Annotated in this window: 48 protein-coding genes and 1 pseudogene; 12 read left to right on the top strand and 37 right to left on the bottom strand. The window is 69.4% G+C overall.

The annotated features are described in order from the left end of the window. Positions 1–584, top strand: a 584-nt coding sequence (locus AC5Y4T_RS23845; protein WP_499955766.1) for a class I SAM-dependent methyltransferase, incomplete at its 5' end; no start/stop codon positions are given. 3 nt (positions 585–587) lie between these two features. Here AC5Y4T_RS23845 and AC5Y4T_RS23850 read toward each other — a convergent pair. The 3 genes from AC5Y4T_RS23850 to AC5Y4T_RS23860 form a co-directional block, all read right to left on the bottom strand. Then, complete coding sequence (locus AC5Y4T_RS23850) at positions 588–1073, bottom strand: MarR family winged helix-turn-helix transcriptional regulator (protein WP_499919709.1); 486 nt, start codon at positions 1071–1073, stop codon at positions 588–590. A gap of 127 nt (positions 1074–1200) precedes the next feature. After that, positions 1201–3213, bottom strand: a complete 2013-nt coding sequence (locus tag AC5Y4T_RS23855; RefSeq protein ID WP_499955768.1) for a primosomal protein N' — start codon at positions 3211–3213, stop codon at positions 1201–1203. Positions 3214–3292: 79 nt separating this feature from the next. After that, complete coding sequence (locus AC5Y4T_RS23860) at positions 3293–4063, bottom strand: lysoplasmalogenase (RefSeq protein ID WP_499955770.1); 771 nt, start codon at positions 4061–4063, stop codon at positions 3293–3295. Here AC5Y4T_RS23860 and lipI point away from each other — a divergent pair. From lipI to AC5Y4T_RS23875, 3 genes are read left to right on the top strand one after another with little or no spacing between them, the layout of a single operon-like run. Further along, positions 4062–5036, top strand: coding sequence for an esterase LipI (gene lipI / locus AC5Y4T_RS23865; RefSeq protein WP_499955772.1), 975 nt, complete (start codon positions 4062–4064; stop codon positions 5034–5036). The genes AC5Y4T_RS23860 and lipI overlap by 2 nt on opposite strands. A gap of 22 nt (positions 5037–5058) precedes the next feature. Further along, on the top strand, positions 5059–6030 hold the full coding sequence (locus tag AC5Y4T_RS23870; protein ID WP_499955774.1) for an alpha/beta hydrolase: 972 nt from the start codon (positions 5059–5061) through the stop codon (positions 6028–6030). Between the two features lie 10 nt (positions 6031–6040). Continuing rightward, a complete protein-coding gene (locus tag AC5Y4T_RS23875) occupies positions 6041–7537 on the top strand; it encodes a flavin-containing monooxygenase (RefSeq protein ID WP_499955776.1) in 1497 nt (498 codons plus the stop codon). Between the two features lie 6 nt (positions 7538–7543). Here AC5Y4T_RS23875 and metK read toward each other — a convergent pair whose 3' ends face one another. From metK to mihF, 5 genes are all read right to left on the bottom strand, one after another. Beyond that, positions 7544–8755: a methionine adenosyltransferase gene (gene metK / locus AC5Y4T_RS23880; protein ID WP_499919697.1), complete on the bottom strand. Its 1212-nt coding sequence runs from the start codon at positions 8753–8755 to the stop codon at positions 7544–7546. Between the two features lie 95 nt (positions 8756–8850). Further along, complete coding sequence (gene coaBC, locus AC5Y4T_RS23885; protein WP_499919696.1) at positions 8851–10104, bottom strand: bifunctional phosphopantothenoylcysteine decarboxylase/phosphopantothenate--cysteine ligase CoaBC; 1254 nt, start codon at positions 10102–10104, stop codon at positions 8851–8853. A 24-nt stretch (positions 10105–10128) separates the two neighbouring features. After that, the gene (gene rpoZ, locus AC5Y4T_RS23890) at positions 10129–10455 is read right to left on the bottom strand and encodes a DNA-directed RNA polymerase subunit omega (protein ID WP_007774376.1); all 327 of its coding nucleotides are present in this window, start codon (positions 10453–10455) and stop codon (positions 10129–10131) included. 65 nt (positions 10456–10520) lie between these two features. Beyond that, a complete protein-coding gene (gmk, locus tag AC5Y4T_RS23895; RefSeq protein ID WP_499919692.1) occupies positions 10521–11192 on the bottom strand; it encodes a guanylate kinase in 672 nt (223 codons plus the stop codon). A 33-nt stretch (positions 11193–11225) separates the two neighbouring features. Further along, positions 11226–11540 (bottom strand): integration host factor, actinobacterial type, encoded by a 315-nt coding sequence (gene mihF / locus AC5Y4T_RS23900; RefSeq protein WP_007171927.1) that lies wholly within the window; start codon positions 11538–11540, stop codon positions 11226–11228. An 803-nt stretch (positions 11541–12343) separates the two neighbouring features. Between mihF and AC5Y4T_RS23905 the strand changes: the two genes are divergently transcribed. Further along, positions 12344–12766: a TOBE domain-containing protein gene (locus tag AC5Y4T_RS23905; RefSeq protein ID WP_499919691.1), complete on the top strand. Its 423-nt coding sequence runs from the start codon at positions 12344–12346 to the stop codon at positions 12764–12766. 13 nt (positions 12767–12779) lie between these two features. On the opposite strand, the gene pyrF is transcribed toward AC5Y4T_RS23905, so the two are convergent. From pyrF to AC5Y4T_RS23945, 8 genes are all read right to left on the bottom strand, one after another. Further along, the gene (gene pyrF / locus AC5Y4T_RS23910) at positions 12780–13604 is read right to left on the bottom strand and encodes an orotidine-5'-phosphate decarboxylase (RefSeq protein ID WP_499919687.1); all 825 of its coding nucleotides are present in this window, start codon (positions 13602–13604) and stop codon (positions 12780–12782) included. Further along, positions 13601–16978, bottom strand: a complete 3378-nt coding sequence (gene carB, locus AC5Y4T_RS23915) for a carbamoyl-phosphate synthase large subunit (protein ID WP_499919685.1) — start codon at positions 16976–16978, stop codon at positions 13601–13603. Before carB ends, pyrF begins: the two co-directional genes overlap by 4 nt. Then, the gene (gene carA, locus AC5Y4T_RS23920; RefSeq protein WP_499919681.1) at positions 16978–18099 is read right to left on the bottom strand and encodes a glutamine-hydrolyzing carbamoyl-phosphate synthase small subunit; all 1122 of its coding nucleotides are present in this window, start codon (positions 18097–18099) and stop codon (positions 16978–16980) included. The genes carB and carA overlap by 1 nt, the downstream gene beginning before the upstream one ends. Then, a complete protein-coding gene (locus AC5Y4T_RS23925) occupies positions 18096–18599 on the bottom strand; it encodes a PH-like domain-containing protein (protein ID WP_499919679.1) in 504 nt (167 codons plus the stop codon). Before AC5Y4T_RS23925 ends, carA begins: the two co-directional genes overlap by 4 nt. After that, complete coding sequence (locus AC5Y4T_RS23930) at positions 18596–19888, bottom strand: dihydroorotase (protein ID WP_499955778.1); 1293 nt, start codon at positions 19886–19888, stop codon at positions 18596–18598. Before AC5Y4T_RS23930 ends, AC5Y4T_RS23925 begins: the two co-directional genes overlap by 4 nt. Further along, positions 19885–20844: an aspartate carbamoyltransferase catalytic subunit gene (locus AC5Y4T_RS23935; RefSeq protein ID WP_499919677.1), complete on the bottom strand. Its 960-nt coding sequence runs from the start codon at positions 20842–20844 to the stop codon at positions 19885–19887. The genes AC5Y4T_RS23930 and AC5Y4T_RS23935 overlap by 4 nt, the downstream gene beginning before the upstream one ends. Continuing rightward, positions 20841–21413 (bottom strand): bifunctional pyr operon transcriptional regulator/uracil phosphoribosyltransferase PyrR, encoded by a 573-nt coding sequence (gene pyrR / locus AC5Y4T_RS23940; protein WP_499919676.1) that lies wholly within the window; start codon positions 21411–21413, stop codon positions 20841–20843. Before pyrR ends, AC5Y4T_RS23935 begins: the two co-directional genes overlap by 4 nt. 215 nt (positions 21414–21628) lie before the next feature. After that, entirely contained in the window at positions 21629–22057 is a 429-nt protein-coding gene (locus AC5Y4T_RS23945) for a cellulose-binding domain-containing protein (RefSeq protein ID WP_499955780.1), read from the bottom strand. Between the two features lie 144 nt (positions 22058–22201). Between AC5Y4T_RS23945 and AC5Y4T_RS23950 the strand changes: the two genes are divergently transcribed. Together AC5Y4T_RS23950 and AC5Y4T_RS23955 are read left to right on the top strand one after the other, a co-directional pair. Further along, complete coding sequence (locus AC5Y4T_RS23950) at positions 22202–23416, top strand: serine hydrolase domain-containing protein (RefSeq protein WP_499955782.1); 1215 nt, start codon at positions 22202–22204, stop codon at positions 23414–23416. 12 nt (positions 23417–23428) lie between these two features. Continuing rightward, positions 23429–23968: a GNAT family N-acetyltransferase gene (locus AC5Y4T_RS23955; RefSeq protein WP_499955784.1), complete on the top strand. Its 540-nt coding sequence runs from the start codon at positions 23429–23431 to the stop codon at positions 23966–23968. On the opposite strand, the gene AC5Y4T_RS23960 is transcribed toward AC5Y4T_RS23955, so the two are convergent. Genes AC5Y4T_RS23960 through AC5Y4T_RS23985 form a run of 6 tightly spaced genes read right to left on the bottom strand, consistent with a single transcriptional unit; the run spans position 23969 to position 30691 of the window. Further along, positions 23969–26671 (bottom strand): fumarate reductase/succinate dehydrogenase flavoprotein subunit, encoded by a 2703-nt coding sequence (locus AC5Y4T_RS23960; RefSeq protein WP_499955786.1) that lies wholly within the window; start codon positions 26669–26671, stop codon positions 23969–23971. Continuing rightward, positions 26668–27420, bottom strand: a complete 753-nt coding sequence (locus AC5Y4T_RS23965; RefSeq protein WP_499955788.1) for an ABC transporter ATP-binding protein — start codon at positions 27418–27420, stop codon at positions 26668–26670. The genes AC5Y4T_RS23960 and AC5Y4T_RS23965 overlap by 4 nt, the downstream gene beginning before the upstream one ends. Beyond that, on the bottom strand, positions 27417–28292 hold the full coding sequence (locus AC5Y4T_RS23970; protein ID WP_499955790.1) for an ABC transporter permease: 876 nt from the start codon (positions 28290–28292) through the stop codon (positions 27417–27419). The genes AC5Y4T_RS23965 and AC5Y4T_RS23970 overlap by 4 nt, the downstream gene beginning before the upstream one ends. Next, positions 28289–29677 carry an ABC transporter substrate-binding protein gene (locus tag AC5Y4T_RS23975; protein ID WP_499955792.1) on the bottom strand — a complete coding sequence of 463 codons (1389 nt, stop codon included), beginning with the start codon at positions 29675–29677 and terminating at the stop codon, positions 28289–28291. The genes AC5Y4T_RS23970 and AC5Y4T_RS23975 overlap by 4 nt, the downstream gene beginning before the upstream one ends. A gap of 25 nt (positions 29678–29702) precedes the next feature. After that, a complete protein-coding gene (locus AC5Y4T_RS23980; RefSeq protein ID WP_064885673.1) occupies positions 29703–29933 on the bottom strand; it encodes a 4Fe-4S dicluster domain-containing protein in 231 nt (76 codons plus the stop codon). Beyond that, on the bottom strand, positions 29930–30691 hold the full coding sequence (locus tag AC5Y4T_RS23985) for a GntR family transcriptional regulator (RefSeq protein WP_499919661.1): 762 nt from the start codon (positions 30689–30691) through the stop codon (positions 29930–29932). The genes AC5Y4T_RS23980 and AC5Y4T_RS23985 overlap by 4 nt, the downstream gene beginning before the upstream one ends. 187 nt (positions 30692–30878) lie before the next feature. Here AC5Y4T_RS23985 and AC5Y4T_RS23990 point away from each other — a divergent pair, with 187 nt between their 5' ends. Continuing rightward, a complete protein-coding gene (locus tag AC5Y4T_RS23990) occupies positions 30879–31721 on the top strand; it encodes a COG4705 family protein (protein WP_499955794.1) in 843 nt (280 codons plus the stop codon). 33 nt (positions 31722–31754) lie between these two features. Then, positions 31755–32423 (top strand): response regulator transcription factor, encoded by a 669-nt coding sequence (locus AC5Y4T_RS23995; RefSeq protein WP_499919653.1) that lies wholly within the window; start codon positions 31755–31757, stop codon positions 32421–32423. Here AC5Y4T_RS23995 and AC5Y4T_RS24000 read toward each other — a convergent pair. Then, entirely contained in the window at positions 32405–33817 is a 1413-nt protein-coding gene (locus AC5Y4T_RS24000) for an ATP-binding protein (protein ID WP_499955806.1), read from the bottom strand. The two genes, AC5Y4T_RS23995 and AC5Y4T_RS24000, sit on opposite strands and share 19 nt — an antisense overlap. A gap of 124 nt (positions 33818–33941) precedes the next feature. Here AC5Y4T_RS24000 and AC5Y4T_RS24005 point away from each other — a divergent pair, with 124 nt between their 5' ends. Next, positions 33942–34205 (top strand): hypothetical protein, encoded by a 264-nt coding sequence (locus AC5Y4T_RS24005; RefSeq protein ID WP_499955796.1) that lies wholly within the window; start codon positions 33942–33944, stop codon positions 34203–34205. A 4-nt stretch (positions 34206–34209) separates the two neighbouring features. Here AC5Y4T_RS24005 and AC5Y4T_RS24010 read toward each other — a convergent pair whose 3' ends face one another. From AC5Y4T_RS24010 to AC5Y4T_RS24030, 5 genes are all read right to left on the bottom strand, one after another. Further along, the gene (locus AC5Y4T_RS24010) at positions 34210–37062 is read right to left on the bottom strand and encodes an aminotransferase class I/II-fold pyridoxal phosphate-dependent enzyme (RefSeq protein WP_499955798.1); all 2853 of its coding nucleotides are present in this window, start codon (positions 37060–37062) and stop codon (positions 34210–34212) included. Positions 37063–37154: 92 nt separating this feature from the next. After that, complete coding sequence (locus AC5Y4T_RS24015; RefSeq protein WP_499919645.1) at positions 37155–37553, bottom strand: antitermination protein NusB; 399 nt, start codon at positions 37551–37553, stop codon at positions 37155–37157. Beyond that, entirely contained in the window at positions 37550–38053 is a 504-nt protein-coding gene (gene nusB / locus AC5Y4T_RS24020) for a transcription antitermination factor NusB (RefSeq protein ID WP_499919644.1), read from the bottom strand. The genes AC5Y4T_RS24015 and nusB overlap by 4 nt, the downstream gene beginning before the upstream one ends. Continuing rightward, positions 38050–38613, bottom strand: a complete 564-nt coding sequence (gene efp / locus AC5Y4T_RS24025; RefSeq protein ID WP_007171952.1) for an elongation factor P — start codon at positions 38611–38613, stop codon at positions 38050–38052. The genes nusB and efp overlap by 4 nt, the downstream gene beginning before the upstream one ends. Positions 38614–38746: 133 nt before the next feature. After that, positions 38747–39856: a M24 family metallopeptidase gene (locus AC5Y4T_RS24030; protein ID WP_499955800.1), complete on the bottom strand. Its 1110-nt coding sequence runs from the start codon at positions 39854–39856 to the stop codon at positions 38747–38749. Positions 39857–39889: 33 nt separating this feature from the next. Here AC5Y4T_RS24030 and AC5Y4T_RS24035 point away from each other — a divergent pair, with 33 nt between their 5' ends. Then, positions 39890–40606 carry a B-4DMT family transporter gene (locus AC5Y4T_RS24035; protein ID WP_499955802.1) on the top strand — a complete coding sequence of 239 codons (717 nt, stop codon included), beginning with the start codon at positions 39890–39892 and terminating at the stop codon, positions 40604–40606. Here AC5Y4T_RS24035 and aroQ read toward each other — a convergent pair. Genes aroQ through AC5Y4T_RS24060 form a run of 5 tightly spaced genes read right to left on the bottom strand, consistent with a single transcriptional unit; the run spans position 40603 to position 45178 of the window. After that, complete coding sequence (aroQ, locus tag AC5Y4T_RS24040) at positions 40603–41049, bottom strand: type II 3-dehydroquinate dehydratase (protein WP_499919638.1); 447 nt, start codon at positions 41047–41049, stop codon at positions 40603–40605. The two genes, AC5Y4T_RS24035 and aroQ, sit on opposite strands and share 4 nt — an antisense overlap. After that, entirely contained in the window at positions 41046–42140 is a 1095-nt protein-coding gene (gene aroB, locus AC5Y4T_RS24045) for a 3-dehydroquinate synthase (protein WP_499948928.1), read from the bottom strand. Before aroB ends, aroQ begins: the two co-directional genes overlap by 4 nt. A 48-nt stretch (positions 42141–42188) precedes the next feature. After that, complete coding sequence (locus AC5Y4T_RS24050) at positions 42189–42713, bottom strand: shikimate kinase (protein WP_499948930.1); 525 nt, start codon at positions 42711–42713, stop codon at positions 42189–42191. Further along, positions 42713–43918, bottom strand: a complete 1206-nt coding sequence (aroC, locus tag AC5Y4T_RS24055) for a chorismate synthase (RefSeq protein WP_499948932.1) — start codon at positions 43916–43918, stop codon at positions 42713–42715. Before aroC ends, AC5Y4T_RS24050 begins: the two co-directional genes overlap by 1 nt. Before the next feature lie 51 nt (positions 43919–43969). Then, positions 43970–45178, bottom strand: a complete 1209-nt coding sequence (locus AC5Y4T_RS24060; protein ID WP_499955804.1) for an acyl-CoA dehydrogenase family protein — start codon at positions 45176–45178, stop codon at positions 43970–43972. Between the two features lie 211 nt (positions 45179–45389). On the opposite strand from AC5Y4T_RS24060, the gene AC5Y4T_RS24065 reads away from it, so the two are divergent. Beyond that, complete coding sequence (locus AC5Y4T_RS24065) at positions 45390–46463, top strand: LLM class flavin-dependent oxidoreductase (RefSeq protein WP_499948936.1); 1074 nt, start codon at positions 45390–45392, stop codon at positions 46461–46463. 5 nt (positions 46464–46468) lie between these two features. On the opposite strand, the gene AC5Y4T_RS24070 is transcribed toward AC5Y4T_RS24065, so the two are convergent. The 4 genes and pseudogenes from AC5Y4T_RS24070 to AC5Y4T_RS24085 all read right to left on the bottom strand — a co-directional run. Beyond that, positions 46469–46897 (bottom strand): prepilin peptidase, encoded by a 429-nt coding sequence (locus AC5Y4T_RS24070; protein ID WP_499948937.1) that lies wholly within the window; start codon positions 46895–46897, stop codon positions 46469–46471. A 10-nt stretch (positions 46898–46907) separates the two neighbouring features. Further along, positions 46908–47738, bottom strand: coding sequence for a shikimate dehydrogenase (locus AC5Y4T_RS24075; RefSeq protein WP_499948939.1), 831 nt, complete (start codon positions 47736–47738; stop codon positions 46908–46910). Beyond that, the gene (gene mltG, locus AC5Y4T_RS24080) at positions 47713–48960 is read right to left on the bottom strand and encodes an endolytic transglycosylase MltG (RefSeq protein WP_499948940.1); all 1248 of its coding nucleotides are present in this window, start codon (positions 48958–48960) and stop codon (positions 47713–47715) included. The genes AC5Y4T_RS24075 and mltG overlap by 26 nt, the downstream gene beginning before the upstream one ends. Next, positions 48953–49034: pseudogene (locus AC5Y4T_RS24085) on the bottom strand (Holliday junction resolvase RuvX); the annotation flags it as partial. The gene mltG and the pseudogene AC5Y4T_RS24085, both read right to left, overlap by 8 nt.

A 49034-nucleotide genomic window follows, 5' to 3' on the forward strand; every position in this document is an offset into this window, starting at 1 on the left:
TGCTGCGCCGGTCGCAGGCCAGGGCGAAGTCGCGGGGCTTGACGATCGACTACCGGGAGGCCAACGCACACGCGCTGCCGTTCGGTGACGGCGAGTTCGACGTCGTCGTGTCCGCGATCGGCGTGCAGTTCGCCCCCGACCAGCCCCGCGCTGCCGCGGAACTGGTCCGGGTTTGCCGGCCGGGCGGCACGATCGGCGTGATCAGCTGGACGCCCGAAGGGTTCTTCGGCCGGATGCTGGCCACCATTCGGCCCTACCGGCCGAGCCTGTCGCACCCCGTGCCGCCTGCGGCGCTCTGGGGCCGCCCGGGCTACGTCACCGCGCTGCTCGGCGACGAGATCGGCGAGATCACCACGGCGCGAGGCATGTTGGCCGTCAACCGGTTCGACAGCGCCGAGGCCGTGCATGCCTACTTCAAGCAGCACTACGGCCCGACGATCGAGGCGTACGCGAACATCGGTCACAACCGGGTGCTGACGGCCGAGCTGGACGCCCAACTCGTCGAACTCGCGCAGGATCACCTCAGCGACGGCGTCATGGGCTGGGAGTACCTGCTGGTGACCGGCCGAAAGCGGACCGAGTAGCCGCTACAGGTCGACCTCGGCGTCCAGGTGGACGTCAGGCTCGCCGCCGGCGGCGGTGAAGGCCGTCAGGGCCCGCACCAGCCCGTGCCGCTCGGGTGGCGGCATCTTCGCGACGATGGCCGCGATCTCGGCGCGCCGGTGCGCGGTGACCTGGTGGACGACGTCGCGGCCGCGCGTGGTGAGCGCGGCGAGCAGCTCGCGCCGGGAGGTCGGGTGCGGCAGGCGGTCGATCAGCCCGGCGGCGACCAACCGGTCCACCATCCGGCCGGTGGCCGACGGCTGCACACCCAGCAGACCGGCCAGGGTGGCCAGGTTGACGGGGCCGCGATTGGACAGGATCACCAGCGTCCGGAATTGCGCGATGGTGATGGTCTCGTCGACCTGCCCGACGGAGCGGGCCGAGATGGCCATCAGCAAACGGGAGGCCGTCAGTAGCGCATCGGTGATGACGTCCAACGATTCGTCAACCGCGGTGTGATCCGCTGCCATAACGCCCTCCCCGGATGGTTTCCGGCCTTTCGGCGGCTAAGGATTAGAAAGTGTAGCAACACTCTAATGTCGTAAAAAGAGATTATTGCATGCGTATATTGTCGCCTAGGGTAATGATTGGTGAAGGTTAGCCGATGTGCAGCGGGTCGATCTGGACCCGGGCCGGCTCGTGCGTTTGCCGTGTGCTGAGCACGCTGATGCCGCGCCGCAGCGCCGCCGCGAGCGCCAGGCCCTGCTGACGGGGCACGCGCACCAGCATTCGCGTCACCGGGGCGCCGGCCGGCGTTCCGGCCGGGCGGCGCACGCCGGCCGGAAGGTCCACCGGTCCAAGCAAATCCGCGTCGAGGGAATCCTGATCGGACAACCGGACCTCGTCGAGCAGCGCCGCCACGGCGCCGGCGGTCCCGTCGACGGCCGCCATGTGCACGCTGGGCGGCAGACCGACCTCGGCCCGCGCGGTCACCTCGGCCTCCGCATGACCCACGGGATCCCAACGGATCAGCGATTGCACTGTGGGCAGAGACGATTCGGCGACGATCGCCACCACGCCGCCGTCGCCACGGGCCCGCACCAACGCGGCGGCGCTCATCCAGCGCCACAACGCATCCTCGGCCGCGCGCAGGTCTTGGCGGCCCAGCAGCGCCCAGGTGTCCAACAGCAGCGCCGCCCCGTAACCGCCGCGCGCCTGCGGTTCGGCACCAGGGGTGGCCACCACCAGGGCCGGACCGGCCGCGACCTCGGGCACCACGCCGTCGCCCGACGACGTGATCACCGCCGTGTCCGGGAACGCGCGGCCGAGTTCCTCGGCGGTGCGGCGCGCGCCGACGACGACCGCGCGCACGGCGTCCGACCCGCAGCGCGCGCACCGTCGGGTCGGGTCGACGCGGCCGCACCAGCGGCACAGTAAGGCGGCCCCGCCCTCCTGCAACGACAGCGGGCCCGTGCAGTGCCGGCACCGGGCGATCGTGCGGCACCGCGCGCAGGCCAGCGCGGGGATGTACCCGCGCCGGGGCACCTGCACCAGCACCGGAGCCCCGGCCTGCAGCGCCGAGCGGGCGGCGCGCAGCGCGATGGACGGGACGCGGGCCGTGCGCGCCGCCGGGTCGCGCTCGTCGGCGTAGCCGGTGTCGTCCAGGGCGATCACTCGCGGCGTGCGGGCGCGCACCACGGGACGCGCGGCCACGATGTCGTGCGCCCAGCCGCTGCGCACCAGCGCGTGGGCTTCGGCCGTGCGCGCGTAGCCGCCGATCAGCGCCGCACACCGGGCCTGATGCGCGCGCAGCATGGCCACCTCGCGGGCATGCGGATACGGCGCGCGCGGCTCGGCCAGGCTGTCGTCGGCGTCGGCCCACACCATGACCAGCCCCAGGTCGCTCAGCGGTGCGAACACGGCGCTGCGGGTACCGATCACCAACCGCGCGGAGCCGCGCAGCGCCGCCAGCCACCGCCGGTACCGGGCGGCCGGCCCCAGGCCGGCCGACAGGGCCACCACGCTGCCCTCGTCGATCCGCGTCGTCGCGGCTTGCCACAGCGCGTCCAGGTCGCGCTGGTCGGGAACGATCGCCAGCGCCGAGCGGCCGGTCCGCACCGTTTGCGCGGCGGCCTCGGTGAACCGGTCCGCCCACGACTCGCCGGGAAGCGCCTGCCACACGGCTCGGGCGGCCCGCGATTCGGCCAGGGCGGCCAGGAACTGAGCGCCCCGGCCGTAACCTTCCCAGCCCGACGGATCGACGGGCGCCGGGGCCGCGGCCTCGGGACCGACCGAGGGTTCCCGCTCCACCCTGGCGTGCCGGGCCGGCACCGCCAGACGCAACACGTCCGGGCGGGTGCCGGCGTAGTGCGCGGCCACCGCGTCGACCAGCCGGCGAATTTCCGGGGTGAGCACCGGCTCGGCCGACACGACGCGATCCAGCCAGCCCAGTTTCCCGGGGTGATCGGTGTCGTTGCGGCGCTCCAGCACGAACCCGTCGACCAGCCGGCCGTGGAAACGCACCCGCACCCGCACCCCGGGCTGGGCGTCGTCGGACTGTTCGGCCGACACCAGATAGTCGAAGTCGCGGTCGAGGTGGGGCACCGACAGCATCGGCAGCACCCGGGCGATGGGCTCCACCTCGACGGGCGTGCGCGCGCTCGGACTCACCGCGTCTCCGGACCGCGAATCATGTTGTCATCCAATGGTTTACCGTCGGAGTCCGCAGCGTACCGGACACCGGCGACAATCAGCTCTCGACGGGCGCCGGGGCGTCCCCGGCGGCCTGCGCGGGAACCTCGCGGCCGAAGAAGAAGCCGGCCGTGATCAGGATCTGGGCCGCCGCGTAGGACCACCAGATCGGCACCGCGAGGGCCTCGTTGCCGAGGATGAAGCGGCCGATGGCGATCATCGAGTCCGAGGCCGCAAAACACAGCGCCCCCACCGCCGTCCAGATCGTCGGCAGCTTCGCCAGCAGGGCCGCGCACACCATCGCGGTCAGCACCACGATGTAGAGCGTCACCGGCAGCGTCAGCTTTTGTGCGCCCAGCTGGGGCCAGAACCAGCCCAGCATCGCGATCGACGCCGCGCACATCAGGACCGCCGCGACGATGCGCATCGTCGACGGGCGGTCATCCGCCGAAGCCCCGGAGAACTCCGGAACCAGCGGCAGCAGGGCGGCGATGAAACACAAGTGCGCCAACAGGAATGCCCCAAGCCCCACCTCGAACGACAGCGGCCACCACGGGATCGCCAGCACCCAGTCGCCGACGGCCGATCCCAGCAGCGCCAGCATCAGCCACCGCCGCTCGCGGACCTTGGCGTGGCCCGCCGCGGCCAACGTGAGCAGCAGCGCCATCGAGGCCTTGAACGCCGGCTGAAACGCCCAGTGACCGGTCAGCTCGATCCCCGGCGGCGAGCGCAGCGCCAGCACGGTCAGGTAGATGCCGTAGCCGAGGGCCACCCAGCCGGCCACCACCCAGGCGCCGGCCACCAGACGGGGTGCGTACGGTACGTCCATGCCCAGCTTGGATAACACAGCCGAGGAGAAACCCGCTATCGACCCCATCCTGCAGAAGGTACTGGATGCGGTTCCCTTCCGGCTATCCACTGAGGACGGAATCCGCGCGGCACGTCAGCGGTTCCGCGACCTGCCGCGCCGGCCGCTGCATCCCGAGCTGCGGGTCCAGAACCGCACGATTCGCGGCCCCGCCGGCTCCATCGGGCTCCGGATCTATTGGCCGCCAAGCTATCCCGACGATGATCGACAGGGCGCCGCCGCCCCGGTCGTGCTGTTTTTTCACGGCGGCGGCTTCGTCATCGGCGACCTCGAAACCCACGACGGCACGGCGCGCCAGCACGCGGTGGGCGCCGACGCGATCGTGGTAGCCGTCGATTACCGGCTCGCCCCCGAGCACCCCTACCCCGCCGCCGTCGAAGACGCTTGGGCCGCAACGCTTTGGGTCGCCGAGAATGCGGCCGAACTGCACGCCGATCCGAGCCGGATCGCGGTGGCCGGGGATTCGGCCGGCGGCACCATCGCCGCCGCGGTGGCGCAGCGGGCGCGCGACAACGGCGCTCCTTCGATCGTGTTCCAGCTGTTGTGGTATCCGTCGACCATGTGGGACGCGTCGCTGCCGTCGTTCACCGAAAACGCCACCGCGCCGATCCTGGGCACCGACGCCGTCGCGGCGTTCTCCCGTTGGTACGCGGGCGAAGTCGCCATGTCCGATCCGCCATCGGACATGGCGCCGGGGCGCGCGCGTGACCTGAGCGATCTGGCGCCGGCCTACATCGCCGTCGCCGGGTACGACCCCCTGCGCGACGACGGCATCCGGTACGCCGGGTTGCTGACCGCCGCCGGCGTCGCCGCCGAGGTGCACAACGCCGAGACGCTGGTGCACGGCTACCTGGGCTATGCCGGCGTGGTGCCCGCCGCCACCGCGGCGCTCGAGGGCGGACTGACCGCGCTGCGCGCCGGGCTGCACGGGTGACCCCGCGGCGTACGGTGAACGCATGAGCGAGCCGACCCCCGCCCGCCCCGGTATCGATCCCACCTTCAAGGCGCTGCTCGACGCCTATCCGATGACCTTCCGCGAGGCCGACGGCGTCGAGGTTGCCCGCAAGCGGCTGCGGCTGCTCAAGGTGCCCGCGGAAATGCTGCCGGACCTGCGGATCGAGGACCGCACGGTCTCGCACGGCGACCGCAGCGACATCCCGGTGCGCATCTACTGGCCCGACAGCGAGGTGACGCCGTTGCCCGTGGTCGTCTTCTATCACGGCGGCGGGTTCTGCCTCGGCGACCTGGACACCCACGACCCGGTCGCGCGCGCCCACGCCGTGGGCGCCGAGGCCGTCGTGGTGTCCGTCGGCTACCGGCTGGCCCCCGAGCATCCGTTCCCGGCGGGCGTGGACGACTGCTGGGCGGCCCTGCAGTGGGTCGCCGAGAACGCGGCCGAGCTCGGCGGCGACCCGGCCAACATCGCCGTGGCCGGCGACTCGGCGGGCGGCAACCTCGCCGCGGTGACGGCGCTGTTGGCCCGCGACAACGCCGACAACGGCGGGCCCGAGCTGCGCTTCCAACTGCTGTGGTACCCGACGGTCATAGCGGATCTGTCGCTGCCGTCGTATACCGACAACGCGGATGCGCCGATCCTGAACCGTGAAGTCATCGACGCGTTCCTGGCCTGGTATGTGCCCGGCCTCGATATCACCGACCCCAAGGCGCTGCCCACCACCATGGCTCCGGCGAACGCCGCGGACCTGTCCGGGCTGGCGCCCGCCTACATCGCCACCGCCGAACACGATCCGCTGCGCGATGAGGGGACCCGTTACGCCGAGCTCCTCGAGGCCGCGGGCGTGCCGGTCGAGTTGAGCAACGAGCCCACCCTGGTGCACGGGTTCGTCAGTTTCGCGTTGGCGATACCCGCCGCCGCCGAGGCCGCCGAGCGTGGCCTGGCGGCGCTCCACAAGGCGCTGCACACCTAGGCAGGCAACGATGGTCCCCACCGACGACGAAGTCCCCGACTACCACACGCTGATCATCGGCGCCGGATTCTCCGGCATCGGCGCGGCCATCAGCCTCGACCGGGCCGGGCTGTCCGACTATCTGGTGATCGAAGCCGGCGACGGGGTCGGCGGTACCTGGCACTGGAACACGTATCCCGGTATCGCCGTGGACATTCCGTCGTTTTCCTACCAGTTCTCCTTCGAGCAGAGCCGGCACTGGTCGCGCACCTACGCGCCGGGCCGAGAGCTCAAGGCCTACGCCGAACACTGCGCCGACAAATACCGCATCCGATCGCGGATCCGATTCAACACCAAGGTGCAGGCCGCCGACTTCGACGACGAGCGCCGGCTGTGGCGGGTACAGACCGACCCTTCGGGCGAAATCACGGCGCGGTTCGTGATCAGCGCGTGCGGCGTGCTGACGGTGCCGAATCTGCCCGACATCGACGGCGTGGACTCGTTCGCCGGCACCACCATGCACACCGCGCGGTGGGACCACAATCAGGATTTGACCGGCAAACGCGTCGCCGTGATAGGCACCGGCGCCTCGGCGGTCCAGGTGATCCCCGAGATCGCGCCAATCGTCTCGTCGCTCACCGTGTTTCAGCGCACGCCGATCTGGTGTTTCCCGAAGTTCGACGTCCCGCTGCCCACGCCCGCGCGCTGGGCGATGCGAATCCCCGGCGGCAAGTTCGTGCAGCGCCTGCTCAGCCAGGCCTACGTGGAGCTCACCTTCCCCATCTCGGCGCACTACTTCACCGTCATCCCGCTGGCCAAGAGGATGGCGGCACTGGGCAAATCCTATCTGCGGCAACAGGTTCGGGATCCCGCCGTGCGCGAGCAGCTCACGCCGAAGTATGCCGTCGGCTGCAAACGACCCGGCTTCCACAACGGCTACCTGGCCACCTTCAACCGCGACAACGTGCGGCTGGTCACCGAACCGATCGACAAGATCACGCCCGACGCGGTCGCCACCACCGACGGCGAGAACCACGAGATCGACGTCCTGATCCTGGCGACCGGCTTCAAGGTGATGGACCCCGACAACGTGCCCACGTTCGCGGTGACCGGAAGCGGCGGAAAATCGTTGAGCCGCTTCTGGGACGAGCACCGGCTGCAGGCCTACGAGGGCGTCACCGTGCCCGGCTTCCCCAACCTGTTCACCGTGTTCGGCCCCTACGGTTACGTCGGCTCTTCGTATTTCGCGCTCATCGAGGCGCAGACGCATCACATCGTGCGCTGCCTCAAGCGGGCCAAGCGTGTCGGCGCGACCCGCGTCGAGGTCAGCCAGGAAGCCAACGACCGCTACTTCGCCGAGATGATGCGCCGACGGCACCGGCAGATCTTCTGGCAGGACAGCTGCAAGCTGGCCAACAGCTACTACTTCGACAAGAACGGTGACGTGCCCCTGCGCCCTGGCACCACCCCGGAGGTGTACTGGCGCAGCCGGCGATTCGATCTGGACGACTACCGATTCACCGGCTGACCGGCCCTAGATCGCGCGCTTGAGGTCGTCGACCTTGTTCAGCTGCTCCCAGGGCAGTTCGACGTCGGTGCGGCCGAAGTGCCCGTATGCGGCGGTCTGCGCGTAGATGGGGCGCAGCAGGTCCAGGTCGCGGATGATCGCGCCCGGCCGCAGGTCGAACACCTCGGGAACGATCTTCTCGATCTTGACCGGGTCGACGGTCGCGGTGCCGAACGTCTCGATGAACAGCCCGACCGGGGCGGCCTTGCCGATGGCGTAGGCCACCTGCACCTCGACTCGCTCCGCCAGGCCGGCGGCGACGATGTTCTTGGCCACCCAGCGCATCGCGTAGGCCGCCGACCGGTCCACCTTGGACGGATCCTTACCGGAGAAGGCGCCGCCGCCGTGGCGGGCCCAGCCGCCGTAGGTGTCGACGATGATCTTGCGGCCGGTCAGGCCCGCGTCGCCCATCGGGCCACCGAGGACGAACTTGCCGGTCGGGTTGACCAGCACCCGCGTCGCCGACGAGTCCAGGGTGTCGTGGGCCAGCTCGTCCAGCACGGTCTTGAGCACGTGCTGACGGATGTCGGGGTCCAGCGTCTTCTCCAGGTCGATGCCGTCGGCGTGCTGGGTGGACACGACCACGGTGTCCAGCCGGACCGGGACGTCGTCCTCGTACTCGATGGTGACCTGTGTTTTGCCGTCGGGCCGCAGGTAAGGCAGCGTGCCGTTCTTGCGGACCTCGGTGAGCTTGCGCGACAACCGGTGGGCCAGCGCGATCGGCAGCGGCATCCGCTCGGGCGTGTCGTTGATGGCGTAGCCGAACATCAGGCCCTGGTCGCCGGCGCCCTGGGCGTCCAGCGGGTCAGCGGCGCCCTCGACCCGGGCCTCGTGGGCGGTGTCGACGCCCTGGGCGATGTCGGGCGACTGCGCGCCGATACCGATGTTCACGCCGCAGGTGGCCCCGTCGAAGCCCTTGTCCGACGAGTCGTAGCCGATGTCGAGAATGCGCGCGCGAACCGTGTTGGTGATGTCCGCGAACGCCTCCTTGGCCGTCGTCGTCACCTCGCCCACCACGTGCACCTGTCCGGTGGTGACCAGCGTTTCGACCGCGACACGTGAGCTCGGGTCCGCCGCCAGCAGGGCGTCGAGGACGGAGTCGCTGATCGCGTCGCAGATCTTGTCGGGGTGTCCCTCAGTCACCGACTCACTGGTAAACAGGCGACCCTTTTCGCTCACAATGCCGATCCTTCCAAATAGTTAGTTAGCCGAATTATATCGACTGGCGTCGGCCCGCCAGCACCTGGTCCGGTGCCGAGAAGAACTCGACCGCTCTACCCGCTGTCCCCGTGCAGGAACGCGGCGATCGCATCAACGATACGACTGGCCATCAACGTCTTGGAGCCGTGTTGCAGCGCCGACTCGGTACCGTCGGCCGCCAGCAGCCAGCCGTCGTTGCTGTCCACCTCGAAGGCCCTACCGTCGCCGACCGCGTTGACGACCAACAGATCACAACCCTTGTTGCGCAGCTTCGTCCGGGCGTGAAACAGCACGTCCCCGTTGGCGTCGCCGGTCTCGGCGGCGAACCCCACGATGGCGCGCATGTTGGGCAGCTCGCCGTTGGCGCGGGCCCGCACGGCGCCGGCCAGCACGTCGTCGTTGCGGACCAACTCGATCGTGGGCGGCTGATCCTGATCCTGCGGGCCCTTTTTGATCTTGGCGGCCGCAACCCGGGCCGGCCGGAAGTCGGCGACCGCGGCGGCCATCACGAGCACGTCCACCTCGGCCGCGTGCTTGGCCACGGCGTCGCCCAGTTGCTCGGCTGAGCTGACGTGGACCACCTCGACACCCGCGGGATCGATCAGCCCGGCGGTATGCCCGGCGATCAGAGTGACCTCAGCGCCCCGCTGGGCCGCCACCCGCGCCACGGCATAGCCCTGCTTGCCGGAGCTGCGGTTGCCGATGAAGCGCACCGGATCGACCGGTTCGCGGGTGCCGCCGGCCGTCACCAGCATCTTGCAGCCGGCGAGGTCGTAGGGCAGCGCGTCCTGGCGCTCCAGCAACAGGTGAGCCAGGGTGGTGATCTCCTCGGCCTCGGGCAGCCGGCCCGACCCGCTGTCCGTCCCTGTGAGCCGCCCGGCGGCGGGTTCGAGCACCACCGCTCCCCTGCGGCGCAACGTGGCCACGTTGTCCACGGTGGCGGGGTGCAGCCACATCTCGGTGTGCATCGCCGGCGCGAACAGCACCGGACATCGCGCCGTGAGCAGGGTGGCGGTCAGCAGATCGTCGGCCCGGCCGTGCACCGCCCGGGCCAGCAGGTCCGCGGTGGCCGGCGCCACCACGACCAGGTCGGCCTGCTTGCCGAGCTGGACGTGCGGAACCTCGGGCACGTCGTTGAAGACGCCGGTGTGCACCGGCTGGCCGGACAGCGCCTCGAACGTGGCGGCCCCGACAAAGCGCAGCGCGGACTCGGTCGGGATGACGCGAACGGAATGACCGGCCTCGGCGAGCTGGCGGACGACGGTGCACGCCTTATAGGCGGCGATGCCGCCCGACACGCCGACGATGATCCGCTTGCGGCTGTCCACAGCGCGTCGCCCAGCCCGGCCCGGTTACTCGCCCTCGGTGTGCTCGAGCAGGTCGCCGTGGATCTCGCGCATCGCGATCGACAGCGGCTTTTCCTGCAGCCCCGGCTCGACCAGCGGACCGACGTATTCGAGGATGCCCTCACCGAGCTGGTTGTAGTAGTCGTTGATCTGACGCGCCCGCTTGGCGGCGTAGATCACCAGGGCGTACTTGCTCGAAACGCGGTCCAGCAGCTCGTCGATGGGCGGGTTGGTGATGCCCAGCGGGGTGTCGTATGCGCCCGGTCCCCCTGCGGACGGATCGAACCGGTCGGGGACGGCGGCCAGTGCCGCGTCGGACTGGGGAATGCTCACTTAGGTCAATCTCCTGGCGCATTGGAGCGGCTCGTCGCCGCTGAAAGATACTGGAAAATTCGTGGTCAGTCGTGCTGGGATATGGTCCGGCTGCTGGTCTCGCTGGACGGGTCATGGCGGCCCGGCGCAGTTTCCACCAGCAAGGATACCAATTCCGAGCAGGCCGACTCCAATTCGCTGTTCACGACCACCCGATCGAAGTCGTTTCGGGCCGCCATTTCGGTGCGGGCGGTCTCCAGCCGCCGCTGCATGACCTCGGGTGTCTCGGTGCCGCGGCCGACGAGCCTGGCCTGCAGATCCTCCCAGCTGGGCGGCGCCAGGAAGACCGCCAGCGCCTCGGGCATCGCCTTCTTCACGGCCCTGGCCCCGGCCAGGTCGACTTCGATCAGCACGGGAAATCCGCGGGCGGTGGCGGCCCGCACCGGCTCGGCCAGGGTGCCAGATCGATGCAGGCCCCCGTGGATTTCGGCCCACTCCAGCAGCGCACCCTCGTCGATGAGCTGCTGGAATCGGTCGGGGCTGACGAAGTGGTAATCGACGCCGTCGACCTCGCCGGGCCGCGGCGCCCGTGTGGTGGCCGAGACGCTGAAATGCAGGTCCGGGACCCGCTCCCGCAGGCATCGGACCACAGTCGACTTGCCGACCGCTGAGGGACCGGACAGCACGACCACACGTCCGTTACCCGATGGTTCAGGACGTGTGCCGTGCTGGACGTCCGGTCCCCCGCCGGCGCTCACAGGCGCTCCTGGGCCGGTGCGCCCACGGCTCGGTTAGGAGCCGAACTTTTCCAGCAGGGCCTTGCGCTGACGATCGCCGAGGCCGCGCAGACGGCGGGTCGGGGCGATCTCCAACTCGGTCATGATCTCCTGCGCCTTGACCTTGCCAACCTTCGGCAACGCCTCGAGAAGCGCGGAAACCTTCATCTTGCCCAGGACTTCGTCGGTCTCGGCGTCCTTGAGCACCTGGGTGAGGTTGGTGCCGCCACGCTTCAGGCGGTCCTTCAGCTCTGCTCGCGCTCGACGTGCGGCAGCCGCCTTCTCCAACGCGGCCGCGCGCTGCTCGTCGGTCAACTGGGGAAGGGCCACGATTCCTCCGTATCTGATCAATCAATTTCAATCGATCTCATTTTGTCTCGCCGGCACTTCTGCCAGCGGAGACGACCGTACTCAGGCCTCCTGACGAAATCTAACCCGGCCCCCTGCTTGAGGGGGCAAAGTCCCAGCAAGGACCGGCGTGTGACCGGCCAAAACGGCGCTCCCACGCGCGTCGCCGACGGTCGCGTGTGGCGCCGCCCGCGGGGCGATACCGGCCGCGCTTCAGCCCCTCGTTATGCCGTCTACCAGGGGTTTTGTCGTCCGCCGGCGGGGCAGGGCTTTCCGGCCGGGCGGCCCGGAAAAGGCGCCGGCCGGGAGCCCCGACGCCCGGTGCGGGGGATCACGGATTTGTTGCGGCGTGTCGCGCGTGTCGCGTCGCCGGTCAAACGGGTCGCGCACGGATCGCTCAGCAACCAACGCGGCTATCACCGAGATTCGTCGTCGAGGGCGCGGGACGGGCTGGCCGCCGCATCCGGCGAACGGATATCGGGTGCCCGGCGCGTCCGCACCGCTGGTCGGCCGACCGGTTCGACGCCGGCACGACGCCCGCTCCAGAACACCGCGGACTTTCACCAATCATTTACGGCGGCAACACCTTTGGCGGTGGTGATCCGCGGCCGCGGCCGGTCGCGCGCGGCGACGACGGTTGCCCACCTCCGTGAATCCGGACGGATTTCCAATGAATCGCCGCATGCGCGGAATTGGGCAGGCGCTTATTCCGTCCTTGCGGATAACTAGGCCCTCGCCCCCGTATTTCAGCTAATCGGCAGTGCGCAATCCGATACGATCGACCGGTGTCCAACCTGCGAATTCGCCAGGCGGCTGAGCTGCTGGGCGTCAGCGACGACACCGTGCGGCGCTGGATCAACCAGGGCACATTGACGGTCAGTCACGATGCCGCCGGCCGCAAGGTGATCGCCAGCGAGGACCTGGCCCACTTCTCCCGCACCAACGCACCCGCCCCGCCGGCGGACCCGCTCAGCATCGGCAGCTCGGCCCGCAACCGCTTCGTCGGGCTGGTCACGTCGGTGGTCAGCGACAAGGTGATGACCCAGGTGGAGATGCAGTGCGGTCCATTCACCGTCGTCTCACTGATGAGCACCGAAGCCGCCGAGGAATTGCAGCTGCGGCCCGGCAGCGTCGCGGTGGCCGTCGTCAAGGCCACCACCGTCATCGTCGAAACCGCGCGGCCCAACACCGCACTGGCGTCGGACTAGACGTCAACCCCACTCATACGGCCAGGTAGGCCACCGCGTCCAGCATGCGATCGGCCGCGTCCCGCAGCTGCGTCACGCCGGGGCCGGCCCGCAGCACCTCGCGGGCCACCGCGGGCAGCAGCTGCCCGGGTTCCGCGCCGCCCAGCCCGGCGAGCGCCTCGGGTCGCCCGCCCTGCACACCGAGCCCGGGCACCAGGACCGGACCGCCGAGCGCGCTCAGATCGGGCGCCTGCAACACGGTCGCGCCGACGACCACGCCGACATATCCCGGCCCGGACGGGGTCGCGGACCGGTTCACCACCGCGGCCTGGTCGACGACCAGCTGGGCCACCGTGCGGCCGTCGAAGGCGGCCCGCTGCACCGTGGCGCCCTCGGGGTTGGAAGTGGCCGCCAGCACGAACACCCCGCGGTCGTGGGCCGCGGCGGTCTCCAGCAGCGGCCGCAGCGAGCCGAACCCCAGGTACGGGGTTGCCGTCACGGCGTCGGCGGCCAGCGGTGAATCACCCGCCCAGGCAGCGGCGTAGGACGCCATCGTCGTGCCGATGTCGCCTCGCTTCGCGTCGGCCAGCACCAGCACCCCGACCGATCGCAGGGCCGCGATGGTGCGTTCCAGCACCGCGAATCCCGCGGCGCCATAGGCCTCGAAGAACGCGACCTGAGGCTTGACGACGGCGTATCCGGAAAACGCCTCGATGCAGATGTCGCAGAACGCGGCCAGCCCCTCGGCGGTCGTGGGCAGGTCCCAGGCGCGCAGCAGCTCGGGATGCGGATCGATGCCCACACACAGCGGCCCGCGTTCCGCTTTCGCCTCCGCGAGGCGGACGCCGAATCCGGTCACCGGGCCCCGTTACCGGGCACGCCGCCCTGACCGATCTGGCTGTGCAGTTCTTGCAGGCTGCGCACGCCGATGTCGCCGCGGATGCCCGCCTCGATGCCCTGGACGGCGGCCGAGGCGCCCTGCACCGTCGTCACACAGGGGATGTTGACCGACACGGCGGCCGAACGGATTTCATAACCGTCGATGCGCGGCCCGGAGTTGCCGTAGGGCGTGTTGATCACCATGTCGACCTCGCCGGCCTTGATCGCGTCGACCGCCGACATCTCGGGGCGGCCCGGCTGCGGGTCCTCGAAGTGCTTGCGCACCTCGTCGCAGGGGATTCCGTTGCGGCGCAACATCTCCGCGGTTCCTTCGGTGGCCAGCACGCGAAATCCCAAGTCGGCCAGCCGCTTGACCGGAAAGACTAGCGATCGCTTGTCCCGGTTGGCCACCGACACGAAGATGGTGCCCTGCGCGGGCAGCGACCCGTAGGCGGCGGTCTGGCTCTTGGCGAACGCGCTGCCGAAGTCGCGGTCGATGCCCATCACCTCGCCGGTGGATTTCATCTCCGGGCCCAGCAGCGAGTCGATGCCCGAGCCGTCGGCCCGGCGGAACCGGTGGAAGGGCAGCACCGCCTCCTTGACCGCGATCGGCGCGTTCTGGGCCGCGTGGGCCCCGTCGCCGGACGCCGCCAGCAACCCCTCCTCGCGCAGCTGAGAGATCTTGGCGCCCAACATGACCCGGGCACAGGCCTTGGCGAGCGGGATCGCGGTGGCCTTCGACACGAACGGCACCGTGCGGCTGGCGCGCGGGTTGGCCTCCAGGACATAGAGCACGTCGTCCTTGAGCGCATACTGCACGTTGAGCAGTCCCACCACGCCGATGCCGTGCGCGATGGCCTCGGTCGCGCGGCGCACCTTCTCGATGTCGCTGCGGCCCAGCGTCACCGGCGGCAGGGCGCACGCCGAGTCGCCGGAGTGGATGCCGGCCTCCTCGATGTGCTCCATGATGCCGCCGATGTACACCTCGGTGCCGTCGCACAGCGCGTCCACGTCGATCTCCACCGCGTCCTCGAGGAAGCGGTCGACGAGCACCGGGTGCTCGGGTGAGAGCTCGGTGGCACGGGTGATGTAACCCCGCAACGTCTCCTCGTCGTACACGATCTCCATGCCCCGACCGCCCAGCACGTACGACGGCCGCACCAGCACCGGGTACCCGATGTCTTCGGCGATCCGCTGGGCCTGCGCGAAAGTGGTTGCGGTGCCGTACTTCGGCGCCGGCAGGCCGGCCGCGGTGAGCACGTCGCCGAACGCGCCGCGGTCCTCGGCAAGATCGATGGCCTCCGGTGGTGTGCCGACGATCGGCACCCCGGCGTCGGCGAGGCGCTGCGCCAGCCCGAGCGGAGTCTGGCCGCCCAGTTGCACGATCACCCCGACCACACCCGGGCCGCCGCCCGCCGATTGCTGCTCGGCGCGGAACACCTCGAGGACGTCCTCGAAGGTCAGCGGTTCGAAGTACAGCCGGTCCGCGGTGTCGTAATCGGTGGACACCGTCTCCGGGTTGCAGTTGATCATCACGGTCTCGAAGCCGGCCTGCGACAACGTCGTTGCCGCGTGCACACAGCTGTAGTCGAATTCGATGCCCTGGCCGATACGGTTGGGCCCCGAACCCAGGATCAACACCTTGGGCTTCTCGGTTTGCGGCGCCACCTCCGTCTCGGCGGCGGGGTCCAGTTCGTAGCTGCTGTAGTGATACGGCGTCTTGGCCTCGAACTCCGCCGCGCAGGTGTCGACGGTCTTGTACACCGGGTGCACACCCAGCCGCTCGCGCAGCGACCGCACGCCGTTCTCGCCGGCCAATTCCGGCCGTAGCGCGGCGATCTGGCGGTCCGACAGCCCGCTGTGCTTACCGCGGCGCAACAGGTCGGCGTCGAGCACCGGGGCGGCGATCAACTCGGCGCGCAAGTCGATGAGCTCGCCGATCTGCGCGACGAACCACGGGTCCACTCCGCTGGCCTCGGCGACGCGTTCCACCGAAGCGCCCAGGCGCAGCGCCAGTTCGATGTCGTAGAGCCGGCCTTCGGTCGGAGTGCGCAGCCGGGTCAGCACCTCGTCCGGTCCCTTGCCGTCCAGCGCCGGATCGTCCGGTTTGGTCCAGAAGCCGGCGCGGGTGGTCTCCAGCGACCGCATGACCTTGCCGAGAGCCTCAACGAAGTTGCGGCCCAACGACATTGCCTCGCCGACCGATTTCATGGTGGTGGTCAGGGTGGGATCGGCGCCCGGGAACTTCTCGAAGGCGAAGCGCGGAGCCTTGACCACGACGTAGTCCAGGGTGGGTTCGAAGCAGGCCGGCGTTTCCTTGGTGATGTCGTTGACGATCTCGTCCAGGGTGTAGCCGATGGCCAGCTTGGCCGCGATCTTGGCGATCGGGAAGCCGGTGGCCTTGGACGCCAGGGCGCTCGACCGCGACACCCGGGGATTCATCTCGATGACGATCAGCCGGCCATCGACGGGGTTGACCGCGAACTGGATGTTGCAGCCCCCGGTGTCCACGCCGACCTCGCGCAGGATCGCGATGCCCAGGTCGCGCATCCGCTGGTATTCGCGGTCGGTCAGCGTCATCGCCGGCGCGACGGTGACGGAGTCACCGGTGTGCACGCCCATCGGGTCGAAGTTCTCGATCGAGCACACCACGACCACGTTGTCGTTGCCGTCGCGCATCAGCTCGAGCTCGAATTCCTTCCAGCCGTAGATCGATTCCTCGATCAGCACGTTGGCGCTCGGGCTTTCGGCAAGCCCGGCGCCGGCCATCCGGTCGACCTCCTCGACGGATCGCGCCATCCCCGAACCCAGGCCACCCATGGTGAAGCTGGGCCGCACCACGACCGGCAGGCCGAGCTCGGCAACCGTCTCGCGGACTTCTTCCATCGTGAAACACACTCGGCTGCGGGCGGATTCGCCGCCCACCTTGGCGACGATGTCCTTGAACATCTGCCGGTCCTCGCCGCGCTGAATGGCGTCGAAGTCGGCGCCGATGAGCTCCACGCCGTGGCGCTCCAGCGCGCCGTTCTCGTACAGCGCGACCGCGGTGTTGAGTGCGGTCTGCCCGCCCAGGGTGGCCAGCAGCGCGTCGATCTTGTTGCCGCGCTCCGCCTGCTGGGCGATCACCTTCTCGACGAAGGCGGCGGTGATCGGCTCGACGTAGGTGTGGTCGGCGTACTCCGGGTCGGTCATGATGGTGGCCGGGTTGGAGTTGACCAGGCTGACCTGCAGCCCCTCCGCGCGCAGCACCCGGCACGCCTGGGTGCCGGAGTAGTCGAATTCGCAGGCTTGCCCGATGACGATCGGCCCTGAGCCGATCACCAGCACGTGGTTGAGGTCGGAGCGACGTGGCACTAGCGGCCCTCCCCTGCCATGAGCTCGATGAATTGGTCGAACAGGTATTCCGCATCGTGCGGGCCGGCCGCGGCCTCCGGATGGTACTGGACCGAAAAGGCCTGCCCGTCGGCGAGTTTGACGCCCTCGACCACTCCGTCGTTGGCGCAGGTGTGGCTCACGATCGCTCGGCCGAACGGCGTGTCGAAGGACTGGCCGGCCTCCCCTTCGAGCGCGAAGCCGTGGTTTTGTGCCGTGACCGCCACGCGGCCGGTGGCGTGGTCGATCACCGGGATGTTGATGCCGCGGTGACCGAACACCAGCTTGTAGGTGGACAGTCCCAGCGCCCGGCCCAGGATCTGATTGCCGAAACAGATGCCGAACAGCGGGATCCCGGCGCCCAGCGCCTCGCGGGTGACCGCGACGACATGATCGGCGGTGGCGGGGTCGCCGGGGCCATTGGACAAGAAGATGCCGTCGGGTTTGATGTCGGCGATCTGCTCGTAGGTCGCCGACGATGCCAGCACGTGGGTGCGGACGCCGCGACGGGCGAAGTTGCGCGGGGTGTTGGTTTTGATCCCCAGGTCCAGCGCGGCCACCGTAAACCGCGGTGCGCCATCGGGTTCCACGATGTAGCTGTCCGGCGTGCTGACCTCGCCGGCCAGGTCGGCGCCCAGCATCGACTGCTGGCCGCGCACCCGCCGCAGCAGTTCGTCCGGATCGGCCAGCGCATCACCGGAGAACACGCCCGCCTTCATCGAGCCGCGGGTGCGCAGATGCCGCACCACCGCGCGCGTGTCGATGCCGGCGATTCCCACGATGTGCTGGCGGACCAGCTCGTCCTCCAGCGTTCCGGTGGCCCGCCAGTTGGACGGCCGCGGCGACGGATCGCGCACCGCGTAGCCGGCGACCCAGATCTTGTCGCCCCGGCTCTCGGCGTCCTCGCCGTTCCAGCCGGTGTTGCCGATCTGCGGCGCGGTGGCCACCACGATCTGCCGGTGGTAACTGGGATCGGTCAGCGTCTCCTGGTAGCCGGACATGCCGGTGGAAAAGACGGCCTCGCCCAACGTTTGGCCGACCTTGCCGAACGGCGTGCCGGTGAAGACGCGGCCGTCCTCGAGTACCAACTGCGCTTTAGTCACGAGCGCCGCTCCCCCTCATGTTGCGATTTGAGCCAGCCGTCGTATTCGTTGCGGTGATTCGCCCGGAAGCCGGTGTCGATCTCGACACCCGAGGGCAGCCGCCAGCGGATCGCCAGGATCCCGACCCGGCCCGTCATCCTGCGCTCCATCCGGATGTGCGTGATCGAATCTCCAGGGATCCAAATAGGCTGGGCCCGTACGCGTTCCACCATGATGCCGCCCTCGTAGCGAGTCAGTACCGCCTTGCTACGGAAACCCAGATCACCGGCCGCGATCCGCTCGCTCCAGCCCGGCGCCATCATCGAACCGCAGTAGTGCCCGCGCGTGGTGATGGTCGCCGCCCCCACCTGGTCCGGGATCTCGGGCAACGCCCCGATCAGCTCCGCCTGCTGCTGGGAACGACGGTGCCAGGTCCGCATCATCAGCTGGATCACCACCGTGAGCACGACCACCAGTACGGCCGCGAAGATCAGCGATCCCACCAGCGTGCCCGAGTTCATGCCGGGCACTTCCCGTCTCGGGCGGTGACCTTGCCGCGCAGCAGCGTGGCGGTCACGGTGGCGGGCAGGGTCATCGCCTCGTAGGGGGTGTTGGCCGACCGGCTGGCCAGGTCGGCGCCGGCGATTGTCCATGAGGCCGTGGGATCCACGACCGTGAGGTTGGCGGGCTCCCCCACCTCCAGCAGCCGCCCGTGATCGGGCAGCCGCGCAATGCGTGCGGGGTTTTCACTCATCACCCGAGCGACGTCCCGCCAGGTCAGCAGCCCCGGGGTGACCATGGTCTGCACCACGATCGACAGCGCCGTCTGCAGCCCCAGCATGCCGGGACGCGCCGCGGAGAACTCCACACACTTCTCGTGCTCGGCGTGCGGGGCGTGGTCGGTGGCCACGCAGTCGATGACGCCGTCGGCCAGCGCTTGGCGCAGCGCCGTCGCGTCGGCGGCTTCGCGCAGCGGCGGGTTGACCCGGTTGCGTCCGTCGTAACTGGCCAGCCTGCTGTCGTCGAGCATCAGGTGGTGCGGGGTGACCTCGGCGGTGATCGAAATCCCTTGCTCCTTGGCCCATTTCACGATCTCGACCGTGCCCGCCGTGGAGGCGTGGCAGATGTGGACCCGGGCGCCGGCGTCGCGGGCCAGCAGCGCGTCGCGGGCCACGATCGATTCCTCGGCCGCCCGGGGCCAGCCCGCCAGGCCCAACCGGGCCGCGGTGGGGCCCTCGTGGGCGACGGCGCCGACCGTCAGCCGCGGCTCCTCGGCGTGCTGGGCGATGAGCACGCCCAGGCCGGTGGCGTATTCCAGGGCGCGGCGCATCACCAGCGGGTCGTGCACGCAGATGCCGTCGTCGGAGAACATCCGCACCTGCGCGGCACCGGCCGCCATCATGCCCATCTCGGTGAGCTCCTTGCCGGCCAGCCCGACGGTGACGGCGCCCACCGGGTGCACGTCGACCAGGCCGACCTGCTGGCCGCGATGCCACACGTGGTCGGTGACCACCGGGCTGTCGGCGACCGGGTTGGTGTTGGCCATCGCGAACACCGCAGTGTAGCCACCCAAAGCCGCCGCGGCCGAGCCGGTTTCGATGTCCTCCGCGTATTCACGCCCCGGTTCGCGCAGGTGCGTGTGCAAGTCGACCAGGCCGGGCAGCAGCACGTGGCCGGTGGCGTCGATCACGTCCGCCGTCTCGGGAATGTCCAACGTGGCTCCGATGTCGGCGATTTGGCCGTCTTCGATCAGCACGTCGACGCGATCACCCTCGCCGTACAACCGAACCCCGCGCAGCAGCACGCTCACGCCGCACCCTCTTCTCCGGCTAGTTCGGTGCCGACCAGCACGTGGAACAGCACCGCCATCCGCACGTGGACACCATTGGAAACCTGTTGCAGCACAGCAGATTGCGATGAGTCGGCTACCGACGACGCGATCTCCATGCCGCGCAGCATCGGACCGGGGTGCAGCACCACGGCGTGGCCGGGCAGCAGCGCCTGGCGGCGATCGGAAAGCCCGTACAGGGAGGAGTATTCGCGCACCGACGGAAAGAAGCCGCCGTTCATCCGCTCGGCCTGCACGCGCAGCATCAGCACCGCGTCGGCGGCGGGCAACTCGGCGTCGAAGTCGTTCGATACGGTGACCGGCCAGCCCTCGACCCCGACCGGCAGCAGCGTCGGCGGCGCGACCAGGACCACCTCGGCGCCCAGGGTGTCCAGCAGCATCACGTTCGAGCGGGCGACGCGGCTGTGCAGGATGTCGCCGACGATCACGATGCGCCGGCCTTCGATGCCGCCGAGGCGCTGGCGAATGGTGAGCGCGTCCAGCAGCGCCTGGGTCGGGTGCTCGTGGGTGCCGTCGCCGGCGTTGATCACCGACGGCCCGCCGTCGTCCTTCGCGCCGGTCCAGTCCGCGAGCAGATGCGCGGCGCCGGAAGCCGGGTGCCGGATGATCAGCGCGTCGGCGCCGGCGGCGCGCAGCGTGAACGCGGTGTCGCGCAGCGACTCTCCCTTGCCCACCGACGATCCCGACGCGCTGACGTTGATCACGTCGGCGCTCATCCACTTGCCCGCTACCTCGAAGGACACCCGGGTGCGGGTCGAGTTCTCGTAGAACATCGTGACGATGGTGCGGCCGCGCAGCGTTGGCAGCTTCTTGATCTCGCGGCCCACCAGCGCCTGCGCGAACCGGTCGGCGTCGTCGAGGATGGCGGTGGCGTCGTCGCGGCTCAGGTCGCCGGCGGCCAGCAGGTGGCGCGTCATCGCGAGATCACCACCCCGTCGTCACCGTCGTTCTCGCTCAGCAGCACGTGCACGCTCTCGCTGCGTGAGGTGGGGACGTTCTTGCCCACATAGTCGGCGCGCAGCGGCAGTTCGCGATGGCCGCGGTCGACCAGCACCGCCAGCTGGACGACCCGCGGCCGGCCCACGTCGCGCAGCGCGTCCAGCGCGGAACGCACCGAGCGGCCGGAGTACAGGACGTCGTCGACCAGGATCACCAACGCGTCGTCGATGCCGCCGGCCGGAATCGAGGTGGCCTCCAGCGGCCGCGGCGGCTTTTGCATCAGATCGTCGCGGTAGAGCGTGATGTCCAGGGCGCCGTGGCCGACCTCGACGCCGCTGTATTCGCCGATGTTGGCCGCGAGCCGCTTGGCGAGGATGACACCGCGGGTCGGGATGCCCAGCAACACCACCCGTGGCGCGTCGGGGGCGTCCAGCGCGGTCTTTTCGATGATCTGATGCGCAATGCGGGAAATGGTGCGGCCCACGTCGGCCGCCGACATCAACTCCCGGGAATCGCTGCCTAAGCCGGTGTCGCCCGCAGCACCCATACGAAACTTGACCTCCTTCTCCGCCTCGCCGGACGGATCGTTAAAGGATGTCGACTGCGTGGCAGCGTAGCACTTATTTCGAGCGAGGCGCTGCGAGGGACATGTCGCGCCGGTCGCCCGTCGCCCGCGCCCGTCACACCCGCCCCATCAGTCTCTGAGAAGGGACACAGGGTGTTTGTCCCCCACCGACGCGCCGCGACGCCAGGGGTGCTCGATCAGGTGCAGGGATATTGCCCGTTGAGCACGCAGTTCGCCGGCGGCGAGTAGGAACCGGTCAGCATGCCTCTCATGCCACCGGTCGCGGAACCACCGGGCGCAATGGTGCGATTCCAATTCGCGGGAGTGAGAACATAGTGCGTGCCGGACTGGGTAATCGTGCTGTTCCACGTGTGCACGACGGATTCTCCCGCCGGCAAGTCGAAATCGAGCCTCCAATCGGTTAGCGGCGCCAGGCTCGAATTGACGATGGTGAAGCGGGCGATGAAACCGGTCTGCCATGTGTGTTCAACCGTCAGCGTCGCCGTGGCGGCAGCCGCATGAGCGACGGGAGTGATGGCAAGTCCGACGATGGCAACCACCAATGCCGACACGGTTACGTGAAGCGCTGTGCGCCAGCGCTTCACACAATTGTTCAGTCCGGACATAGCAGCCAACAGTAAAACCACACGGGCGATATCGGCCCTCGCATCGCGGGTACGCTGCAGTACCTTTGCTCAACCGCAACCGTCATGAAATTTTGGCCCGAGACGGGTAACCGGGCGCCGCGCCCGGCCCGCTAATCTGACCAGGTGAATCGCTCGGCCCTCAACGGCAATGCCGCCTCCGTGAGGGAAGTGTGCGACGCCGGCCTGCTCGCCGGTGCGGTGACGGTCGTCTGGCAGCGCGGAGAACTGCTACAGGTCAACGAGATCGGCTACCGCGACGTGGATGCGGGTCTGCCGATGCAGCGCGACACGCTGTTTCGCATCGCGTCGATGACCAAGCCGGTGACGGTCGCGACGGTGATGAGCCTGGTCGACGAGGGCAGGCTGACGCTCACGGATCCGGTCACCCGCTGGGCGCCGGAGCTGGCCGGCGTGCGGGTGCTCGACGATCCGCACGGCCCGCTCGACCGGACCCACCCGGTGAACCGCACCATCCTGATCGAGGATCTGCTCACCCACACCAGCGGGCTGGCCTATGGCTTCTCGGTGTCCGGGCCGATCTCCAAGGCCTACATGCGGCTGCCCTTCAATCAGGGCCCGGACGCCTGGCTGGCCGAGCTGGCCAAGCTGCCGCTGGTGCATCAGCCCGGCGACCGGGTCACCTACAGCCACTCCATCGACCTGCTGGGGGTCATCGCCTCCCGCATCGAGAACAAGCCCTTCCACCAGGTGCTCGAGGAGCGGGTACTGGGCCCGGCGGGCATGACCGACACCGGGTTCTTCGTTTCGCCCGAGGCGCGCCGCCGCGCGGCCACGATGTACCGGCTCGACGAACAAAGCCGGCTGCAGCACGGGGTGATGGGCCCACCGCACATCACGCCGCCCTCGTTCTGCAACGCCGGCGGCGGATTGTGGTCGAGCGCCGACGATTACCTGCGGTTCGTGCGGATGCTGCTCGGCGGCGGAACGGTCGACGGCGTGCGGGTGCTTTCGGAAGAGTCCGTCCGGCTGATGCGGACCGATCGGCTCTCCGACGAACAGAAGCGGCACAACTTCCTGGGCGCGCCGTACTGGGTGGGCCGCGGCTTCGGGCTTAACCTGTCGCTGGTGACCGATCCGGCCAAGAGCACACCGCTTTTCGGGCCGGGCGGTCTCGGCACGTTCAGCTGGCCCGGCGCCTACGGGACCTGGTGGCAGGCCGACCCCAGCGCGGATCTCATCCTGCTCTACCTGATCCAGAATCTGCCGGACCTCACCGTCGATGCCGCCACCGCCGTCGCCGGCAACACGTCGCTGGCCAAACTCCGCACGGCACAACCCAGATTCGTCCGCAACACCTATCGCGCCCTCGGCCTCTAAAGTCACACTCCGATGCCCGGATACCCACCCGACCGCATCAGCGGTCCGCGACTGCTGCTCCGCCCGCCCGCGCTCGACGACGCGGGGGCGCTGTTCCAGCGGGTCGCCCGCGATCCGCAGGTCACCAAGTACCTGCTGTGGGCGCCGCATCCCGACGTCGCCGCGACGCGGCGCGTGATCACCGAAAAACTCAACGCCAGCGCGGACGAGAAGACCTGGGTCATCGAGTCGCGGCACCGTGGCGAGGTGATCGGGCTGGCCAGCTGTCGGCGCACCGCGCCGCACTCGGTCGAAGTCGGCTACTGCCTGGGCCGACGCTGGTGGGGCAAGGGATTGATGTCCGAGGCGCTCGGCATGCTGCTCACCGCGCTCGACGCCGATCGCGAGGTGTATCGCGTCTGGGCCACGTGCAGCGTGGACAACGAAAGCTCGGCGCGACTGCTCGAGCACGCCGGCTTCTTCCTGGAGGGGCGGCTGGCCCGGCACGCGGTCTACCCCACGATGGGGCCAGAGCCCCAGGACAGCCTGCTCTACGCCAAGATTCTGCGTTGATCAGGCTTTCTCCGCCGGGCCCTCCTCGTCGAACGCCCGGCGGGCGTAGGCGCGCACGTCGGCGTCGCCGTCCTTGAGCGCAAGCCCCAAGGCGTCCCGAGCGGCGGGCTCACCGGCCCACCGGGTCAGGGACAGCACCCCGGCCTTGCGCACGTCCAGATGGGCGTCACCCAGCGCCTCGGACAGCTGCGCAATTGCGAAGTCGGCAGGCGCGCCGGCCAGCGCGCGCGCCGCGCCCTCGCGCACCTGCCAGGCCGGCGACCGCAACGCCTGCTTGATCGCGACGTAATCGTCTGCGCTGCAACCTAATTGGCCCAGCGCGGTCAGCGCGGCGGCGCGAACCAGTGGGTCGGAGTCGGCAACGAGCCGGCGCACCGCATCGACACCATTGCGCAGGGTCGCGAGCCCGGCGGCCGCCGCGATGCGCACTTCCCGGTTCTCGTCGCCCGCGGCGGTGACGACACCGTCCACGTCGTCGACGGACACCAGCGCCCGCACCGCCTCGATGCGGACCCGATGATCGACGTCGCCCAGGGCGCGACGGTATTGCACGGCGTCACCGGCCCGGCGCGCGGCCAGCACGTACAACGACGCCGCGCGCACCAGCCGATCGACCGAGTCCAGGTACTCCCGAACGCTTTCCGGCTCCGGCAGCACCTCGACCAGCTCGCGGATGCCCTCGGCGCTCGTGAGGCGGACGGCGGCGTCGTCGTCGTTCAGCGCGGCCACCAGCGCCGGCGCGTAACCGTCGGGAATGTGCTCGGTCAGCGTCGACACGGCGGTGCGGCGCACCCCCGGATCCGCGTCGGCGAGGTAGGGCCGCAGGGTGGCCATCGTGGGCTCCTCGAGCGCCAGGACCTCGGCGATGCGCGGTGACGGGGGCTCGAATACCGTTGCGGCCGCTTCGATTCGGGACATCGTGGTGGCCGGCGCTTGGCCGCCGACCAATGGCGGCTGCTCCACGGGATACACGGTCTGGTCGGTGGGCGGCAGGCCGTCGAGCTCCGGGACCGACACGAAATACGGTGCCACCGGCCGCTTGAGGAACACCATCTCGCCGTCGGCGTCCTTGCGCAGATTGAGGTGATAGCCCCATTGGTGGTCGTCGCGGCCGGGCAGGTCGGCGCGATCGTGATAGAGGCCCCACCGTGATTCGGTGCGGGTGTGCGACGAACGGGCGGCCATCTCGGCACAGTCGCGGATGAACGACACCTCCACCGCGCGCATCAGCTCGTGCGGATTGCGGGCGCCCATCTCGGCGATCTCCGCGCGCATCCGCTCGAACGTGCGGATGGCCAGCGACAGCTTGGCCCCGGTCTTGGGCGGCGCGACGTAGTCGTTGACGAAGCGGCGCAGCTTGTATTCGACCTGGGGCTGCGGCGGGCCGTCCGGATGCCGCAACGGCCGGTAGATCAGCTCGTGCGCCTCGCGCACCTGTTCTGCCGGAAGTTGTTGCGGTGCAGCGGTATCGGCCAGCGTCGAGGCGGCGTGCGTGCCGGCCAGGTCGCCGAACACGAACGCGCCAATCATGTAGTTGTGCGGCACGCACGCCATGTCACCGGCCGCGTACAGCCCGGGCACCGTGGTGCGGGCGTGCTCGTCGACCCACACACCCGACGCGGAATGCCCGCTGCACAACCCGATTTCGGAGATGTGCATCTCGATGTCGTGGGTGCGGTAGTCGTGGCCGCGGTTGGCGTGGAAGGTGCCCCGGGTCGGCCGCTCGGTGGTGTGCAGGATGTTCTCCAGCGCGGTCAGCGTCTCGTCGGGCAGGTGCGACACCTTGAGATAGATGGGCCCGCGCGCCGAATCGATCTCGGTCTTGACCTCGGCCATCATCTGCCCCGACCAGTAGTCGGAGTCGACGAATCGCTCGCCGAGCGCGTTGACCTGGTAGCCGCCAAAGGGATTGGCGACGTACGCACACGCCGGGCCATTGTAGTCCTTGATCAGCGGGTTGACCTGGAAGCACTCGATGCCCGACAGTTCCGCACCCGCGTGGTAGGCCATCGAGTAGCCGTCGCCGGCGTTGGTGGGGTTCTCGTAGGTGCCGTACAGGTAGCCCGACGCGGGCAGGCCGAGCCGGCCGCAGGCGCCGGTGGCCAGGATGACCGCCTTGGCGCCGACCGTGACGAATTCACCGGTGCGCGTGTTCAGGGCCGCCGCGCCGACCGCCCGCCCGCCGTCGGTCAGCACCCGGACGGGCATCAGCCGGTTCTCGATCTGGATCTTCTCGCGCATCGACCGTTGCCGCAGCACCCGATACAGCGCCTTCTTGACGTCCTTGCCCTCGGGCATCGGCAGCACGTAGGAGCCCGAGCGGTGCACCCGGCGCACGGCGTATTCGCCGTGCTCGTTCTTCTCGAACTTCACGCCGTAGCGTTCCAGCCGCTGCACCATCGCAAACCCGCGGGTGGCGGTCTGATACACGGTGCGCTGGTTGACGATTCCGTCGTTGGCGCGGGTGATCTCGGCGACGTAGTCCTCGGGTTCGGCCTTGCCGGGGATCACCGCGTTGTTCACGCCGTCCATGCCCATCGCCAGCGCACCGGAGTGGCGCACGTGGGCCTTTTCCAGCAGCAGCACCTGCGCGCCGTTCTCGGCGGCCGACAGCGCCGCCATGGTGCCCGCGGTGCCCCCGCCGATGACCAGGACGTCACAGTCGAGCCGGACCGGGGTCGCCGGGTCGGGAATCTGCATCATGCCGCCTCCGCCGAGTGATTCAGTGCCGCAATGACTTCGGCGCGCAACGCCGCGCGCTGCCGCTCGACGCGCGGCTCCGGAACGTCGATCAGGGCGCGCAGCGGCTGACCGGCCCTGCCCAGCACGGCGATGCGATCGCCGAGCAGCAGCGCCTCGTCGACGTCGTGGGTGACGAAGACGATCGTCGTCGGATGGGCACGCCAGGTGTCGATCAGCAGCCGCTGCATGGCGGTACGGGTCTGGGTGTCCAGCGCGCCGAACGGCTCGTCCATCATCACCGCGCGCGGCGCGCCGGCCAGCCCGCGGGCCAGCTGGACGCGCTGGCGCATACCGCCCGACAGGCTCTTCGGCAGGTAGTCGCCGAAGCCGGTGAGGCCGAGCTCGGCGATCCAGCGGTCCGCCTCGGCGCGCCGCCCGGCGCGGGAAACGCCGCGCAGCCGCAGGGCCAGCTCGATGTTGGAGCGCACCGTGCGCCAGGGCAGCAACGCGTTGTCCTGGAACACCATGCCCCGATCCCCCGACGTGGTGGTCACCTCGTCACCGTCGGCGACGATCCGGCCCTCGTCGGGCCGCAGCAGCCCCGCCAGGGCGCGGAGCACCGTCGACTTGCCACAGCCCGAGGGGCCGGTGAGCACCAGGATCTCTCCGGGGCGCACCGTCAGGCTCAGCCCGTCGATCACCGGTTCGCCGGTGTAGGACAAGCGAACTCGATCCAGTTCGAGACTCACTCCAGCCTTTTTTAAAGTCATTGCCGGCCTTCCTCCTCCGCTCGCGGCAGCCAGCCGGTCACCCGGCGGCCCACGACCTCCACGGCCGCCGCGGTCGCGAAACCCAGCACGCCGATGGTGATGATCCCGACGAACACCTGCGGATACGCCAGCACGGTGTAGTCCTGCCAGGTGCGGTAACCGATCCCGAGCCGGCCCGAGATCATCTCCGCGGAGATCACGCAGATCCACGCCACGCCCATGCCGACCGAAAGGCCGCCGAACACACCGGGCAGGATGCCCGGCAACACCACCTGCTTCAGCACATCCCACCGGCCGCCGCCGAGGGTGCGCACCGAGTCCTCCCACAGCGTGGGCAACGCCCGCACCGCGTGCCGGGTACTGACCAGGATCGGGAAGTAGGCCGCCAGGAAGGTGATGAACACGATGCCGGCCTCGTCGGTCGGGAACAGCAGGATCGCCACCGGCACCATCGCGATGGCCGGCACGGGCCTGACCAACTCCGTCAGCGGGCCGAAGGTGTTGGCGAACAAGCGCGAACGGCCCAGCAGCACGCCCGTCGCTACCCCGACCACGGCGGCCAGTCCGAAGCCGGTGAGAATCCGGATCAGCGACTGCGCCAGGTCAAGCCAGTACTCGGACGTTCCGAGCCGGCGTCCCAGCGCGTGCACGATCTCGGTGACGGTGGGCAGCGTGTCGAAGCGCAGCAGCAACCGCACCTTGCCGGCGGTGAGCGCCTGCCACAGCCCGATCGCGGCGGCGACCGAGGCGAGCCGCAGCAGCCGCCAGTGCCACGGTGAGCCGGCACGTCGCGGGGTGGCCGTCGCCGGGACCGGGTCGACGACTTGCGCCGATACCGGGGCTGCCGGGTCGCCGGTGAGATAGGCGGTCATACCGAACCTCCAAGGGCCTGCTGGTAATTCACGATGGCGCCGCCCGGGTGTGCGGCGAGATAGCGATGCGCGCCGGCCGGCGTCCCGAACGGCAGGTAGTTCTGGCCGTCTTGCACCCAGACCGCCTTATCGGCGAACCATCGGGTGCCCAGCTCGGCGTCGGGAACGTAGGCTGCACGGACTTTGGTGCCGTGGGCGGTCGCCTCGCGCACCGCGCGAAGCAGACTCGTCGGGTTGGCGACCGTCTGGGTGGCATTCGAACCGTCCAGCCACAGTTCGCTGGCCAGGGCGGGATCCCCGCGCAGCGCGGACGGGTTGGCGGTGACGGCCCGGGCCGCGTCGTAGTTCAGGCCGCGCGCGCGGAACACGGTGCGCAACGGCGCGTCCTGGGCGAAGCCGGACACGTCGAGGTCGGCGAAGTCGCCGATCGACTTCAGGTACGGCACATCGTTTTTCAGCGCCTCGACCAGTGACGGTTTGAGCGTGGTGTCGAATGACGTACCGCCGGGACCGTTGTAGAGGTACACCACTTCCTGCGGCAGGCCACTGCCCTGGGCGACGATGCGGGCGGCTTCCAGCGGCTTGTCGTTGAGGAAGTCGGTGGCGTCCAGTTGCGCCTGCAGGAAGGCGCCCAGCACCTCCGGGTGAGACGCCGCGTACGAGCGCCGCACCACCACCCCGTGCAGGGTGGGCAGGTTCAGCTCGGCGCCGTCGTACAGCAGTTTGGCCTTGCCCTGAAAGACCAGCAGGCCCGGCCAGGCGACGAACTGCGAAAGGCCCTGCACCTGGCCGGATTCCAGCGCGGAGGCGCCCACCTGCGGTTGCTGGTTGAGCACTTCCACGCCTTTGATCCCGGCCCTGTCCAGCGCCCGCATCAAGGTGCCGTGACCGGCCGACCCCACACTCGCCGAGACCTTGGAGCCGGCCAGGTCGCTCAGCGTGGCCGCCGACGAACCGGGCGCTACCACCACCATGTTCAGCGCGCCCTTGGGGTTGTAGCCGGTGATGGAGACGATCTCGGTTTTCGCCAGCGGGTTGGCCTGCGTCTTGGAGCCGTTGATCAGCATGGGATAGTCGCCCATCGAGCCGATGTCGATCTTCTCGGCGAGCATCTGCGCGGTGATGGGGGCGCCGGTGTCGTAATCCTGCCATCGCACCGCGTATTTGGTGCCGGTGCGGGTGGTGGTGTCGGCGAGCCGGCGCTCCAGGTAGCCCTGCGCGCGAAGCAGCGTGCCCGCGGTGACGGTGTTGATGGTCTTGGACTGATAGCCCACCACCACGTTGACCACGCCGGAGGACTGCGACAGGGATTCCAGTGAGCAACCGGAGGTGAGCGCGGCGATCGCGAACACCGCCGACGCCAGCCGGATGGCGCGTCGTTCCATGAAAGATCCTGGGGTTGGAGGCTTTTCAGCGAAGGAGATAGGGCATGTTGACGGTGACGGCGCCGGTGGGACAGCGGGCCGCGCAGGGACCGCAGTACCAGCACTCGTCGACGTGCATGAAGGCCTTGCCGGTGTCGGGGTTGATGGCCAGCGCATCGAGCGGGCAGACCTCCACGCACAGCGTGCAGCCGTCGATACACAGCGACTCGTCGATGGTGACCGGCACGTCGGCGCGGTTGTTGTTGATCAGCGTCATGGGTTGCTCCTCATCGGCTCGGCTCTGAAAAGGTTGCCCCGCATGGTGATTCGATCGCCCCGCATCCGGATGTACTCCAGGTCCACGGGGGTGCCGTCGGCGAGGCTGGTGAGCCGCTCCAGCATCAGCAGCGCCGCACCGTCGGGCACCTGCAGCGTGGCCGCCGAATGCGCGTCGGCGGGAATGGCCTCGAGCGCCAGCGCCGCCGAGCCCAGCCGTTGCCCGCTCACCTCCTCGATGAGCGCGAACAGATCGTTCGTCTCCAGCGGGTGGTTCAGCACCTCGCGGCCCAGTTCTGGGGCGAGGTAGGTGAGGTCCAGGCTGAGCGGCAGGTCACCCAGGTAACGCAGCCGCTCGACGAACACCGCCTGCTCGCCCGGCCGAAGTCCCAGCCGGCGGGCCACCGACGGCGGCGCGGTGACCGGCATCGCGGCGCGCACCTCGTTGCGGACCTCGCCGAGATCCTTGAACGTCTCCTTCAGGCCCAGCAGCGCGTCGAGCCCGTGATCGTACTTGCGCTGCGCGACGTGCGTGCCGACCTTCGGTCCGCGATCGATCAGCCCCTCGTGCTTGAGGACGGCCAGCGCCTCGCGAATGGTGTTGCGCGACACCGAGAACTCGGCGGCCAGGTCCAGTTCCGCGGGCAGGCCCTGCGGGTAGGCGTCGGAGTGGATCTGCTGGCGCAGCACATCGGCGACCCGGCGGGCGCGGTCGGCCCTGGGTCCGCCAAGAGGTAATGGTTGCGCCACGGGGGCCACGCTAATGCAGCTCAGGGCCGCTTTTCGGGTCGCCGATGAGGGCCCGCCCCGGTGGCGGGGCGCATTGCGCCGGGGCGCCTTCGGGCGCGACCAGCCAAAACCGTCAACCGCCGCGCTATTGCGCCACCTGCGAGAACCCGCCGTCTTTGCGATCCTGATGAGCAGAACCTGAAGGAAGATGGCTTGCATGACTGACGTTTCGAAACACGCGCTGACCAAGGTGCCGGCGGTCACGCTGGGCTTTTGGGTCATCAAAGTCTTGGCGACGACGCTGGGCGAGACCGGCGGCGACACCGTCACGATGACGCTGAATTGGGGCTACGCCGCCGGGGTCGCGATTTTCGGCGTGGCGCTGGTGGCGCTGGTCGCGGCGCAGATACTCGCCAAGCGATTTCACGCCGTCCTCTACTGGGCGACGATCGTGGCCTCGACGACGTTCGGCACCGTGCTGGCCGATTTCGCGGACCGGTCGCTGGGCATCGGCTACACGGGCGGGTCGCTGCTGCTGCTCGCGTGCCTGGTGGCGACGCTGTGCCTCTGGCGATGGTCGCAGGGCACCGTATCGGTCAGCACCGTCTCGACGCCCAAAGTCGAGGCCTTCTACTGGGCGACCATCACGTTCTCGCAGACGCTGGGCACCGCGCTCGGCGATTGGCTGGCGGACACCCGCGATTTCGGGTACGAACGCGGCGCGCTGGTCTTCGCGGCCGGCCTGGCCGTGGTCGCGGCCCTGTACTTCTGGACGTCCATCTCGCGCGTCACCTTGTTCTGGGTGGCGTTCATCCTCACCAGGCCGCTGGGGGCGACGGTGGGCGACTTCATCGACAAGCCCGTCGCCGACGGCGGCCTGGCGTGGAGCCGCCCGTGGGCCTCGGCGGCGCTCGCGGCGCTCATCGCGGTGTTGCTCGTCGTCATCCCGCAGCGTCCCGGTCGCCATCCCGGTGAGCTCAAAGACGATGAGGCAGAACCTCATCCGGGCACCGACGTCGAGCAGCCAGACCAAATGCGCATTGACCGGCCGCCCGAATGAGGGTGCGCCCGACACTCGACGTAGCTTTGACACATGCGAGTCCTGCTCGTTGAGGATGAACCGCGGCTGTCCGCCACCGTGGCCAGGGGGCTCAAGGCGGAGGGGTTCGTCGTCGTTGCCGTCGGCAACGGCGTCGACGGCCTGCGGGAGGCCACCGAAAACGGGTTTGACGTAGTCGTTCTCGACATCATGCTGCCCGGGCTCAGCGGTTATGAGGTCCTGCGCCGGATGCGGTCGCACAACGTGTGGACACCGGTGCTCATGCTGACCGCCAAGGACGGTGAGTACGACGAAACCGACGCCTTCGACCTCGGGGCGGATGACTATCTGACGAAGCCGTTCTCATTCCGCGTGCTGGTGGCGCGGCTGCGGGCGCTGGTTCGTCGCGGTGCACCGGCGCGGCCGGTGGTCATGAAAGCGGGGACGCTGACCCTGGATCCCGCCCGACACACGGTCGAGCGGGGCTCGACCCCCATCGCGCTGACTCCGCGCGAATACGGGGTGCTCGAGTTCCTGATGCGCAACAAGGACGTGGTGGTGACCAAAGCCGAGATATTGCAGAACGTCTGGGACGCGCATCACCACGGCCCCGACAACGTGGTCGAGGTCTACGTGGGATATCTGCGTCGCAAGATCGATGTTCCTTTCGGTACCAACACCATCGAGACGATCCGGGGCGTCGGTTACCGACTGGTGTGCTGAGACACGGGCAGCGTCACAATCATTGTTGTTCCGCCGCAGGGCGGGTCGTCGATGGTGACCACGCCGTTGTGGGCGGCGACGATCTCGGCGACGATCGCCAGGCCCAGCCCGGCCCCTCCCCCGCTACGCGCTCGATCGGAATCCAGGCGCACGAAACGTTCGAACACCCGGCGCCGATCGGCTGGGGCGATTCCGGGCCCGTCATCGCTGACGGTGAGGGTCACCGTTGCGCCTTGGCCGCCGACTTCGATGGCGGCACACGAATCCGCATGACGGACAGCGTTTTCGATGAGGTTGCGGATCATCCGCGACATGGCGACCGGGTCGGCTTCCAGGCGCACCGGATGGATATCGGTGTGGATCACGCATTGCGTGTCACGCCGCGCGCGGTCGACTTCGGCCTGCGCCAGGTCGTCGAGCGCCACCTGCTCTTTGCGCCGGAGCAGCGTCTGCTCGTCGGCCCGGGCCAGCAGCAGCAGATCTTCGATCAGGGTATGCATGCGCCGCGCCTCGGGCAGCAAGGTGTTGACCGTCAATTCGGCGTCGAGTAGATCGGGGTGCGCCTCGGCCACTTCCAGCCCGGAGATGATGGTGGTCAGCGGGCTGCGCAGTTCGTGAGAGGCGTCGCCGACAAAGCGCTGCTGCGCACGGTGACCCGCCTCCAGGCGCGAGAGCATCTCGTTCATCGTGACTGCCAGGGCCGCGACTTCGTCGTGGCTGTCCGGCACCGGTACCCGCTCGGCCAGATCGGACGTCGAGATGTCGGCCACCCTGGTCCGGATGGCGTCCACCGACTGCAGCGACCGTCGCACCAGCCAGTAGGTTGCCGCCGCCGCCACCCCGACGATCACCGGTGCGCTGCAGGCCAACAGGATCGCCAGCGTCCGCGCGGTCGCCTCGACCGCCTCGCTGCCTCCCCCCACCAGCACGGTGTACACACCGGATCGGGTTGCGACCTTTTGGCCGCTGACCCGCATGTCGTCACCGGCGACCGCGTCGTCGGGCAGGCCGCGACGCAGGTTGAAGTCGAACTGATTCGCCGGGACCAGCGGTGTTTTCGGCGCCGAGCCGGACCGCTTCACCACGTTGCCATCCGGACCGACCAATTGGGTTGCGACCACCCGCTGGTCGGTGTGCAGCAACGCGTTGTCGAGGTCGTCGACCGAACCGGACTGCAGCGCCTTGGTGATGTCGCGGACCCGCTCGGCGGCGGCGTAGTCGACGCCCGCCAACAGCTTGCGGTACAAGACCGCGTCCAAGCCGGCGCCTGCCGCGCTGAGCGCACACAGTACGACGATCGCCGACACGGCCGCCGACCGGGCCGAAATGCCCAGGTGCGCCAGGTGCCACGAACGCGCTCGCCCGCTTCGCCGGGACGGCGAGGCACCGGATATCCGCACGTCGTTAATTCTGCAGTCCCGCCGCCCGGGGCGAAAACGTCGAGTTCAGCGCGTTCTCAGCGGCCTCTCAGCGGCCGCGTCCTACGCTGACGTGGTCATGCCTGGTATTGCACGCCCTGTGCGTCGTAACGATCGTGTGATCGCCCGACTACTGGTCGGCGCGGCGGTAGTGGTCGGCTGCGGTGCCCTGGGCGCCGCCCCGGCCGGTGCCGACCCCAGCCCCTTCAACACCCTCAGTTCGAGCTGCAACCAGACCGCTGCTGGGGGCAGGGACGCGCTCCTGCAGGGGATTCGGCGAGGTATCGCCGACTGGTCGATGGGCGCAACGCACACCTCTGCCCGCACCACGTGCGGCGTGAGCCCGGCACCGACGACCGGTTGATCGCTCAGCTGTCCGCGACCGACGGCATGGCGGGGACACCGTTGGCGCGTGCCCCGTTGGTTGCCGACGCGTCGGCGGGCAGCTCGAACGCAGCGGTCACCGAACCCACCGCCGCCATCGCCGCGTTGCGTTGTGCCTCCATGCGCGCCAGCGCCGTCTCGGTGAAGACCGACAACCCGAGATCCGGGTTGTATCCGTGGATTTCCTTGACGTCGAGCTGGGCCAGGAAGTAGACGATCTCCTTGGACACCACCTGCCCGGGGACCAGCACCGGGAAGCCCGGCGGGTAGGGCACCACGAACGTGGTCGACACCAGGGTCTTGCCCTCGGCGAGCCGTCTGCCCGCGCTGCCGATCTGCACGTACTCGCGGTCCGTCTCTTCGTATCCGGCGTAGAACGCCGACCGCATGTCGCCGAATTTGCACTCATCGACCGGCCGGAACGCCACGTCGAACTCGCTGAAATCGGGCAGATGTGGCAGATCCTCGGTGATCTCCTCGACATGACGCTCCTGCAACGCCCGGTCGGCGACGCTGGCCGCCTTCACGATGCGATCCAAATCGATTGCCACCCTACGTAATACGTCGAGCAGGTAGTGCACGCTCGACCAGGTGACACCGATCGTGAAGATGAGCAGCACGCTGTTGATCGAGGTCTTGTTGATCTGGATGCCGAATCGTTCCATCAGCACCTTTTCGCGGAAGTCGAATCCGGTCATTCCGGTGTTGCCGATGAACAGCGTGACGCGCGTCGGGTCGAGCACGAACTGATCGGAGCGCCAGGCCTCGTTCCACTCGGCCAGGGCGCCCTGCCTGATCGACGCGGTCGAGCTGACCGTGGAGGCACGAAACTCCTCGGGTACCAGGTCGGACTCGTCGAGGATGCTGAACCACTTGCTGATCAACCGGTCTTTGCGCACCCGGTGGCGGAAGACCAACGCCATGTCGTAGACCTGGCGGACCAGCTGGAAGCCCTCCATGTCGACCTGCCGGCGCGCCAGGTCCAGCGAGGCGAGCAGTTGCTGGTTCGGTGAGGTCGAGGTGTGGGTCAGGAAGGCCTCACCGAAGGCGTCGCGGGCCCGGGAGTTGAAGTCCTGGTCGCGGACATGAACCATCGAAGCCTGCCGAAACGCAGACAGGGACTTGTGGGTGGAGTGCGTCGCGTACACGCGGACCCGCGCGCGACCGGGGTCGGGAAGCAGCCGCCGCTCAACCCACTCCGACCGGTCCACCCCTTCCATCGACGTACGCCAATCCCTATATTCCGCAACGTATTCCGGCGATGCCAGCATCTGCTCGAGACGCTCGGCGGCTATCATCGCGGTTCGCTGCCGGGCCCACGGCACGGCCGTGGCGAACGCGTACCACGCCTCGTCCCAGAGGAAACAGATGTCGGGCTTGATCGCCAGCACTTCCAGCATGACCTGCATGGGGTTGTAGACGACACCGTCGAAGGTGCAGTTGGTCAGCAGCAGCATCCGGACCCGGTGCAGCTGACCGGCCGCCTCCAGGTCCAGCAGCGTCTGCTTGACGGTGCGCAGCGACACCGCGCCGTAGATCGCGAACTGCGGCAGCGGATACGCGTCCAGATACAGCGGATAGGCGCCGGCCAGCACCAGCCCGTAGTGGTGGGACTTGTGGCAGTTGCGGTCGATCAGCACGATGTCGCCGGGTCGCGTCAGCGACTGCACCACGATCTTGTTGGCGGTCGATGTGCCGTTGGTGACGAAATAGGTGTGGTCGGCGTTCCACGTCTTCGCGGCCTTGTCCATCGCCTTTTTGATGTTGCCGTGCGGGTCCAGCAGCGAGTCGAGTCCACCGGAGGTGGTGGAGGTTTCGGCCATGAAGATGTTGCGGCCGTAGAACTCCCCCATGTCCTGCAGCGACCTGGAGTTGAAGATGCTGGCGCCGCGCGCGACGGGCAGGGCGTGGAATTGGCCGACCGGCGCCGCGGCGTACGCCCGCAGTGCATCGAAAAACGGTGTGGCGTAACGGTTTCGCAGTCCCGCGAGCACCGTGCTGTGCAGGTCGGTGACGTCGTTGAGCCGGTAGAACGTCCGGTCGTAGACGTCGGGCTCGGCGTCGTCGCCGGCCGCGATCGACTCGTCGGTCAGCAGATACAGGTCGATGTGGGGCCGCAGCTCCCTGATCCACTCGCCGCACTCCACCCAATCGTTGGCGCGGTCCGGAATGACGCCTTCCGCATCCTCGTTGGGCCCGAGCAATGTGTTCATCAAGGGCAACCGGTCGCGGGACCGAAGCGGCAGGTCGTCGCGGATGATCGCGGCCTGAATCTCACCGTTCAGCGCGACCGCGGTGATGGCGTCCTCGACGCTCGGCACCACCAGGATTTCGAACTGCACGTCGTCGGACGGGCTGCGCAGCGCGCGCAAGCACTCGGCCAGGCTGTCCGGCGCCGTGCTCGGGGCGTCGTCGGCGAGCAGCACGGTGTAGAAGTGCTGCTGCATGGCCTGAGCGACCAGCTCCTGATCGTCCAGCGGCGCCGAAGTGTCGAAAAGCCCTGCGCGGTCGCCGTATTCACTGAGCAATCGCACGGCCAGGGAAACCTCTTCGGTGAGCCGCACGGTGGACAGGCTCTCCAGGTGAGCGCGGAAGACCGCCAGGTTGGCCGCACCGGGGTACAGCCAGTACCGCTCGTAGGCGGCGATGCGGTCCATCAGACGTTTGACCCGCGCCACGTCGTGGGCCTTGTCCAGCCCGGCGAGGTCCACCTCGGCGAGGTGACGGCAGGCGTCGTCGAGCAGGTTCCAGGTGTCCACCCTGGCGTAGGACGGGTTGGCCACGGCCGCCAGCGCGGACACTCGAAGTCGTCGCGGCTGGGTGCTGTATCGAATCATGACCTCACCTGTTCTTCGTTCGCCGCCGCTGACGTGCCGCTCGTATTGTCAACCCGCCGCGTCACGCCCGTGGTCATTTCACCGCAGCTCGATCAATCCGCCCCGTCGTCGCTTTCCACGTCACCCTCTATTAAGCGCCGCCGCCCCCGGGCGCCGTCCGTCCACCGCAGCATCGGCAGCTCCCAGCGCCGGGCCGGCAGCTCGGTGACATCGGTGAGGGACCTGACCACGGCCTGCGTCAGTCCCATGATCGCGGCCATCACCGGCAGCAGCGGCTGCAGCGGCTTGGCCGCCGAGCGCACCGTGCTGATGCGGCGGGCGACGACCACCCGTTCGACGCAGTGGTACAGCCAGGCGCCCACGCCGAGCGCGTAGATCGAGAGCACCGAGGCGACGATGGTCAGCCCGTAAGCGGCGCAGATCACCGCACCCATGACCACCGTCGCGGCCAGGACGGCCGCCACGAGCAGGCGCAGCTCCAACCGGGTCATGGCTGCGGCCCGTGCTCCTCCGCTGTCATGTCGGAACCCACCGCGCCCCGAACCGCCCGGGCGGCGGCCCTGATCTGCGGCGTCACCAGCATGACCTGGCCCAGGACGCCGTTGACGAAGCCCGGCGAGTCGTCGGTGGACAGCTCCTTGGCCAGCTGGACGGCCTCGTCGACGGCGACCGGCTCCGGCACGTCGTCGGCATACAGCAACTCCCAGACCGCGACTCGCAGGATGGCGCGGTCCACGGCGGGCAGCCGGTCCAGCGTCCAGCCCTGCAGATGCGAGCTGATCAGGTCGTCGATGTGCGCGGCGTGTTCGCCGACGCCCCGGGCCGCCACGGCGGTGTACGGCTGCAGGGGCGCGATTTCGGGGTTCGTTTCGGCCAGCCCGGTGCGGACGTCGACGACCTCCGCCGGGCTCAGCCCACGGGCCTCGGCTTCGAACAACAGGTCGACGGCACGTTTACGGGCCTGATGGCGTCCCCTGACGGGTCTGCTCACGCGTTGACGCGCCCCAGGTAGCTGCCGTCGCGCGTGTCGACCTTCAGCTTGTCTCCGGTGTTGATGAACAGCGGCACCTGGATCTCGGCCCCGGTCTCCACGGTGGCGGGCTTGGTCCCGGCGCTGGACCGGTCGCCCTGCAGGCCCGGCTCCGTGTGCGTGACCTCCATCTCGACCGACACGGGCAGCTCGATGTACAACGGCGCCCCGTTGTGGAACGCCACCTGCACCGGCAGGCCCTCGAGCAGGAAACGGGCCGCGTCGCCGACCAACGACTCGGGCAGCGGGTGCTGCTCGTAGTCCTGGCTGTCCATGAACACGAAGTCCGACCCGTCGCGGTAGAGGTAGGTGGTGTCGCGCCGGTCGACGGTGGCGGTCTCCACCTTGACGCCAGCGTTGTACGTCTTGTCGACGACCTTCCCGGAGAGCACGTTCTTCAGCTTGGTCCGCACGAAGGCGGGGCCCTTGCCGGGTTTGACGTGCTGGAACTCGACGATCTGCCACAGCTGGCCGTCGATCACCAGCACGAGTCCGTTCTTGAAATCGGCAGTGCTTGCCACGGTTCGGTATATCTCCTCGGACTTTGGACAGCCGTCTGCGGAACTGTCTGTGACTTGTCGATCAGTTTAGAGCGCGTGGCGGCGGCGCCTGCCGGGCCGGGGTCGGGCGGTGACGCGCGAAACCCTGTACGGGCTACGCCAAGACGGTCAGCTCTTTGGGGAACTTGGTCAGCAATTCGGGCGGCTTGCCGTGAGCCTCGTCGGGCACCACGAGGGTGTCCTCGATGCGCACGCCGCCGCGGCCGGGCAGGTAGACGCCGGGTTCCACGGTCACCACCGATTCGGCCAGCAACGTGCCGGTCGACGTGGCGCCGATGCCGGGCGCTTCGTGAATCTCCAGGCCCACGCCGTGGCCGAGGCTGTGGCTGAACTGCTCGCCATAGCCGGCGTCGGCGATCACCTGGCGGGCCGCGCCGTCCACCTCGCGCAGGCCGGCGCCGGCGCGCAGCGCCTCCCGGCCGGCCCGCTGCGAATCCGCGACCAGCTGGTAGATCTCCAGCTGCCAGTCCGCGGCCTTGCCGAGCACGAAGGTGCGGGTCATGTCGGAGTGGTAGCCGCCCACCAGCGCACCGAAGTCGATCTTGACGAAGTCGCCGCCGGCCAGCACCGCGTCGGTGGGGCGGTGATGCGGGATCGCCGAATTCGGCCCGGCGGCCACGATGGTCTCGAACGAGATCGCGTCCGCGCCGTGGTCCAGCATCAGGGCCTCCAGCTCGCGGCTGACCTCGCGTTCCGTCCGGCCGGGCCGCAGGCCGCCACGCGCCACCAGATCCGTCAGTGCCGCGTCGGCCGCCTCGCAGGCCAGCCGCAGCAGCGCGACCTCGCCGGCGTCTTTGACCTCGCGCAGCGCTTCGACGGTCCCGGCCGCCTTGACCAACTCGGTGGCCGACTTCCGCTCGTCCAGCTCGCGGGTCAGGGCGTCGAATCCGTCGACGGTCACCACATTGCTTTCGAAGCCCAGCTTCCGCGCGCCCGCCTTCGCGGCCTGTGCGGCCAGGTAGCGTCCCAGCACCCGTTCGATCGCGACCTCGAGGTCCGGTGCCTGCTCGGCGGCCTGGGTCCGGTACCGCCCATCGGTGGCCAGCACGGGGCCGCGATCGTCGGCGAACACCAGCAACGCGCCGTTGGATCCGGTAAAACCGGAGAGATAACGGACGTTCACCAGGTCCGTGACCAGCAGCGCATCCAATCCGCTGGCCTCGAGTCGCGCTCTGAGCCTTTCCCGACGCTGTGAATGTGTCACGGGTCTTGACGGTACTCGCTACGCTTTTGGGCCATGAGTAACTGGATGCTGCGCGGATTGGTCTACGCCGCGGCGATGGTCGTGGTCCGATTGTTCCAGGGTGCGCTGATCAACGCGTGGCAGACGCAGGCGACGCTGTTCAGCGTGGCGCTGCTGCTCGTGTTCATCATCGGCGTGGTCATCTGGGGGATTCGCGACGGCCGGGCCGACGCCATCGCCAACCCCGACCCCGATCGCCGCGGCGACCTGGCGATGACCTGGCTGCTGGCCGGCCTGGTGGCCGGCGTGCTCAGCGGAGCCGTCACCTGGCTGATCGCCACCTTCTACAGCGGCCTGTACACCGGGGGGCTGCTCAACGAGTTGACGACGTTCGCGGCCTTCACCGCGCTGATTGTCTTCGTGCCCGGGATCATCGGCGTGACCATCGGGCGCTGGCGGGTCGACCGCAATCCCCCGGCGCGCCGGCCCGGCGCTGACGAGGACCGAGCCGATACCGACGTGTTCTCCGCGGTGCGCGCCGACGACGCGCCCACCGGCGAGATTCCCGCGCAGGGCTCCGATGCCCACACTGAGGCGCGCACCGCATCGGTCGCCACGGCCGAGCGCGACGCGCCCACCGACAAGGTGTCCACCACCGAATCGCCGACCGAAACGATCCCCAAGGCCGGAGACGACCCGAAGACCGAGGTGATCCGCACCCGCGGCGGCGACGAGCACACCAGGCCCGGCACCGAACACGACAAGGGCTAGCTGTCGGCGCCGGGCTTCCCGGCCAGATAGCGCAGGGCGAGCAGATAGCCCTGCACCCCCAGCCCGACGATCACGCCGGTCGCGACGGGGCTGAGGTAGGAGTGTCGCCGAAATTCCTCGCGCGCATGGACATTGGAGATGTGCACCTCGATCAGGGGGGCGCTCAACTCCGCGCACGCGTCGCGCAGCGCCACCGAGGTGTGGGTGAGCCCGCCGGCGTTGAGGATCACCGGTTCGGCCGCGTCGGCCGCCGCATGGATCCAGTCCAGCAGTTCCGCTTCGTTATCACTCTGTCGCACAACGGCTTTGAGGCCGAGCGCGTCGGCCTCCCGTTCGATCAGCGCGGCCAGCTGATCGTGCGTCGTGTCGCCGTACACGTCCGGCTCGCGCACGCCCAGCCGGCCCAGGTTCGGGCCGTTGATGACGTTCACCGTCGTGGTCACGAAGCCTCCTCCGCGAGTCCGGCATAGGCCGCCGCCAGCAGCGACGGGTCGGGGCCGGCCATCCGGCCCGGCTTGCCCAGGCCGTCGAGGACCACGAACCGCAGCACCCCGGCCCGCGACTTCTTGTCTCCCGCCATGTATTCCAGCAACTGCGGCAACGCGTCGGCGTCGTAGCTGACCGGCAGGCCGAGCGCGGACAGGATGGTGCGGTGCCGCTGCGCGGTGGCGTCGTCGAGGCGGCCGGCCAGCCGGGCCAGCTCGGCGGCGAAAACCAATCCCACCGACACCGCCGCGCCGTGCCGCCACCGGTAGCGCTCGCGACGCTCGATCGCGTGCCCCAATGTGTGTCCGTAGTTGAGGATTTCGCGCAGCTCCGACTCTTTCTCGTCGGCGGCCACCACCTCCGCCTTGACGGCGATCGCGCGGCGGATCAGCTCCGCCAGCACGTCACCCGCCGGGTCGACCGCGGCCTGCGGATCGGCCTCGATGAGGTCGAGGATCACCGGATCGGCGATGAATCCCGCCTTGACGATTTCGGCCATCCCCGCGACGAGTTCGTTGGCCGGCAACGTCTGCAGCGTCGCCAGGTCGACCAGTACGGCGTGTGGCTGATGGAACGACCCGACCAGGTTCTTACCCGCGTCGGTGTTGATCCCGGTCTTGCCACCGATGGCCGCGTCGACCATGCCGAGCAGCGTGGTCGGCACGTGCACGATGTCGACGCCGCGCAGCCAGGTGGCCGCCGCGAAGCCGGCGACGTCGGTGGCCGCTCCGCCCCCGAGGCTGACCAAAGCGTCTTTGCGTCCAATACCGATGCGGCCCAAGACTTCCCACAAGAAGCCCACCACCGGCAGGTCCTTGCCCTCCTCGGCGTCCGGGATTTCGATGCGGTGCGCGTCAACACCCTTGTCCGCCAACCGGCTTCGGATCACCTCGGCGGTCTCGGTCAGCACCGGTTGATGCACGATGGCCACCTTGTGCCGGCCGACGAGAAGTTCGTCCAACTCGCCCAGCAAGCCGGTGCCGATGATCACCGGGTAGGGCGGGTCGACGGCAACCTCGATGGTGACCGGATCCCCGGGCTCAGTCACGTGCGCCGCTCCTCCTCATCGCTGCGCTCTGCATCGTCGCCGGCGCTGTCATGTGGCGGCCCCGGCGGGGGCCTGCAACCGCGAGACGATGTAGCGGACCACCGCGCCGGGGTTACGCCGGTTGGTGTCGACACGGATGGTCGCCGCTCGCCGGTACAGGGGGCTGCGCTCGGCCAGCAGGGCGCGGTACTTGTCGGCGCGATCCGGTCCGGCCAGCAGCGGGCGCACGGTGTTGCCGCCGGTGCGCCGCACGCCCTCGGTGGCGCTGATCTCCAGATAGATGACGGTGTGGCCGGCGAGCGCGGCACGCACCCCCGGGCTGGTGACCGCGCCGCCCCCGAGCGACACCACGCCGTGGTGGTCGGCCAGCGCCGCACGCACCACGCCCTCCTCGATCCGGCGGAATTCCGGCTCGCCGTCGGTGGCGAAGATGTCGGCGATGCGACGCCCGGTCTGCTGCTCGATGGCCACATCGGTGTCGAGGAAATCGACGCCGAGCGCCTTGGCCAGCCGCCGGCCGATGGTGGACTTGCCCGATCCGGGCAGACCCACCAGGACCGCTTTCGGCGCCACTACGCGGTACCCCGGGCCGCCGGTGATTCCCGCTCCGCGACCGCGCGTCGGTAGGCCTCGACGTTGCGCCGGGTTTCGGCCAGCGAATCGCCGCCGAACTTCTGCAGGGTCGCCCGGGCCAGCACCAGCGCCACCATGGCCTCGACCACGACGCCGGCGGCGGGCACCGCGCACACGTCCGAGCGCTGGTGGATGGCGACGGCCTCGTCGCCGGTCGCCATGTCGACGGTGGCCAGCGCCCGCGGCACCGTGGAGATGGGCTTCATCGCGGCGCGCACCCGCAGCGGCTGGCCGTTGGTCATGCCGCCTTCCAGGCCGCCCGCACGGTTGGTCGAGCGGACCACCCCGTCGGGGCCGGGGTACATCTCGTCGTGGGCCCGGCTGCCGCGGCGGCGCGCCGTCTCGAAACCGTCGCCGATCTCGACGCCCTTGATCGCCTGGATGCCCATGACGGCGGCGGCGAGCTGGCTGTCGAGGCGGTTGTCGCCGCTGGTGAACGAGCCGAGCCCGACGGGCAGGCCCAGCACCACCACCTCGACCACCCCGCCGAGCGTGTCGCCGTCCTTCTTGGCGGCTTCGATCTCGGCGATCATCGCCTCCTCGGCCGCCTTATCGAAGGCGCGCACCGGGCTGGCGTCGATCGCGGACAGGTCGCCCGGGCCCGGCGGCGGGCCCTGGTAGGGCGCCGACGGGCCGATCGCGATCACGTGCGAGAGCACCTCGACGCCGAGCGCCTGACGCAGGAACGAACGCGCGATGGTGGCCGCCGCGACGCGGGCCGCGGTCTCGCGCGCGCTCGCCCGCTCCAGCACCGGCCGGGCGTCCTCGAAGCCGTACTTGAGCATGCCCGCGTAGTCGGCGTGGCCGGGCCGCGGCCGGGTGAGCGGCGCATTGCGCGCGCTGTCCGCCAGCTCCCCCGGGTCGACCGGGTCGGCGGCCATCACGGTCTCCCACTTCGGCCATTCGGTATTGCCGATCTCGACGGCGATCGGCCCGCCCAGTGTGACGCCGTGACGCACCCCGGCCAGCACGCTCACCGCGTCCCGCTCGAAAGCCATCCGGGCGCCGCGGCCGTAACCGAGGCGGCGCCGGGCCAGCTGTTCGGCAATGTCGAGGGAGGTGATCTCCACACCGGCGACCATGCCTTCGAGCACGGCAACCAGCGCGCGGCCATGCGACTCCCCAGCAGTGATCCAACGCAACACGGGTCCCATTGTCCCATGGGCACCTGCGCTGACTTAAATCCGCGCGCTGCGTCAGAAGAAACTGCTCTGGGGCAGGTCCGCGCCGTTGACGGCGATATCGCCGAGCACCCGCGCCTTGTAGACGGTCGGGTTGTGCGAGAACAACGTCCGCAGGTTGCGCCAGTGCCGATCCAGCAACGCCGACGCCTGGACGGCCGACGCGCCGCCGGCGTCGAAGATGCGCGAGGCGGCCCGCAGCGCGGGCTCCTGGATCGTGACCTTGACGCGCGCGGCCGCGATCGACGACCTGGTTTCGAGATCGGGATCGATCCCCGTGCTGCGCGCCGCCTCCAGCGCGGGCGCGAGTTCGGCCGCCGCGCTGCGCACCAAGGCCTGCGCGGCGTAGGCCACCGCGTCGATCTCGCCGACGATCTGCAGCAGCTGCGGATCCGAGCTGGGCTCCTCGACACTGGCGAACGTGTAGGTGCGTCGCCGGCCACGCACCAGCGCCGCGGCGTCTTCGGTCAGCGCCCGCAGGATGCCGGCGGCGATCGCGTGCAGGTAGAGCTGCATCAGTGCGCCCCGGGCGCGGTTCACCCCGATCATGTCGGCCATCGGGAACACTTCGTCGGGCGCAACCGCGACGTCGTTGAATACCGTTGTGCCGCTGCCTGTTTGGCGCTGGCCGATGCCGTCCCAGTCGTCGAGGTGCTCGACACCGGCCCGGTCCACCGGGATCACCACGGCGGTTGGGGCGTTGTCGTCGTCCTGCGCGGTGATGCGCAGGTAATCGGAGAACTGCGCGCCGGTGCTGTAGAACTTCCGGCCGCGCAGCCGCAGCCCGTCCGAGGTCGACACCAACCGGGTGTCACGCTCGTTGCCTCCGATCGACTTCTGGCTTTTTTCGGCGTTGGCGCCGCCGATCAGCCCACCCTCGGCGACCACCGCGATCCACCGGTCGCTGCCCAGCGGCCGCGGCGCGACCTGTAATTCCTCCACCAGCGCGTAGTGAATCCGCAGGATGTGTGCCAGGTCGGGATCGGCCGCGGCGAGCGCGATGAGGTGGTCGAAGAATTGGGCCGCCGAGTAGCCGGCGCCGCCGTGCTCGCGGGCCAACCGCACCGCGCCCCACCGATGGTCGCGGACGAGTTCGAGGCCGCGCAGGGGCGGCTGGGTCCCGCCGCAGGCCAACCGATGACGGTAATCGGCGGCGATTTCGGCGAGCACCCCGTCGATCCCCGCCGGATCCGCCGGCGTGTGGTCGTGGGATTCGACGGGCATGGGTGTCAAAGCCTCTCTGGGCGAATCGATGTCGTACGCGGGACGGCCAGCCCGGAAGGCTGTCAGGAGCGGACGTTACCGCCAACGGTTTGCTGCGTGCTGAATTTTCGCTCACCCGTCGACTTTCATCCGCGGTGATTCCGGCGATGACCATGGGATAAGCCGCGAAGCCGCGCCACGCGATCGCGGTCGTGTGCCACCATGATGGCTGGTGGGGCAATTTCTTTGGTACATACCGAATACCGTCGAGCCGGGCCATCGAGGCGATGACACGGTCGACGGCTGGGGAAGTCTGGACTATTCGGTCGACCTGGCGCTGCGCGCCGAGCAACACGGTTGGGAAGGCGCGCTGATCGGCACCGGCTGGGGGCGACCGGACACGTTCACCGTCGCGACAGCAATCGCCGCGCGCACCAACAACTTCGCCCCGCTGGTGGCGGTCCGCCCCGGGTACTGGCATCCCGCGCATTTCGCCAGCGCGGCGGCGACCCTGGATCGGCTCAACGACGGCCGGCTGTTGATCAACATCGTGAGCGGCGCCGACGACCTGGCCGCGTATGGCGACGCCGAAGTCGACAAAGCGCGCCGCTACGACCGCACCCGCGAATTCATGCGGCTGGTTCGCCGCTTGTGGAGCGAGGACGACGTCACCTTTCGCGGCGAGTTCTTCACCGTCGAACACTCGACGCTGCAGCCGCGCCCGCTCGGAGCGGCCGACGGCCGGTTCCCGAAGCTCTACTTCGGCGGGGCATCGGCGACCGCCGAGCAGGTCGCCGCGACCGACGCCGATGTCCAACTGTTCTGGGGCGAGTCACTGGACGGGATCGCCGAGCGCATCGACCGGCTGAAGTCGTTGTCCGACAAGCTCGGTCGCGAACACGCGCCGCTGGAATTCGGGCTTCGGGTGACCACGCTCGTGCGCGACACGTCCGAGCAGGCCTGGCGCGACGCCGAGGCGAAGGTCGCCAAGCTGGCCGGCACGCCGACCATGCTGCTGCTGCACGACCCGGCCGGGTCCGAGGGGCAGCGGCGGCTCAACGACCTCGCCGGGCGCGGCGAGGTGCTCGATTCCTGCCTGTACACGACGCCGAGCAAGTACGGCGGGGAGGGCGCCGGGACGACCTGGCTGGTCGGCTCGGCCGTCGAAGTCGCGGACGCGCTGCGCAACTACGCCGACCTCGGGGTCAGCCATTTCGTGCTGTCGGACACCCCGTACATGTCGGAGACGGTCAGGCTGGGCGATGAGTTGTTGCCGCTGCTGCGCTCCACCGCCGTGCCGAAGTGAGGGCGTCAACACAGCGCCAGCCCGATGCCCGCCGCGCTGGCCAGACACATCGACGGCCCGTGCGGCACCGACCTACCGGCGCCCCGCGCCATGGCGACCACCGCCAGCGCGGCGGTCAGCAGCGGCGCCCCCACCGCGGCCAGAAACCACACGCCGATCCCGAAGCAACCGGTCAGTGCGCCCAGACCGATGGCCAGCTTGACGTCGCCGGCGCCCATTCCGTCCGGCCCCACGCAGTGCACCACCAGGTAGACCGCGGTCAGCGCCACGGCTCCGGCCAGTGCCGCTAAGCCGCGCCCGGCCACCGTCGCGACGGCCGGCACCACCACGGCCCCGGTCAGCGTCAGCGCGTTGGGCAGGCGGCGTTGGCGAATGTCGTAGCGACTCAACGCCGCCAGCCAGGCCAGCACCACGAACGCCGCCGCAATCCGCATGCCCGGCAAACTAATCCGGTGCGGCCACCGCGCAAGTCATGGCCTCGCGCGGCGCGGGCAGCCCGGTGAACTGTTCCACCTGCGCGAAGGCCTGATGCAGCAGCATCTGCAGACCGCTGACCACCCGCCCGCCGGCGGCGCCGACCGCGGCGGCCAGCGGCGTGGGCCACGGATCGTAGACGACGTCCAGCAGCACACCGATGCGTGCGAAGGTGCCGGCGTAGCGTTCGGCCACCTCCGCGGGGATGGTGCTGACCAGCACCTCGGCGCCCGCCACCGCATCGGCCAGCCCGTCGCCGTCCAGGTCGCAGAACCGCGTCGGCACGCCCAGCTCGTTGCCCAGGTCCACCAGCCGGGCCGCCTTCTCGGCGTTGCGGGCCACCACGGTGATGCCGGCGACGCCCAGCTGGGCCAGGCCGGCCACGGCGGCCGGCGCGGTGCCCCCCGATCCACAGACGAGCGCCCATCCCGAGGCGCTGCCGAGGGCCCCGGCCACCCCGTCGATGTCGGTGTTGTCGGCCCGCCAGCCGGTCGGCGTGCGCACCAGGGTGTTGGCCGAGCCCACCCGCCGCGCCCGGTCGGTGCGCTCGTCGGCGAAGCGCAGGGCGGCGAACTTGCCGGGCATGGTCACCGACACCCCGGCCCATTCGGGGCCGAGGCCGCCGACCACGCCGGGCAGCTGCTCGGCGTCGCACTCGATGCGCTCGTAGGTCCAGTCGGTCAGGCCGAGCGCACGATAGGCGGCCAGGTGCAATTCCGGGGACTTCGAGTGGGCGATCGGCTTGCCGAGCACGGCCGCCCTGCGGGGGCCCGCGCTAGCGGGGCGTGCTGTCCAGGACACCGTTGCGCTTAGCCAGCTCGATGTTGGCCAGGTGTTGTTGGTAGTCGCGGGTGAACAGCGTCGTGCCCTGGCCGTCGATGGTGACGAAATACAGCCAGTCGCCGGGCTCCGGGTGCTCGGCGGCGCGCAGCGCGTCGGTGCCGGGCGAACAGATCGCGGTGGCCGGCAGGCCCTGCGACACGTAGGTGTTCCACGGCGTCTTCTGGGCCCGGTCGGCGTCGCTGGTGGCCACCTCGCGGCGGTCCAGCGGGTAGTTGACCGTCGAATCGAACTCCAGCGTGTGGTGGGCGTGCAGGCGGTTGTAGATGACCTGCGCGACCTTGGCGAAGTCCTGGGAGTTGGATTCCTGCTGCACCAGCGACGCCACCACCAGGATGTCGTAGGGCGACAGCCCCATCGCCTGGGCGGTGTCCACCAGCCCGGACTTCACGTACTCCTCGGCCCCCGCCCCGATCAGGGCGGCCAGGATCGCCTCCGGCGAAGCGGATGGGTCGATGTTGAAGGTGCCGGGCGCGATCAGGCCCTCGATCCGGCGGTGGTCCCTGCCGAGCTCGCCGACGGGTTCGGTGGCCCACGGCGGCACCGCCAACGCCAAGGGAGAGCTGTTGGTCGCGGCCGCGCGCAGGTCCTGCGCCTGGACGCAGCGGGTGTCACCGTCGAGGTCCACGCAGGTGGCTCGCGAGATCAGCGTCAGGATTCCGGGCGTCACCACGTTGGTCTTCATATCGGTGGTGTCGTCAAGCTGACGGCCTTCCGGGATGACCAGCCGGCCCACCCGGCTATTCGGGTCGGTCAACCGCGCGACGGCGTTGGCCGCCGGGATCTCGGTGCGCATCCGGTAGAAGCCGGGCTGAATCGAGTTGATGGCGCTGTTGCCGTGCGCGGCGTTGACGAACGCCCGCACCGTCTTGATGACGTGCTCTTTTTGCAGGGTCTCGCCGATGTTGGTGGTGGAGTCACCGGCCTGAATCTGAATCACCAGGTCCCGCTTGCCGCTACCGCTGTAGTCGTCGCCGAGCCCGAACAGCGCGTGCCACAGCTTGCCGCCCGCGAACACGCCGGCGACCACCACCACGACGAACACCGCGAGCGCGATCTTGACGACGAAGCGCCGCCGACGGCCCCGCTTGGCCTGGTTGCGGGCGACGCGGCTCGACCTGCGCGCCGACGGCGCGCCCACTGCCTCGGGCTCGGCTCGTTCCCGCCGTGCGCTGTCAACCATCGCTGAGCTCCCCCGCCACCGCGGCGCGGCGCTGATCCAGCCAGCTCTGCAGGATCGCCACCGCCGCCGCCTGA

Source organism: Mycobacterium sp. NGS11 (genome assembly GCF_059813315.1).

Coding starts and splice junctions, on each gene's coding strand:
- AC5Y4T_RS23850 (WP_499919709.1), bottom strand. CDS start 1,073: ATGGCAGCGGATCACACCGCGGTTGACGAATCGTTGGACGTCATCACC.
- lipI (WP_499955772.1), top strand. CDS start 4,062: ATGCCCAGCTTGGATAACACAGCCGAGGAGAAACCCGCTATCGACCCC.
- AC5Y4T_RS23860 (WP_499955770.1), bottom strand. CDS start 4,063: ATGGACGTACCGTACGCACCCCGTCTGGTGGCCGGCGCCTGGGTGGTG.
- AC5Y4T_RS23870 (WP_499955774.1), top strand. CDS start 5,059: ATGAGCGAGCCGACCCCCGCCCGCCCCGGTATCGATCCCACCTTCAAG.
- AC5Y4T_RS23875 (WP_499955776.1), top strand. CDS start 6,041: ATGGTCCCCACCGACGACGAAGTCCCCGACTACCACACGCTGATCATC.
- AC5Y4T_RS23925 (WP_499919679.1), bottom strand. CDS start 18,599: ATGAACTCGGGCACGCTGGTGGGATCGCTGATCTTCGCGGCCGTACTG.
- AC5Y4T_RS23935 (WP_499919677.1), bottom strand. CDS start 20,844: ATGACGCGCCACCTGCTGGCCGCCGGCGACCTGAGCCGCGACGACGCC.
- pyrR (WP_499919676.1), bottom strand. CDS start 21,413: ATGGGTGCTGCGGGCGACACCGGCTTAGGCAGCGATTCCCGGGAGTTG.
- AC5Y4T_RS23945 (WP_499955780.1), bottom strand. CDS start 22,057: ATGTCCGGACTGAACAATTGTGTGAAGCGCTGGCGCACAGCGCTTCAC.
- AC5Y4T_RS23955 (WP_499955784.1), top strand. CDS start 23,429: ATGCCCGGATACCCACCCGACCGCATCAGCGGTCCGCGACTGCTGCTC.
- AC5Y4T_RS23960 (WP_499955786.1), bottom strand. CDS start 26,671: ATGATGCAGATTCCCGACCCGGCGACCCCGGTCCGGCTCGACTGTGAC.
- AC5Y4T_RS23965 (WP_499955788.1), bottom strand. CDS start 27,420: ATGACTTTAAAAAAGGCTGGAGTGAGTCTCGAACTGGATCGAGTTCGC.
- AC5Y4T_RS23970 (WP_499955790.1), bottom strand. CDS start 28,292: ATGACCGCCTATCTCACCGGCGACCCGGCAGCCCCGGTATCGGCGCAA.
- AC5Y4T_RS23975 (WP_499955792.1), bottom strand. CDS start 29,677: ATGGAACGACGCGCCATCCGGCTGGCGTCGGCGGTGTTCGCGATCGCC.
- AC5Y4T_RS23980 (WP_064885673.1), bottom strand. CDS start 29,933: ATGACGCTGATCAACAACAACCGCGCCGACGTGCCGGTCACCATCGAC.
- AC5Y4T_RS23990 (WP_499955794.1), top strand. CDS start 30,879: ATGACTGACGTTTCGAAACACGCGCTGACCAAGGTGCCGGCGGTCACG.
- AC5Y4T_RS23995 (WP_499919653.1), top strand. CDS start 31,755: ATGCGAGTCCTGCTCGTTGAGGATGAACCGCGGCTGTCCGCCACCGTG.
- AC5Y4T_RS24010 (WP_499955798.1), bottom strand. CDS start 37,062: ATGATTCGATACAGCACCCAGCCGCGACGACTTCGAGTGTCCGCGCTG.
- AC5Y4T_RS24015 (WP_499919645.1), bottom strand. CDS start 37,553: ATGACCCGGTTGGAGCTGCGCCTGCTCGTGGCGGCCGTCCTGGCCGCG.
- AC5Y4T_RS24035 (WP_499955802.1), top strand. CDS start 39,890: ATGAGTAACTGGATGCTGCGCGGATTGGTCTACGCCGCGGCGATGGTC.
- AC5Y4T_RS24060 (WP_499955804.1), bottom strand. CDS start 45,178: ATGCCCGTCGAATCCCACGACCACACGCCGGCGGATCCGGCGGGGATC.
- AC5Y4T_RS24070 (WP_499948937.1), bottom strand. CDS start 46,897: ATGCGGATTGCGGCGGCGTTCGTGGTGCTGGCCTGGCTGGCGGCGTTG.
- mltG (WP_499948940.1), bottom strand. CDS start 48,960: ATGGTTGACAGCGCACGGCGGGAACGAGCCGAGCCCGAGGCAGTGGGC.